53 protein-coding genes, 1 tRNA gene and 1 riboswitch (1 of these 55 cut by a window edge) are annotated in these 56476 nt (G+C 59.8%); of the genes, 35 read left to right on the forward strand and 19 right to left on the reverse strand.

Annotation, left to right across the window (positions count from 1 at the left end; translation table 11 throughout):
• Positions 1–98: 98 nt before the first annotated feature.
• The 5 genes from moaE (at position 99) to G5253_RS03675 (ending at position 4145) form a co-directional block, all read left to right on the forward strand.
• Positions 99–572 (forward strand): molybdopterin synthase catalytic subunit MoaE, encoded by a 474-nt coding sequence (gene moaE / locus G5253_RS03655; protein WP_266134514.1) that lies wholly within the window; start codon positions 99–101, stop codon positions 570–572.
• Positions 573–659: 87 nt separating this feature from the next.
• A complete protein-coding gene (modA, locus tag G5253_RS03660) occupies positions 660–1388 on the forward strand; it encodes a molybdate ABC transporter substrate-binding protein (RefSeq protein ID WP_266134513.1) in 729 nt (242 codons plus the stop codon).
• 111 nt (positions 1389–1499) lie between these two features.
• Positions 1500–2180, forward strand: a complete 681-nt coding sequence (gene modB / locus G5253_RS03665; protein WP_236344488.1) for a molybdate ABC transporter permease subunit — start codon at positions 1500–1502, stop codon at positions 2178–2180.
• Positions 2177–3277, forward strand: coding sequence for a molybdenum ABC transporter ATP-binding protein (modC, locus tag G5253_RS03670; protein ID WP_410170578.1), 1101 nt, complete (start codon positions 2177–2179; stop codon positions 3275–3277). Before modB ends, modC begins: the two co-directional genes overlap by 4 nt.
• A 91-nt stretch (positions 3278–3368) precedes the next feature.
• Positions 3369–4145, forward strand: coding sequence for an alpha/beta fold hydrolase (locus tag G5253_RS03675; protein WP_266134512.1), 777 nt, complete (start codon positions 3369–3371; stop codon positions 4143–4145).
• 70 nt (positions 4146–4215) lie between these two features.
• Here G5253_RS03675 and moeB read toward each other — a convergent pair whose 3' ends face one another.
• Entirely contained in the window at positions 4216–4971 is a 756-nt protein-coding gene (moeB, locus tag G5253_RS03680) for a molybdopterin-synthase adenylyltransferase MoeB (protein ID WP_266134511.1), read from the reverse strand.
• Positions 4968–6194, reverse strand: a complete 1227-nt coding sequence (gene moeA / locus G5253_RS03685; protein WP_323137654.1) for a molybdopterin molybdotransferase MoeA — start codon at positions 6192–6194, stop codon at positions 4968–4970. Before moeA ends, moeB begins: the two co-directional genes overlap by 4 nt.
• A 309-nt stretch (positions 6195–6503) precedes the next feature.
• On the opposite strand from moeA, the gene folE reads away from it, so the two are divergent.
• Complete coding sequence (gene folE, locus G5253_RS03690) at positions 6504–7160, forward strand: GTP cyclohydrolase I FolE (protein ID WP_058055823.1); 657 nt, start codon at positions 6504–6506, stop codon at positions 7158–7160.
• Between the two features lie 411 nt (positions 7161–7571).
• Positions 7572–9227: a methyl-accepting chemotaxis protein gene (locus tag G5253_RS03695; protein ID WP_266134509.1), complete on the forward strand. Its 1656-nt coding sequence runs from the start codon at positions 7572–7574 to the stop codon at positions 9225–9227.
• Between the two features lie 71 nt (positions 9228–9298).
• Here G5253_RS03695 and G5253_RS03700 read toward each other — a convergent pair whose 3' ends face one another.
• Positions 9299–11029 (reverse strand): formate--tetrahydrofolate ligase, encoded by a 1731-nt coding sequence (locus G5253_RS03700; RefSeq protein WP_266134508.1) that lies wholly within the window; start codon positions 11027–11029, stop codon positions 9299–9301.
• Positions 11030–11096: 67 nt separating this feature from the next.
• Here G5253_RS03700 and G5253_RS03705 point away from each other — a divergent pair, with 67 nt between their 5' ends.
• A complete protein-coding gene (locus G5253_RS03705) occupies positions 11097–11525 on the forward strand; it encodes a hypothetical protein (protein ID WP_266134507.1) in 429 nt (142 codons plus the stop codon).
• A gap of 41 nt (positions 11526–11566) precedes the next feature.
• Here the strand turns inward: G5253_RS03705 and G5253_RS03710 are convergent, their stop codons facing one another.
• Positions 11567–12469, reverse strand: coding sequence for a LysR family transcriptional regulator (locus tag G5253_RS03710; protein WP_266134506.1), 903 nt, complete (start codon positions 12467–12469; stop codon positions 11567–11569).
• Between the two features lie 109 nt (positions 12470–12578).
• On the opposite strand from G5253_RS03710, the gene G5253_RS03715 reads away from it, so the two are divergent.
• The 4 genes from G5253_RS03715 (at position 12579) to G5253_RS03730 (ending at position 15570) form a co-directional block, all read left to right on the forward strand.
• On the forward strand, positions 12579–13139 hold the full coding sequence (locus G5253_RS03715) for a YceI family protein (RefSeq protein WP_005334411.1): 561 nt from the start codon (positions 12579–12581) through the stop codon (positions 13137–13139).
• Positions 13139–13876, forward strand: coding sequence for a hypothetical protein (locus tag G5253_RS03720; protein ID WP_266134505.1), 738 nt, complete (start codon positions 13139–13141; stop codon positions 13874–13876). Before G5253_RS03715 ends, G5253_RS03720 begins: the two co-directional genes overlap by 1 nt.
• 182 nt (positions 13877–14058) lie before the next feature.
• A complete protein-coding gene (locus G5253_RS03725; protein WP_266134504.1) occupies positions 14059–15183 on the forward strand; it encodes an adenosylhomocysteinase in 1125 nt (374 codons plus the stop codon).
• Positions 15184–15261: 78 nt separating this feature from the next.
• Positions 15262–15570 (forward strand): SelT/SelW/SelH family protein, encoded by a 309-nt coding sequence (locus G5253_RS03730; RefSeq protein ID WP_042054621.1) that lies wholly within the window; start codon positions 15262–15264, stop codon positions 15568–15570.
• A 114-nt stretch (positions 15571–15684) separates the two neighbouring features.
• Here the strand turns inward: G5253_RS03730 and G5253_RS03735 are convergent, their stop codons facing one another.
• Complete coding sequence (locus G5253_RS03735) at positions 15685–17394, reverse strand: lysophospholipid acyltransferase family protein (protein ID WP_266134503.1); 1710 nt, start codon at positions 17392–17394, stop codon at positions 15685–15687.
• 210 nt (positions 17395–17604) lie between these two features.
• Positions 17605–18828 carry a peptidase T gene (gene pepT, locus G5253_RS03740; protein WP_266134502.1) on the reverse strand — a complete coding sequence of 408 codons (1224 nt, stop codon included), beginning with the start codon at positions 18826–18828 and terminating at the stop codon, positions 17605–17607.
• A gap of 1014 nt (positions 18829–19842) precedes the next feature.
• On the opposite strand from pepT, the gene speA reads away from it, so the two are divergent.
• Both speA and G5253_RS03750 read left to right on the forward strand, forming a co-directional pair.
• Positions 19843–21744, forward strand: coding sequence for a biosynthetic arginine decarboxylase (gene speA, locus G5253_RS03745; protein WP_005344160.1), 1902 nt, complete (start codon positions 19843–19845; stop codon positions 21742–21744).
• Positions 21745–22015: 271 nt separating this feature from the next.
• Positions 22016–22204, forward strand: coding sequence for a hypothetical protein (locus tag G5253_RS03750; protein WP_005334402.1), 189 nt, complete (start codon positions 22016–22018; stop codon positions 22202–22204).
• 80 nt (positions 22205–22284) lie between these two features.
• Here the strand turns inward: G5253_RS03750 and G5253_RS03755 are convergent, their stop codons facing one another.
• The 3 genes from G5253_RS03755 to G5253_RS03765 form a co-directional block, all read right to left on the reverse strand.
• A complete protein-coding gene (locus tag G5253_RS03755) occupies positions 22285–22572 on the reverse strand; it encodes a hypothetical protein (protein WP_266134501.1) in 288 nt (95 codons plus the stop codon).
• A 267-nt stretch (positions 22573–22839) separates the two neighbouring features.
• Complete coding sequence (locus tag G5253_RS03760) at positions 22840–24846, reverse strand: methyl-accepting chemotaxis protein (protein ID WP_266134500.1); 2007 nt, start codon at positions 24844–24846, stop codon at positions 22840–22842.
• Positions 24847–25060: 214 nt separating this feature from the next.
• Positions 25061–26356, reverse strand: a complete 1296-nt coding sequence (locus tag G5253_RS03765) for an amino acid permease (protein WP_005334398.1) — start codon at positions 26354–26356, stop codon at positions 25061–25063.
• Positions 26357–26607: 251 nt separating this feature from the next.
• Here G5253_RS03765 and G5253_RS03770 point away from each other — a divergent pair, with 251 nt between their 5' ends.
• The 6 genes from G5253_RS03770 (at position 26608) to G5253_RS03795 (ending at position 32744) form a co-directional block, all read left to right on the forward strand.
• Positions 26608–26991 carry a Rid family detoxifying hydrolase gene (locus G5253_RS03770; protein ID WP_040095234.1) on the forward strand — a complete coding sequence of 128 codons (384 nt, stop codon included), beginning with the start codon at positions 26608–26610 and terminating at the stop codon, positions 26989–26991.
• A gap of 22 nt (positions 26992–27013) precedes the next feature.
• Entirely contained in the window at positions 27014–28303 is a 1290-nt protein-coding gene (locus tag G5253_RS03775) for a serine dehydratase subunit alpha family protein (protein ID WP_167572996.1), read from the forward strand.
• Positions 28304–28367: 64 nt separating this feature from the next.
• The gene (locus G5253_RS03780) at positions 28368–29021 is read left to right on the forward strand and encodes a helix-turn-helix transcriptional regulator (protein ID WP_005334376.1); all 654 of its coding nucleotides are present in this window, start codon (positions 28368–28370) and stop codon (positions 29019–29021) included.
• 154 nt (positions 29022–29175) lie between these two features.
• A complete protein-coding gene (locus tag G5253_RS03785) occupies positions 29176–29763 on the forward strand; it encodes a histidine phosphatase family protein (RefSeq protein ID WP_266134499.1) in 588 nt (195 codons plus the stop codon).
• 150 nt (positions 29764–29913) lie between these two features.
• Complete coding sequence (fabV, locus tag G5253_RS03790; protein ID WP_266134498.1) at positions 29914–31107, forward strand: enoyl-ACP reductase FabV; 1194 nt, start codon at positions 29914–29916, stop codon at positions 31105–31107.
• A gap of 161 nt (positions 31108–31268) precedes the next feature.
• Positions 31269–32744 (forward strand): YfcC family protein, encoded by a 1476-nt coding sequence (locus G5253_RS03795; RefSeq protein WP_266134497.1) that lies wholly within the window; start codon positions 31269–31271, stop codon positions 32742–32744.
• Positions 32745–32807: 63 nt separating this feature from the next.
• Here the strand turns inward: G5253_RS03795 and G5253_RS03800 are convergent, their stop codons facing one another.
• Entirely contained in the window at positions 32808–34022 is a 1215-nt protein-coding gene (locus G5253_RS03800; protein ID WP_005334367.1) for a pyridoxal phosphate-dependent aminotransferase, read from the reverse strand.
• 387 nt (positions 34023–34409) lie between these two features.
• Between G5253_RS03800 and G5253_RS03805 the strand changes: the two genes are divergently transcribed.
• The gene (locus G5253_RS03805; protein ID WP_266134496.1) at positions 34410–34619 is read left to right on the forward strand and encodes a DUF1653 domain-containing protein; all 210 of its coding nucleotides are present in this window, start codon (positions 34410–34412) and stop codon (positions 34617–34619) included.
• 274 nt (positions 34620–34893) lie between these two features.
• On the forward strand, positions 34894–35583 hold the full coding sequence (gene aqpZ / locus G5253_RS03810; RefSeq protein WP_266134495.1) for an aquaporin Z: 690 nt from the start codon (positions 34894–34896) through the stop codon (positions 35581–35583).
• Between the two features lie 92 nt (positions 35584–35675).
• Here aqpZ and G5253_RS03815 read toward each other — a convergent pair whose 3' ends face one another.
• Positions 35676–36425, reverse strand: coding sequence for a lytic transglycosylase domain-containing protein (locus G5253_RS03815; protein WP_410170577.1), 750 nt, complete (start codon positions 36423–36425; stop codon positions 35676–35678).
• Between the two features lie 325 nt (positions 36426–36750).
• On the opposite strand from G5253_RS03815, the gene G5253_RS03820 reads away from it, so the two are divergent.
• Positions 36751–37191 (forward strand): GNAT family N-acetyltransferase, encoded by a 441-nt coding sequence (locus G5253_RS03820; protein ID WP_266134531.1) that lies wholly within the window; start codon positions 36751–36753, stop codon positions 37189–37191.
• A 5-nt stretch (positions 37192–37196) separates the two neighbouring features.
• On the opposite strand, the gene G5253_RS03825 is transcribed toward G5253_RS03820, so the two are convergent.
• Positions 37197–37739 (reverse strand): DUF1439 domain-containing protein, encoded by a 543-nt coding sequence (locus G5253_RS03825; protein WP_005344183.1) that lies wholly within the window; start codon positions 37737–37739, stop codon positions 37197–37199.
• 95 nt (positions 37740–37834) lie between these two features.
• Here G5253_RS03825 and cls point away from each other — a divergent pair, with 95 nt between their 5' ends.
• A complete protein-coding gene (gene cls, locus G5253_RS03830) occupies positions 37835–39316 on the forward strand; it encodes a cardiolipin synthase (protein ID WP_266134494.1) in 1482 nt (493 codons plus the stop codon).
• 107 nt (positions 39317–39423) lie between these two features.
• On the forward strand, positions 39424–40686 hold the full coding sequence (locus G5253_RS03835; protein WP_266134493.1) for a DUF945 family protein: 1263 nt from the start codon (positions 39424–39426) through the stop codon (positions 40684–40686).
• A 79-nt stretch (positions 40687–40765) separates the two neighbouring features.
• On the opposite strand, the gene purU is transcribed toward G5253_RS03835, so the two are convergent.
• The gene (purU, locus tag G5253_RS03840; protein ID WP_245095283.1) at positions 40766–41602 is read right to left on the reverse strand and encodes a formyltetrahydrofolate deformylase; all 837 of its coding nucleotides are present in this window, start codon (positions 41600–41602) and stop codon (positions 40766–40768) included.
• A gap of 259 nt (positions 41603–41861) precedes the next feature.
• Positions 41862–42018: riboswitch (FMN riboswitch) on the forward strand.
• A gap of 104 nt (positions 42019–42122) precedes the next feature.
• Here purU and ribB point away from each other — a divergent pair.
• Both ribB and G5253_RS03850 read left to right on the forward strand, forming a co-directional pair.
• Positions 42123–42776, forward strand: coding sequence for a 3,4-dihydroxy-2-butanone-4-phosphate synthase (gene ribB, locus G5253_RS03845; protein ID WP_266134492.1), 654 nt, complete (start codon positions 42123–42125; stop codon positions 42774–42776).
• Between the two features lie 225 nt (positions 42777–43001).
• Positions 43002–43244: an Lpp/OprI family alanine-zipper lipoprotein gene (locus G5253_RS03850; RefSeq protein WP_005334342.1), complete on the forward strand. Its 243-nt coding sequence runs from the start codon at positions 43002–43004 to the stop codon at positions 43242–43244.
• Between the two features lie 172 nt (positions 43245–43416).
• Here G5253_RS03850 and G5253_RS03855 read toward each other — a convergent pair whose 3' ends face one another.
• Both G5253_RS03855 and G5253_RS03860 read right to left on the reverse strand, forming a co-directional pair.
• Positions 43417–44265, reverse strand: a complete 849-nt coding sequence (locus tag G5253_RS03855; RefSeq protein ID WP_227340961.1) for a tetratricopeptide repeat protein — start codon at positions 44263–44265, stop codon at positions 43417–43419.
• Complete coding sequence (locus tag G5253_RS03860; protein WP_227340960.1) at positions 44262–44984, reverse strand: 4'-phosphopantetheinyl transferase family protein; 723 nt, start codon at positions 44982–44984, stop codon at positions 44262–44264. Before G5253_RS03860 ends, G5253_RS03855 begins: the two co-directional genes overlap by 4 nt.
• 275 nt (positions 44985–45259) lie before the next feature.
• Between G5253_RS03860 and G5253_RS03865 the strand changes: the two genes are divergently transcribed.
• The 4 genes from G5253_RS03865 (at position 45260) to G5253_RS03880 (ending at position 49500) form a co-directional block, all read left to right on the forward strand.
• Positions 45260–45748 (forward strand): C40 family peptidase, encoded by a 489-nt coding sequence (locus tag G5253_RS03865; RefSeq protein WP_227340959.1) that lies wholly within the window; start codon positions 45260–45262, stop codon positions 45746–45748.
• A 148-nt stretch (positions 45749–45896) separates the two neighbouring features.
• The gene (rlmF, locus tag G5253_RS03870) at positions 45897–46868 is read left to right on the forward strand and encodes a 23S rRNA (adenine(1618)-N(6))-methyltransferase RlmF (protein ID WP_266134491.1); all 972 of its coding nucleotides are present in this window, start codon (positions 45897–45899) and stop codon (positions 46866–46868) included.
• Positions 46869–47113: 245 nt separating this feature from the next.
• Positions 47114–47839, forward strand: coding sequence for a MaoC family dehydratase (locus G5253_RS03875; protein WP_204483864.1), 726 nt, complete (start codon positions 47114–47116; stop codon positions 47837–47839).
• Between the two features lie 245 nt (positions 47840–48084).
• Positions 48085–49500, forward strand: a complete 1416-nt coding sequence (locus G5253_RS03880) for an SLC13 family permease (RefSeq protein WP_266134490.1) — start codon at positions 48085–48087, stop codon at positions 49498–49500.
• Positions 49501–49566: 66 nt separating this feature from the next.
• Here G5253_RS03880 and G5253_RS03885 read toward each other — a convergent pair whose 3' ends face one another.
• Both G5253_RS03885 and G5253_RS03890 read right to left on the reverse strand, forming a co-directional pair.
• Positions 49567–50556 carry a DUF481 domain-containing protein gene (locus G5253_RS03885; RefSeq protein ID WP_266134489.1) on the reverse strand — a complete coding sequence of 330 codons (990 nt, stop codon included), beginning with the start codon at positions 50554–50556 and terminating at the stop codon, positions 49567–49569.
• Between the two features lie 39 nt (positions 50557–50595).
• Complete coding sequence (locus G5253_RS03890; RefSeq protein ID WP_227340957.1) at positions 50596–51552, reverse strand: L,D-transpeptidase family protein; 957 nt, start codon at positions 51550–51552, stop codon at positions 50596–50598.
• A gap of 391 nt (positions 51553–51943) precedes the next feature.
• Between G5253_RS03890 and G5253_RS03895 the strand changes: the two genes are divergently transcribed.
• The 4 genes from G5253_RS03895 (at position 51944) to tsgA (ending at position 55229) form a co-directional block, all read left to right on the forward strand.
• Positions 51944–52033: transfer RNA gene (locus G5253_RS03895), tRNA-Ser, on the forward strand.
• Between the two features lie 365 nt (positions 52034–52398).
• Positions 52399–52980, forward strand: a complete 582-nt coding sequence (locus G5253_RS03900) for a DUF1349 domain-containing protein (RefSeq protein WP_266134488.1) — start codon at positions 52399–52401, stop codon at positions 52978–52980.
• A gap of 318 nt (positions 52981–53298) precedes the next feature.
• Complete coding sequence (gene deoD / locus G5253_RS03905; RefSeq protein WP_005303072.1) at positions 53299–54000, forward strand: purine-nucleoside phosphorylase; 702 nt, start codon at positions 53299–53301, stop codon at positions 53998–54000.
• A gap of 53 nt (positions 54001–54053) precedes the next feature.
• The gene (gene tsgA, locus G5253_RS03910) at positions 54054–55229 is read left to right on the forward strand and encodes an MFS transporter TsgA (protein ID WP_266134487.1); all 1176 of its coding nucleotides are present in this window, start codon (positions 54054–54056) and stop codon (positions 55227–55229) included.
• Between the two features lie 85 nt (positions 55230–55314).
• Here tsgA and G5253_RS03915 read toward each other — a convergent pair whose 3' ends face one another.
• Positions 55315–55992, reverse strand: coding sequence for a Crp/Fnr family transcriptional regulator (locus G5253_RS03915; RefSeq protein WP_266134486.1), 678 nt, complete (start codon positions 55990–55992; stop codon positions 55315–55317).
• 163 nt (positions 55993–56155) lie between these two features.
• Positions 56156–56476 carry the 3' portion of a 30S ribosomal protein S12 methylthiotransferase RimO gene (rimO, locus tag G5253_RS03920; protein WP_201951934.1) on the reverse strand. It continues 1008 nt past the right edge of the window, so only the last 321 of its 1329 coding nucleotides appear in the window; its start codon lies off the right edge, out of view — the gene reads right to left on this strand; the stop codon is at positions 56156–56158.

Here is a 56476-nt window from a genome sequence, read left to right on the forward strand (position 1 = left end):
TGAGCGAGATAATGACCGTGGATCGCACCACTGAGCTGTGCGGTGGTGACGAAGTGGCCTTCTTCACTTTCTCTCCAGTAACGACCGGAGGCTGAGCCATGAACGACGTAGCCATTACAGACCGCATTCTGGTGCAGCGGGCCGATTTCTCGCTGGCGGACGAATATGCCCGCCTCGCCACCCGCCCCGACAGTGGCGCTATCGTCACTTTTGTTGGCAAGGTTCGCGACTTCAATCAGGGGGAGGAGGTGAAGGGGCTTGCCCTCGAGCACTACCCCGGCATGACCGAGAAGGCGCTGGCCGATATCGTGCAGGAGGCCCGTCGCCGCTGGCCGCTGCAGGAGTGTATCCTCATTCATCGTATCGGCGAGCTGTGGCTTGGCGATCAGATCGTGCTGGTGGCGGTGAGCAGTGCCCACCGCGACGCAGCCTTTGATGCCTGTCACTTCATCATGGATTTCTTGAAAACCCGGGCACCGTTTTGGAAAAAAGAGCTGACTGCCGAGGGTGTGCAACGCTGGGTCGAGGCCAAGGAGAGCGACAACGCCGCCGCTGCCCGCTGGCAAGCCTGACCTGTTCATCACGAGGGGCGCAGGTTCAACGGGAACCACGGCCCCGCCAAGGGGCGCGGATGTGCGGGCCCCATCAGGAGAAAGGGAATGAAACCGCTGTTATCTGTTGTCATCGCCGGCGTCTGCGCCGCCACCTTGCATACCGGTGCCGTGCAGGCTGATGAAGTGAAGGTGGCTGTGGCTGCCAACTTCAAGGGAACCATAGAGCGTATCGGCAAGGAGTTCACCGCCAAGACCGGCCACACCCTGGCCATCTCGTCTGCCGCCACTGGAGTGCTCTACACCCAGATCAGTCACGGCGCACCGTTCGATCTCTTCCTCTCCGCCGATGCGGTGACCCCCGAGAAGCTGGAAAAAGAGGGCAAGGGGAGCGATCGCTTCACCTACGCCATCGGCCAGCTGGGGCTGTGGAAGAAGGGGGGGCCGGCCCCTGACGAGGCGACCCTGCGCAGCTGGAAAGGCAACCTCGCCATCGCCAATGCCCGTACCGCCCCCTATGGTGCTGCCGCCATGGCGACCCTCACCCATCTCAAAATCGATCCCAAGCAGTACCGGTTGCTGACCGGCGCCAACATTGGCCAGACCTGGCAATTTGTCGACACCGGCAATGCCGAGCTGGGCTTTGTCGCCTGGGCCAATCTGGTGGAAGCGGGCAAGACCGCCGAAGCCTGGGCAGTGCCTGCCGACTTCTATCCGCCCATCGAACAGCAGGGGCTGGTATTGAAGAAAGGCGCCGCGGTCGAGGCGCTGGTCGCCTGGCTCAAGGGGCCGGGTCAGGCGCAGATCAAGGCGGCGGGTTATGCCTTGCCCCAATAAGGGGATGGGCCTTATGCGATACCCTGAGTGGTCGGCCTTCGGGTCGGCCACTCTTTGCAATAAGGATGGATACCATGCCGTTGGGGGCATTTATCAACCGGGAGGTCGGCAATGAGTGAAGGGGATCTGCTGGCGGTCTGGCTCACAATGAAGCTTGCGGCCTGCACCACAGCGATTTTGCTGTTGCTGGCACCGCCGCTGGCCTGGTGGCTGTCGCGCAGTCAGAACCGGCTGCGGCCGCTGGTGGAGGCGCTGGTGGCGCTGCCGCTGGTGCTGCCCCCCACTGTGCTGGGTTTTTATCTGCTGCTCGCCTTCTCCCCCGAATATGGCTTCGGCGCCTGGTGGCGCGACACTTTTGGTGCCCCCCTTGCCTTCAGCTTTCCCGGCCTGCTGTTTGCCTCCATCCTCTATTCGCTGCCGTTTGTGGTGCAGCCGCTCACCTCCGCCTTCGTCAACATGGGCAACAAGGAATTGGAGGCCGCCGCTACCCTGGGGCTAGGCCCGCTGGAACGCTTCTTCCACATCATCTTGCCGATGACCCTGCCCAGCTTCGTGATGGCGGCGGCCCTCGGCTTTGCCCACACCCTGGGGGAGTTTGGCGTAGTGCTGATGATTGGCGGCAATATCCCGGGTGAGACCCAGGTACTCTCCATCGCCCTGTTTGATCATGTGGAGGCGATGGATTACCAGAACGCCCATATTTTGGCGGGCGGTTTGATGGCCTTCTCGCTGGTGATGCTGGTGCTGGTCTATGGTGTGCTGCAGCGTAGACAGCGGAGAGTGTTTGGATGAACCAGCCCGCCACTATGCCGCCAGTGAACGAGCCGCACCGCCATGCCCTGAACCTCTATGTTCGGCGCGAGTTTGGCTCCTTTACCCTCGATTGCGCACTGACCCTCGAGCTGGGGGGGATCCTCGGCCTGTTCGGCCCCTCCGGCTGCGGCAAGAGCACACTGCTGCGCATCATCGTCGGACTCGATCGCCGAAGTGGGGATCGCTTGCGGTGGCGCGATCGGGAGTATGCTCAACTTCTGCCCGAAGCGCGCCGGATCGGATTGGTGTTTCAGGACTCGCGCCTCTTCCCCCATCTGACGGTGCTCGGCAATCTGCAACTGGCGGCCCGCAAGGGGCGAGGGCGCTGGCAGCCCGAAGCGCTGGCGGCGCGACTCGGTTTTGCCGATCTGCTGGGGCAGCCTGCCCATACGCTTTCTGGCGGTCAACGCCAGCGGGTAGCGCTGGGGCGGGCGCTGCTGGCCGAGCCTGATCTGCTGCTGCTCGATGAGCCTTTCTCGGCGCTCGATCGGCGCAGCCGCATCCATCAGGCCCATGTGCTCAAGGGGTTGCAGCAGGAGAGCGGCATCCCGATGATCTTCGTCAGCCACGCTATGGAGGAGGTGAGTTTGCTCTGCGATCAGCTGGTGCTGCTGGAAGGTGGCAGGGTAGAGGCGCAAGGCAGGCCGAGGGAGATTTTCGCCCGCACCGATCTCTCGCTCGCCAGTCGCGACGATGCCGGGGTGATGCTGGCGGCGACCCTCTCTCACTACGATGAAGAGGAGCAGATGGCGACCCTGCAGCTTGGTGAGCAGCAACTGCGGGTCACCATGACCCATGTGCCGGACGAGAGCGGCCCCTTGCAGATCAAGGTGGCCGGGCGCGATGTGGTGATCGCCACCGCCCCCATCGAGCACTCCAGCCTTTCCAACTGTCTCGTCACCCGTCTGCTGGCGGTGCGCGAGGTGCGCCCCGGCCAGACCCTGTTGCAGTTGGCGCTGGGTGAGCAGATACTGCTGGCCCGGATCACCAGCCGCTCCGCCAGGCGGCTGGCGCTGGTGCCGGAGCAGCAGATCTACGCTTACATCAAGGCGGTGAGTCTGGTCAGCGAAGGCTGATTGGGCGCCGTGCTGATAACGTGGCAGGATGGCCACGGGCCATATAACAACGAGAGATGGTTCAGGTGATGAGTCGAGAGGCAATACACTGATGCGCCGCAATCAGGTGATGAAATTCAACGGTCTTGCCCTGCGCAGTGCGGGGGAGGGCCCCTTACTGTTGCTGCTGCACGGGCTGGGCTCCTCCAGCCTCGACTGGCAGGCGCAGATCGAACGGTTTTCCGAACAGTACCGGGTGGTGGCGCTGGACTTGCGCGGCCACGGCCAGAGCATGCAGGAGGGGCCGTTCGATGTGGCGACCCTGGCAGCCGATGTGGTGAACTGGCTCGATGCACAGCAAGAACCCGCCTGGGTGGTGGGATTGTCGCTCGGGGCCATGGTGGCGCTGGAGCTGGCGCTGCAACTGCCCCACAAGGTGCAGGGGCTGGTGCTGGTCAACGGTTTTAGCGAGTTTCTGCTGGAAACACCCAAAGAGCAGGAGCGTTACGCCCAGCGCCTCAAATGGCTGCGCTGGTTTGGCATGCGCCCGCTCGCCTGGTGGCTGGGACGCGAGCTCTTCCCGGGCCCGGATCTGGCGCAGGTGCGCCATACCTTCCGGCTGCGTTTCGTGCGCAATAAAAAGAAAACCTACAAGGCGCTGCTGGAGGCGCTACCGGGCTGGTCGGTACGTGCCCGGCTCGGCGCTATCTGGCAGCCGGTGGCCATCATCTCCACCAGTCACGACTACCTGCCGCTGGCCAAACGGGTAGAGCAGTTTGCCGCCTTGCCCAACGCAACCATCCACACCCCCAACGGCCACCACGCCTGGCCCGCGGAAGACCCCTCGGGCTTTAATCACCTGTTGCAACGGATCCTCACGACCCATTAAAGAAGGGGTTGTTAGGTGCAGGTACCAAAAAGCCGAACCACAGGGTTCGGCTTTTTTGATCCCGCTTGCGTCAAGGATGGGAGCAGACGGGGCAGTCGGGGCGCTTGGGCAGCTTCATCTCGCGGAAGGTGCCGCTCAGGCCGTCGATCATCAGCAGGCGGCCGTTGTAGTTCTTGCCCATGCCGGCCAGTAGCTTGATCGCTTCGAGTGCTTGCAGGCTACCCACCAATCCCACCACGGGGGCGAGCACACCTGCCTCGACGCAGGTGAGGGCCTGCTCGCCAAACAGGGCGCTGAGGCAGGCGTAGCAGGGCTCATCCTGCTGCCAGGTGAAGCTGCAGAGCTGACCCTCCAGCCGGATGGCGGCGCCACTGATCAGCGGCACCTTGTGCAGGCGTGCCTTTTGATTCAGCAGGTTGCGAATAGCCAGGTTGTCGGTGCAATCGAGCACCAGCTGATGCCGTGGCAGCAGGGTATCGAGCAGCGCCTCATCGGCCACGGCAGCGTGGGTCTCCACGTTGAGCCAGGGATTGAGGGCACGCAGCGACTGCGCTGCTGAGTCCACCTTGTAGTGACCGATGCGCTCATCGTTGTGTAACACCTGACGCTGCAGGTTGGAGAGCTCCACCTTGTCGAAATCGACCAGAGTGAGCTGGCCAACCCCGGCCACCGCCAGATACTGGCTGGCGGCGCAGCCAAGGCCACCGGCGCCGATCACCAGCACCCTGGCTTGCTTGAGCGCCTCCTGTCCCTCGAAGTCGAAGGATTTGAGGATGATCTGGCGGTTGTAGCGCAGCAGTTCGGCGTCGCTCAGGATCTCGCTCACAGCAGCAATCCCCCGAATGGCTCCACGGTCACCGTCTCGCCCGCGGCGACGCGGCCCCGTTCCCGTTCAAGAACGATGTAGCAGTTGGCTCGCGACAGGGAACTGAACACGGCGGAGTCCTGCGAGCCGGTGCTGCGCACCTCGAGGCCGTTCGGTCCCTGACTCATGATGCCGCGCTGGAAGTCGAGTCGGCCCGGGCTCTTTTTGAGTGGCTCGGCCGCAATGGCCTGTAGCTGGAGCGGGCGCTCGAAGTGCTGACCTGCCAGCTTGGCCAGCGCCGGTTGCACCAGCTGATCGAAGGTGACCATGGCGGAGACGGGGTTGCCCGGCAGGCCGAAGAACCAGGCGCGGGGCAGACGGCCAAAAGCAAACGGCTTGCCCGGCTTGATGGCCAGCTTCCAGAAGCCAATCTCGCCTAGCTCGTCCAGCAGTTGTTTGGTGAAGTCCGCTTCCCCCACCGAGACGCCGCCGGTGGTGATGAGTACATCGGCCTCTTCGTCGGCGCGGATAAAGGCAGCGCGCAGTTGGGCGGGCTCGTCCGGGATGATACCAAGGTCGAGACAGTCGCAGCCCAGCCGCGCCAGCATGGCCCGCACGCCGTAGCGGTTGGAGTCGTAGATGTCGCCGTGGGCCAGCGGGGTGCCAACCGGCTTGAGCTCATCGCCAGTGCTGAAGATGGCCACTTTCAGCGGTCGGCGTACCGGCACGGTCGCGATGCCGAGGGAGGCCAGCAGCGGCATCTCGCGCGGGGTAAGGCGGGTGCCGGCTTGCAACACACAAGCACCCTTGCCGATATCGCTGCCGGCGCGGCGGATATTCTGGCCCGGTTCGGGTTGCGCCAGAAAAGTGATCCGATCGCCATCGGCCTGCGTTTCTTCCTGCATCACCACCGCATCGGTGCCTGCGGGAACCGGGGCGCCGGTCATGATCCGCACGCAGTGGCCGGCGGGCCACTCGCCCTGATAGGGCTGACCGGCAAACGCTTTGCCCGCCATGATGAGCGGGGTGCCGCTGGCGAGATCCGAAAGGCGCACTGCGTAACCGTCCATGGCAGAGTTGTCGAAGGGGGGCACGGCGAGGGGAGAGGCGATGTCGCTGGCAAGAACCCGGCCAAGGGCATCTGGCAGGGGCAGCTGCTCGCTGTCGCAGCAGCAGGCGAGTTGTTCCAGCATCCCTTGCCGGGCATCGCTTAAGGGGAGTAGTCCGCTGGTATCAAATCCCATCGTCATGACCTCTTTCTATGATTGAAGGCGGGATTATCACAAAAATCCCCGGGGATGGGCAGGTTATCTCAAGGGAATCTCGGGGTAATCGGCGCCAAAACGGGGTGAGATGGCCATAAAGTATGAGGTGACGCACAAGTTGACTTGAATCTTGGCGGCAATGGCCGTTTACTATGCCGCCATAACAGATGGCCGTTACATCCCGTGTGGCGACCATTACAGCGATACCGTCGGCCCTGTACGCCGCCATAACATAAGGGGTTGCTCGATGAGCTGCCCTCACAGTCCCTGAGCGTGGGAGAGAAGATAATGACAACCTTAAGTCCGGAAGCCTTGCTGGTCAGGGCTGCCCTCGAAGCCCAGGGACTGGAAACCCCCCTGGTCATCAACGAGCTGAACAGCCAGCAGAAGCGGGAGAAGATCGAAGGCCATATGCGCTCCATCATGGAGACGCTGGGGCTGGATCTGACCGATGACAGTCTGGCCGAGACGCCGCATCGCATCGCCAAGATGTACGTCAATGAGATCTTCTCCGGCCTCGATTATTCCACCTTCCCCAAGGTGACAGTGATCGAGAACAAGATGCAGGTGGACGAGATGATCATGGTGCGGGACATCAGCCTCACCAGCACCTGCGAGCACCACTTCGTCACCATCGACGGCATGGCTCATGTGGCCTATATCCCTCGAGGCAAGGTGATTGGCCTGTCGAAGATCAACCGCATCGTGCAGTTCTTTGCCCGCCGTCCCCAGGTGCAGGAGCGGCTCACCCAGCAGATCCTGCTGGCGCTGCAGACCCTGCTCGGCACCAAGGATGTGGCCATCAGCATCAAGGCGACCCACTACTGTGTCAAGGCGCGCGGGGTGATGGATTCGACTTCTTACACCACCACCACCTCCCTCGGTGGGGTGTTCAAGACCCAACCCGATACCCGGGCCGAATTTCTGGGCGGCCTGCGCGGATAAGATGGCGGTTATTTTGTAACCGCCTTGCTGAATAAACGAGACGCCAGCAGCCATTGCTGGCGTTTTTCATTGGTTCCGGATCAGAGTGGTGGCCTGCAACGGCTTGGCCCGTGCGGCTTGCCTTATGCAAACGTTATGTATTTTTTCGATTTATTCATCTGAGCAGTATATTTAATCGAGCACGATAAATCCCTCGTTTTCACCTTACAAAAAGTAACCGGACAGACTCTTTCCGAACCATCACAATCCGGTTACTCTAGCGCCCCCTCACGGCTCTCGCTGCCGCTCATGGAATTCAGAGATATTCATCAAGGTTGGATGGTGCGCCACTGAACAGGTGGCCAGATAGTTCATGCCAGGAGGGCGTGAACCGGACGAGTGCTACGAATTTAACGACCACCAGGATATCCCATGAATACCAGTACCATGACCATAGGTAAAAAACTCACCGCCGGCTTTGCCGTGCTCGGTTTGATGGTCGCCTTTATCGGCGGTTTTGCCCTTGTCCAGTTTGGCAACATGAATGATGTTGCCATCCGGTTTACCGACAGCATCTTGCCAGCGGTCAATCGCACCAGCGCGATCGGGGATTCTCTCGGTGAGCTGCGTCGTTATGAGCTGGGTTATTTCGTGGTGGCCGCCGAGCCGCTGAAAAGGGCTGAATATCGGAATATTGCCAGTCAACAGCTTAACTCGATCGCGCAGCAGCTGATTGCCCATGACAAGACGATCTGGCCTGAGGATGTGGCGGAGCGCCGTACCTTCGATACGGTGAAATCTGACTGGGATCGTTACGTCGCCCTGCACCAGCGAGTCAAACAGCTGCAAGACAGCGATCAGCTTGCCGAAGCCCAACGCATCTTCCTTGAGGAGGGGGTTCCCCTTTACACCGCGCTGAGCAAGTCAGTGGCCTCCCTTATCCAGATTAACCATGGTTATGCGTCTGAATCCCGCAGCGATATTGTCGACTCTTATCACTCCGCCAATCTGAGTGTCACCATCGCGCTGGTGCTCGGTTTGATCCTTGTGGTGGTGCTCTCCGTGGTACTGACCCGCCAGATCCGCGACCCGCTGATCATGCTGGCCCGTCAGGCCCAGCGTATTGCCAATGGCGATCTGGGTCAGGGCGAACTGCAGCAGTGGATCCGTGACAGCCGCTTCAACCGTGATGAACTGGGTCAGCTGGGCTCCGCCATCAACCGGATGCAGGGCTCCCTCTCCGATCTGGTGAGTGAGATCGCCGGCTCCGTGAGCCAACTCAGCAGCGCAGTGGAGGAGGTGAGCGCCATCTCCAGCCAGTCTGCCAGCGGCATGGCCATCCAGCAGAACGAAGTATCCCAGGTGGCGACCGCCATGAACGAGATGCAGTCCACCGTCAATGAAGTGGCCCGCAACACCACGGATGCCATGAGCGCCGCCAAGGATGCCTCCCGCACCTCTGCTGCCGGCAGCGAAGTGGTACGCAGCTCCATTGCCAGCATCGAAGAGGTGTCGGTCAAGATTGAACAGGCGGGCACAGTGGTGCAGCAGCTGGAGGCCGATAGCGCCAATATCAGCGTGGTGCTGGATGTGATCCGCGATATCGCCGGTCAGACCAACCTGCTGGCCCTTAACGCTGCCATCGAAGCGGCCCGTGCCGGTGAGCAGGGCCGTGGTTTTGCGGTCGTTGCGGATGAAGTGCGTTCATTGGCCCAGCGTACCCAGGACTCCACCGCCGAGATCAGCAAGATGATCGAGCTGCTGCAGAGCCGCGCCGCCGAGGCGGGCAACGCCATGCAGCTGAGCCGTCACCAGATGCAGGAGAGTGTCGGTCTGGCACGGGATGCCGGTACCAGTATCGAGACCATCAACGGTGCCGTGGTGCGCATCACCGACATGAACACTTTGATCGCCACCGCCACCGAAGAGCAGAACGCGGTGACCGAAGAGCTCAACCGCAGCATCGTCAACATTCACAATGCCGCTGACGAGAATGCCCAGGGCGCTCATCAGATCGCCCAGGCTTGCGTCGAGCTGAGCAAGCTGGCCAACACCCTGCACCATATGACCCAGCGCTTCACCCTCTAAGGGTTGATGCATGGATAACAGAAGGCCCCGCAATTGGCGGGGCCTTGTTGTTTCTGGCGTTGTGGAAGGGCTCAGCTCAGGCCGACTATCTCGCCGTTCTCATCGATATCGATATGGCGATAGGCCGGCAGGCTGCCAAGGCCCGGCATGGTCATGATGGGGCCCGCCAGTGCATAGACGAAGCCGGCACCGGCGCAGAGCTTCACCTCGTCGATGGGCACCTCGAAATCGGTCGGCACGCCCTTGAGAGCGGGGTCATGGCTGATGGAGAGCGGCGTCTTGGCTACGCAGATGGGCAAGTGATCCCACCCTTCGGCGGAGAGTTGCGCCAGCTGCTGGCGCGCTCTGTCGGAGAGCAGCACTCCGCGGCCGCCGTAGCCGCACTCCACCAGGGTAGCCAGCTTGGCGTCGAGGCTCATCTCGTCGGGGTAGAGCAGTTTGACTTTGCTTGGCTGCTCGCAGGCGGTGACCACGGCGCGGGCCAGCTCGCTGGCACCGGCACCACCCTGGGTGAAGGCGTTGGAGATGGCTGCGCCACAGGCACCGGCTTGCTGCGCTTCATGGGCCAGCAGCGCCAGCTCGGCCTCGCTGTCGGTGGGGAAGCGGTTGATGGCGACCACCACCGGCACCCCGTAGCGACGGGCGTTCCGGATATGCCAGGCGAGGTTGGCGCAGCCCTGCTTGAGGGTCGGCAGATCTTCCCCTTGCAGGCTGGCTGGCAGCGGCTGGCCCGGGCGGATATCGAGCAGGCCGCTGTTGGCCTTGAGGCCGCGCACCGTGGCCACCAGCACCACGCAGGCTGGGGTAATACCGGATTGGCGGCTCTTGATGTTGAAGAACTTCTCCAGCCCCATGTCGGAGCCAAAACCCGCCTCGGTCACCACATAGTCGGTCAGACCGAGGGCGATGCGATCGGCGATCACCGAGGAGTTGCCGTGGGCGATATTGGCAAAGGGGCCAGCGTGCACCAGCACCGGCGTCTGCTCGGTGGTTTGCATCAGGGTCGGCTGCAGCGCGTCTTTCAGCAGCACCGTCATGGCGCCCGCTACTTCTAGCTGTTCGGCGGTAATGGGCTTGCCGTGGATATCGCGGGCCAGCTGGATGCGGCCGATGCGCTGGCGCAGGTCTTTAAGATCGCTTGCCAGCGCCAGAATGGCCATCAGCTCGGAGGCGGCGGTGATGACGAAGCGATCGTTGCGCTCCACACCATCGGCAGCGCCCCCCTGGCCTATGGTGAGGTGGCGCAGGGCGCGGTCATTCATGTCGAGGGTGCGCGGCCAGAGGATGTTATCGGCATCGATATCGAGCCGCGGCAGGCCTGTTTTGGCGGTGAACTCTGCACCCAGTTTCTGTTCGTGGAACAGGCGGGCATCGAGGGCTGCCGCCGCCAGATTGTGAGCCGCCGTCAGAGCGTGAAAATCGCCGGTAAGGTGGAGGTTCATCTCCTCCATCGGCACCACCTGGGCGTGGCCGCCACCAGCGGCCCCCCCCTTGACCCCGAATACCGGCCCGAGGCTCGGTTGGCGGATGGTTGCGATGCTGGGCTGGCCGATATGGTTGAGCCCCATGGATAGGCCAAGGGTGGTCACCGTTTTCCCTTCACCGAGCGGGGTCGGGGTGATGGCGCTCACCAGTACCAGCTTGCCGCTCTGCTTGGGTTGAGACGTGAGCAGGTCGAGGCTGAGCTTGCCTTTGTAGTGGCCATGAGGGCTGAGCAGGTGCTGGGGGATGGCGAGGCGTTCGGCCAGCGCGTGGATTGAGAGACGGGGGGACTGGCGGGAGATCTCGATATCGCTTAGCATCAGCACCTCGTTGGCATATCGGGGTAAAATATGCGGCGCAGTCTAGTGGAATATAACGGGTAATCCAATGACGAAAACGATTTTATTTTGTGGTGGTGAGGTTCGTCAGAATCCTGTTCTGCTGGATCTCAACGCACTCTATCATCCCCCCAAGCAGCCGATGACGGCGCTGGGGATTGTCAGCGCGCTGGTGCCGTTGTTCGGTTTCGGCTGGCAGGCGATGACCCAGGACCCCGAAACCCAGCTGCGCCACGAGATCCGCAAACGGGTCAACAAGCACAAGACAGACGAGGCAAACCTCATTTTGATCCTGCAGCTGGCCGCCATGTTTGACTGCCCCGAGATTGAAGTGGCGCTCCCCTATGCCCTCAGTGAGCAGCAGTTGTCGGTTGTCCGCACCCGACTGCCACGCTGGCAGTTGCACCCCGAGCAGGAGCGTCTGCTAGCCAAGCTCATCCCTGTTGCCGCATCCACCAACGCATCCGGCCAGCGTTAGGTTTCAAGCCGGACCAGCAGACTGTACCCTCCGCTCTGCAATCAGGTCGGCGCATCCCACTGTTGCGGGGCGAGATAGCGCTCCTGCACGAACTCGATAAAGCAGCGCACCTTGGCCGAGACGAAGCGACGGTGCGGATAGACCGCATAAAGTCCCACCTCTCCCTTGTCCCACTCTGGCAGCAGGCTGACCAGCTGTCCTGACCGCAGGGCCTCCCCCACGATAAAGGTGGGCTGCAATATGATGCCCTGATCATCACAAGCTGCGCGGGTCAGCGCCACCCCGTTGTTGGCCCGCAGCGGCCCCTGTGGCCGGATGCTCTGCTGCTCGTTTCCCCGCTTGAAGTGCCACTCCGGCTGGGTCAGGGTGTAGATCAGACAGTCGTGCTGCCTGAGATCCTCGGGCTTTTCCGGTCTGCCCTTGCGTGCCAGATAGGCGGGGCTGGCGCAAAGCTCTACCCGAATGGTGGCAAGCTGGCGCGCCACCAGCGAGGAGTCGCTGAGGTGGCCGATCCGCAGCGCCAGATCGAATCCCTCTTCCACCAGCGCTACCCGCCGGTCGCTGTACTCGATATCGAGCTTGAGATCGGGAAAGCGCTGGCGAAACAGCGGCAGGGCCGGGGAGAGGTGTAGATAGCCAAAGTCCATCGGCACCGAGAGCTTGAGGGTGCCGTTCGGCTGCTGGTTGTGGTGGGTCAGCTGGCTGTGGGTCTCTTCCAACTCCGCCAGCAGGGCGAGGGAGCGCTGGTAGTAGAACTGGCCCGCTTCGGTGGGATTGACCTGACGGGTGGTGCGCGACAGCAGCCTGGTGGCGAGGGACTCCTCCAACTGCTGCATCAGTTTGGAGGCCATGGCGACCGAGATGCCGAGCTGGTTGGCGGCCTTGGTAAAGCTCTGGCACTCCACCACCTTGATGAAAGTGCGCATGGCGGCGATCTGGTCCATTTTCCATCCTCAGTAAATAATGAATTTAATAAATCACTGATTATTCATCTTCAGAACGAGGTTAGCATTTTAACCACTGATGTGAACCCCAAGATGAAGGAACGAACGGATGAAAATGACCAAGGCTCTGCTGGCCTCCTGCCTGTTTATGGCTACCCCTCTGATGGCGGCGGATTACGATGTGGATGCGGCGCACACCACTGTGCAGTTCAAGGTGGGTCACCTGGGCTTCTCCGAACTGGTGGGTCGCTTCAACACCTTCAGCGGCACCTTCAGCATGGATGACGCCAACCCGGCGGCCGCCAAGGCGAGCTTTGAAGTGGATGCCGCCAGCGTCGACTCCAATCACGAAGCCCGCGACAAGCACCTGCGCAGCCCTGACTTCCTCGACGTGAAGCAGTATCCCAAGATGACCTTCGTCAGCTCCGCTTACGAGGGCACCAAGGATAAAGGCGTGCTGAAAGGGACTCTGACCCTGCACGGCGTCTCCAAGGAAGTGGCCTTCGATCTGGTCAAAATTGGCGAAGGCAAGGATCCCTGGGGCGGCTACCGCAGCGGCTTCAACGCCTCCACCACCATCAAGCGCAGTGACTTTGGCGTGAGCTACATGCTGCCCGGCATCCCGGACGAGATGAACATCAACCTGTTTGTCGAAGGCGTGCGCAAGTAATGGGCGCGGAACTTCTGCTGCAAACCCTGGCGGCTCCTCTGGGAGCCGCTTTGCTATCGTGGCGCTGGCCGCGACTGGGGTATCTGTGGGGCGCGCTGGCGCTCTGGCTGGTGGGATCCTGGCTCGGTGGCCTCTATGGCATACCGGAAAAGGCGTGGCAGTGGCTGCCGCTAACCCTGCTGGTCCCCGCCATTGCGGCTCAGGTGAACGATCTGCGCGGCTCGCTGCTGCTCTTTGCCGTGTTCAGCGCGCTGGTGTGGTGGCAGGGATTGGCATCGGTATTGGCGAGCGAACCCGGGATCTGGCTGGCGCTACTGCCCGCCATCCTCTGGTTTGGCTGGAGCACCTTGCGCGGTGACAGCCGCGAGGGGCTCGGGTTTGCCCTCGGCTTTATCTGGTTGGCACTGGTGATCGGCATCGATGGCAGTCTGCTGATTGCCCAGCTGGCCGGTGCGCTGGCCGCTTTCGCCGGTTTTCGCGCCCTGCTTGCCACCTTTGTTGACATCAAGGTAGCACCCGCCGGTCTGGCGCTGGCCCTCGCCTTCGTCCAGATGCTGGCCTGGCAATATGTGGAGGTGCCGCTGGTGGTGTTGCTGCCGGTCTGGTTGCTGCCGCTGCTGGAGTGGGCGTTACGTGACAAACCCTGGCCAGTGCGTTGGAGTGGGCTGATCCTGCTCGCTGCCGCGGGAACCGGGTTCAGCCTATGGTGGGTCTGGCCTGCTGCTTCTTTGTACTGATACTTGTGTGGAAAATGGTCAAATGGCGCCATTTTTGCATACCTGCTCATACTCTTGGCAGATAATGATTGAGCCCCCTATGTGTTTCAGATAAAAAGGATTTTCATTTTATTTGGACACACACAGAACCCGGCCGCGCCGGGTTCTGTTTGCCTGCTTTGCGGCACATAAGGAGGCCACAGTTGCGCAGTCAAGGATCTGAGCATCTGTTTTTTCGCCATTTCACCGGACAGGGACGTATCGACGGTCTCTGCATTCTGCTGGTCACTCACCTGCTTCCCGATCGCCCCCGTTTTATCGATGCCCTCGGTCAGATTGGGCGGATTGGCGCGATTTTACCCAAACCGAAATCGGTACACGGACCTACCTTCGAGTGGGTATCCCGGCACTATCCGGTACTGCCCCTTAACAGGCACTGGACCAATGATCCCGACAGCATAATCCAGCAGATTGCGCCGCTGGTGACCCCCCACGAGCGGTTGCTGATCCTCGATATTGGTGGTTACTTTGCCAAAACCCAGGTGATCTTGAGTGAATACTTCGGGCCCCGTTTCCTCGGGGTGGTGGAGATGACCGAGAACGGCCATCAACGCTATGAGCAGGAGGTGCTGGCGACCCCGGTGGTGTCGGTGGCGCGCAGCCCCCTCAAGCAGGCCGAGGATATCCAGATTGGTTTGAGCGTGGTCTACTCCGCGGAGTCGCTGGCTCGTAACCTCAACCGTACTTTCAACGTCTGCGAAGCCGTGCTGTTTGGCTATGGCAAGGTGGGGCGCAGCATCGCCCGCGACCTGCGCTGTCGCAACCTCCATCTCGGGTTGGTGGAGACCGATGTGCTGCGACAGGTCGAAGCGCTCTCTCACGGTTTTCGCTTGATCACCAAGGCCGAGGCGTTGAGCCGCGCCGAGCTGGTGATCTGCTCTACCGGCAACGGCTCGCTGGATTTGGCGGATCTGCAGGCGCTGCGCCCCGGCACCATGGTCGCCTCGGTCACCTCGGCCGATGACGAGTTTGCCTTCTCGCTGGCCCAGTTGCCGTGGCCGAGCGAAGAGGTGTGCCCCCATGTGCTGGCCCTCAACCGGCCGGATGGTACCCAGATCTACCTGCTCAACCGGGGTGAGGCGGTCAACTTCGTCCATGGCGCCGTGATTGGCGAATATGTCTATCTGGTGCTGGCGGAGATCATGGAAGGGATCCGGATGCTGGCGGCAGGCCCTCTTGCTCCCGGCCTGTTCGAGCTGCCAGAATCGGCGATGCGTACCATTGCCCGCCATTGGCTGGCCGATTTTCATGGGGTTGATCAGCGCTGATTTGACCGAACCGGGATCGGCCATTGGGTGGCGGTACGCCACTTCCCGCCATTGGCCGCTTTTTTTATGGAGTCACTCATGACCGAGTCTGAAACCCTGATCAGCAAACCCCGCATCGAAATCCGCTACTGCACCCTCTGTCGCTGGATGCTGCGCGCCGCCTGGCTGGCGCAGGAGCTGCTTTCCACCTTCGACAGCGATCTGGGGGAGGTGGCGCTGGTGCCGGCCAGCAAGGGGGAGTTCCGCATTCTGGTGGGTGGGGTGCAGGTGTGGGATCGGGTGGTGGATGACGGCTTCCCCGAGGCCAAGGAGATCAAGCAGCGGGTGCGCGATGTCATCGCCCCTGAGCGGCATCTCGGCCACTCGGATCGCAAGGCGGCCGAGTAACGCCAGATGGGCCGAGTGCCTCGAAAAGGTGCTGAGCATGAGAGCGAAAGGAGAGGGAGGCGATGGCCTCTCTCTCCTTTTTTGCCTTTGGCTGTTTGCTTGGCTCCAGCAGGGCTATGAGCGCGGCTCGGCCAGATGGCTGACGATATAACGGGCCCGCTTGTGGGACTTGATGCGGCTCACATCGACCCACACCAGCCCGTCGATGCAGTGGTTGAAGTCGGGGTCGATACCAAAATCCATAAACTGCACCCCGCCCGGCTCGCACAGCTCGGAGTACTGCTTGTAGAGGGTAGGGATGGCGCAGCCCAGATTGTCGAGGCGGGCCTTGAGTGCTTTGAGATCGGCGCCGTAATCCACCCCCTCGAACAGAGGTTGCGTCTCGGGGTAGGGACGGCGGGAGGGGGCTAGCGCCAGCTCGGGGGCAAAGTGCTGGCGGTAGAAGCTCACCAGCAGATCCTTGGCCGCCGGCGGCAGGCTGCCGGAGAGCGACACCGGACCAAACAGGTAGCGGTAGCGGGGATAGCGGGCCAGATAGGCACCGATGCCGAACCAGAGATAATCGAGCCCCCGCTTGCCCCAGTAGGCGGGCTGGATAAAGCTGCGGCCAAGCTCGATGGCCTGCTCCAGCCGGGGCAGCAGCTTATCCTCAAAGCCGAACAGGGTGTGGCTGTAGATACCATCCTTCCCCTTGCTGGCCAGCAGCTCCGCCACCGGGGCGAACCGGTAGGCGCCGATAATGTCGAGTCGGGCCGGATCCCAGAGGATCAGGTGGTGATAGTCGTTGTCAAAACCATCGAGATCCCGCCGCTTGCCGGAGCCTTCCCCCACCGCGCGAAAGGCGATCTCCCGCAGTCGCCCCAGCTCGCGCAGGATCACCGAGTGACTCAGTTCATGGCGGCGGTAGAGGTAGATCCCTTGACCATCCGGGGTGGTGCCGAGCTGTTCGCAGCTTTCGATGGCCTGTTTGAGCTGGCGGCGATCCCCCGGCAGGGCGATGGGGGCCTCGGTCTGCAGCCGCCCTGCCTTGCCACGGCCAATCCGGTAGAGGTGGTTGCGCACCAGCTGCGCCGCCGTCTTGGCGGGCAGCTCCTGAAAACTGCCGAGCGGAATGCGCGCTCCTATGGTCACCGGCAGGGTCTGCCCCTGCTGGCGAAACAGCTGGCGCACCAGCAATAGGGCGGAGGCGGGCTTGTTGAGCCAGGAGGCGAGATAGAACCAGAGGCTGTTGCGCCCTCCCAGATGGATGGGCACCAGCGGGGTGCGGGTGCGCTGGGCCAGCTTGATAAAGCCTGCCTGCCAGGGGCCATCTTTCACCCCCTTGAGGCCAAGCCGCGAGACTTCGCCTGCGGGGAAGATCACCAGCGCCCCTTCATGGGCGAGGTGCTCGTTCATGGCGAGGATGGCCTGTCGATCGGTCTTGCCCTCCATATTGTCCACCGGCAATAGCAAAGGGCGCAGCGGCGCGAGCTGGGCCAGCAGCTGGTTGGCGACGATCTTCACATCGGGGCGGATGCGACCGAGCAGTTGCAGCAGCGCCAGTCCGTCCAGCGAGCCGATGGGGTGGTTGGCAACAAGAATGACCCGGCCGCTGGCGGGAATATGCTCCAGTTGCGCCTCGCTGACCCGATAGTCGAAATCGAGCTGGGTCAGCGCCTGCTCGACAAAGTCGAGGCCGCGCAGGTGCGGGTAGCGGGTGGCAAAGTCGGCAAAGGCACGTTCGTTGAGCAGCCAGCCCAACAGCCGCTTTAACAGCGGGGTGAGCAGGGGGTAGCCAAGCAGGCGGGGGAAGTGCTGGGTCAGCAGGGTATCGATAGTGAACATCTGGAGGGCTCCGGCGATCCGTTGCTCCCAGCATGATGTGACACTGTTCCCGCGACATGTCAGCGGGATGACAGTTTGATGGCAGTGGCAGCCAGTTGCTCCTGAGCGACCCTCCCCGGTTTCCCTTTCTTGATGGGTGATGGCCAGATAGCAAGGGGGGAGCCGGTAAACCGGCTCCCCCCTTTTGCCCTGGTAATGATAGCGACCCGATTAACCGCGCCAAGCTGCGGTGAGGCGCACCAGCTCCACCAGGGTGGCGACCGATTTCTCCATCGATTGCAGCGGGATGAACTCGTGCTTGCCGTGGAAGTTGTGGCCACCGGTGAAGAGGTTGGGGCAGGGCAGGCCCATAAAGGAGAGGCGGGCGCCATCGGTACCGCCGCGAATGGGCTTGATTTTCGGCACCACGTCGGCGGCCTCCATGGCGGCCTTGGCCAGCTCGACGATATGCATGTGCGGCTCGATCTGGCTGCGCATGTTGCGATAGCTGTCGGTCAGGGTCAGCTCGATGCGGGCCTTCGGATACTCGGCCTGCAGGGCGGCCACCCGGTTCTGCATCTCGGCTTTGCGTGCGGCGAAGTGCTCGTCGTCGAAGTCACGGATGATGTAGTGCAGGGTGCTCTCCTCCACGGTGCCGCTCATCTGGGCCAGATGGAAGAAGCCCTCATACCCGTCGGTGCACTCCGGGGTCTGCTCGGCAGGCATGGCGGCGTGGAAGCGGGCGGCCAGGGTTTGGCTGTTGATCATGCTCCCCTTGGCGGTGCCGGGGTGGACGTTATTGCCGATAAAACGAACTGTGGCGCTGGCGGCGTTGAAATTTTCATACTCCAGCTCGCCCAGTTCGCCGCCATCCACGGTATAGGCCCACTTGGCCGGGAATCTCTCCAGCGGGAACAGGTTGGCGCCGCGGCCGATCTCTTCATCCGGGGTAAAGCCGACCCAGATATCGCCACGGGGGATCTCGGGATGGGCCTGCAGGTGGTCGATGGCAGTGAGGATCTCGGCGATACCCGCCTTGTCGTCGGCGCCAAGCAAGGTGGTGCCGTCGGTGGTGATGAGATCCTGACCCAGGTAGTTTTTCAGGAAGCGGTAGTCACGGATGGCGAGCACCTCGTCACCCTTGCCAAGGCAGATGTCGCCGCCCTGATAGTTTTCGATGATTTGCGGTACTACGTGCTCCGCCTCGTAGTCGGCGGTGTCCATGTGGGCAATCAGGCCGATAGCGGGGGCGTCCGGCTGGTTGCCTGGCAGGCAGCCGGTGAGGTAGCCGTGCTCATCCAGAGTGACCCGGGTCAGCCCCAGCGCCTTCATCTCTTCTTGCAGGGCACGGGCAAAGATCAGCTGGCCTTCGCTGCTGGGGCAGGCTGGATTGGTCTCATCGGAGCGGGTATGAAAAGTTACGTAACGCAGAAAACGCTCAAGCAGGGTATCCATTAGTCAGCCTCTAACCGATTGTGAGCGGTCATTGTGGCCAATCCGTGCGGGGCACTCATTGCGTCAGCGCAGGTTTTTCCCATTTTTTGACGCAAGGGAAGAGCGGCGAATGTGCGGCGCGCGGGGCAACGTCCGGGAGGGAGATCGCATAAATGTGGCATTTATTGCGATATTTAGGCGCTGGCGGTGGCGGCCAAATTCCCCTCAGCGACCGCACAGCAAGGCGTCAGCCCAATCATGGCGTTTTCACACACTTTTCAAGGGGAAACCGGGCTGTCGCATAACCTGCGCCATCCCAGAGCCCGCCTGCCCGCCAGCAAGATTTGATCGACTTATTAAAAGGGGATTTTGAACACTATTTTTTATTGTCACTGCCCGCGGTAAGTGTGTACACTCCGCGCCGATCCAAGGGCAACCCTGAAGCAGGCAGAGCCGCCAGAAACCCGACCGATCATACGCCTATAGGGCGAGGCACGCAGAAACGACAGACACTGCTGGGGAATGGTTTCTTTAATACCGGTTAGGCTCCGGTATCAGGGAGAACAACAGACTCTCATCCTTCATTTGACCGAGTGGGCCACCGGCTCATCATCTTCCCTTGTCATGGGCGGTCACTGGCGGTGAGGTGGGCTGTGGTTGTTGTCGTCTATCAACACGCATGCGTGCTGGCGCCTTCGCTTCTCTTCCTTGGAACCCTCTCCTTCTGTCGGGATCGCTGCCGAATGATGAACTGACGGCGTGGCTGATGTCGTCTGTCATCAAAGTACCGCGGCGCTACGGCATAGTGGCACCGCATACCGTTGAGCTTGATGTAAAGCCACCAGCCCCACATCAAGACTCGTTACTTCCCCAAGATCCACCAGGCAGCCTCTGGCTTGCCGCGATGTGCAAAGCGTTGGTTTGGGTGGCTGCGTCTCGTGATGGCAGCGCTCGCCGTACTCTGCACTAGATGGTCTGGATGTGATTGAGGGTAACGAAGGCGACTTTGGGTCGCTCATTTGCGAGGCATAGCCCATGACTAACTGGTCCAGCAAGGACTCCTTGAAGGTCTACAACGTTCCCTACTGGGGTGCGGGTTTTTTCAATATCAATGACGCCGGTCATGTGACCGTCGCCCCCGACAAATCACGCCCTGACGCGCATATCGTGCTCTCTGACGCCATCGAACAGTTGCGTCAGTCCGGGCTGACCACCCCCGTGTTGCTGCGCTTCCCCGACATCCTCAAGAGTCGGGTCGATGCGCTGTTCAACGCCTTTGGTCAGGCCATCGAGAAGTCTGGCTATGAAGGGGACTACCTCTGCGTTTACCCGATCAAGGTAAACCAGCAGCGTCGTGTCATCGAGACCATCAGCCAGTCCTACAGCGACAAGCCCCGGCTTGGCCTGGAAGCTGGTTCCAAACCGGAACTGCTGGCCGTGCTGTCCCATCACCATGAGCAAGGCTCGGTGATCGTCTGCAACGGTTACAAAGACCGCGAATATATCCGCCACGCCCTCTTGGGCAACCTGATGGGCCACAAGGTCTACATCGTGGTGGAGAAGCCCTCCGAGCTGGAAATGGTGCTGGACGAGTCAGCTCGTCTCAACATCAAGCCCAACATCGGGGTGCGTGCCAAGCTCGCGTCCACCGGCTCCGGCATGTGGGAATCGAGTGGCGGCTCCATGTCCAAATTTGGTCTCTCCGCCTCCCAGATCCTGGCGCTGATCGAACGTCTGCGCGGGCTGGGCAAGCTGGATTGCCTGCAACTGCTGCACTTCCATCTGGGCTCCCAGATCGCCAATATCCGCGACATTCAGGGCGGCATCCGCGAGTGCGGCCGTTTCTACGCTGAACTGCGTCGCCTCGGTGCCAACATCGAAGTCGTGGACGTCGGTGGCGGCCTGGGGGTGGACTACGAGGGAACCCGTTCCCAGAGCCACTGCTCCGCCAACTACAGCCTCTCCGAGTACGCCAACAACGTGGTATGGGGCATCGGCGATGTCTGCCGCGAGTTCGACCTGCCGCACCCGACCATCATCAGCGAGTCCGGCCGTGCCCTGACCGCCCACCACGCCGTGCTGGTCACCAACATCATTGGTGCCGAAGGGGTGGAGATGAACGACATCAGCGCGCCGGACGAAGATGCACCGACCATTCTGCAGAACATGTGGAAAGGCTGGCTGGATCTGCGCAGCGAAGATCCCTCCCTGCTGGAGATCTTCCATGACTCGGTGGCAGATCTGGGTGACGTGAATACCCAGTACACCATGGGCCTCTTGAACCTTGAACAGCGTGCCTGGGCCGAGATGCTGCACCAGAACACCTGTCTGGCGCTCAAAGAGATGCTCAACCCGGTCAACCGCAACCACCGTGCGCTTGCTGACGAACTGAGTGAAAAGCTGGCGGACAAGTGCTTTGCCAACTTCTCCCTGTTCCAGTCCCTGCCGGATGCCTGGGGGATCGGTCAGGTATTCCCGGTGATGCCGCTGGCTGGTCTCGATCGTCCGCTTAGTCGTCGCGGTATCCTGATGGATATCACCTGTGACTCCGACGGTCAGGTCGAGCACTATGTCGACGGTCTGGGGGTCGAGAGCACCCTGCCAATGCCGGTCTACGGCGAGAACGAAGAGTGCCACGTCGGCTTCTTCCTGGTCGGTGCCTATCAGGAGATCCTCGGCGATCTGCACAACCTGTTCGGTGACACCCACTGCGCGGAAGTGTGGCTGGACGAAGAGGGCAAGATGGACATTCGCAACGTGGTGCGCGGCGACACCGTCGATCAGCTGCTGCGTTACGTCAACATCGACCCGTCCGTGATCCGCGAAAACTACCAGCGGATCGCCGCTCACCCGGCGCTGGACGATGCCACTCGCAAAGCCCTGCTCGACGAGCTGGAGCTGGGCCTGCAAGGCTACGCCTATCTGGAAGACGAATAAGCCTTCTGTTTGCCCCTCGCTTTTGAGGGAAAATCAAAAACGGCGCCTGCGGGCGCCGTTTTTGTTACCGGGGGCCATCCGGCGATATGACGGTGCGCTCGGTCCATCTTCATTTGGATAACCTATGATGGCTCGGGGCATCCGCAAGCCACAGATCTGGCAGATATCTATCCCTTTCAGCCGCTTCCATTGATCTGCATCAAGCTTGAACCTCGGTGGTTATTTTACGGTCAGGAGTGATGTTGATGGGATGTAACAAAAGGATGTGCATATGGAACTGAAAAGGGACCCGAGATGCTATACCGACGTCTGTATCGACGGTAAGTGGTATCACTACGACCACTGCAGCACCAATGTCTACATGCTGATGGGAGGCGCCGCGCCGAGCCTTCAGCTGGCCTATGAGCCGAGCAGCGAAGAGGAGCTGATCGAGATGCTCCAGCAGCTGGGGCGCTTCTGACTTACCGAATTGATATCTTGCCATATGGCCATCGGGCGCGTTGCCACGATGGCCACCACTCTTCACCGCTGTACCTTATCTCAGCGGTTTTTATTGCCCAATAACCCCTTGCCAATCTCCAGCATGGTGACGGCCGCGGCGTAGCTGCTATCGGACTTGCCTATCTCATCCGCCACATAGAGAAAATTGGATTGGTACTTCTCGACGGCCTCCCGTGGAGTGGTCGCGTCAATAAAGTCCTCCTCCACCTCGAATCCTTGGGTCAGCAGTGCCGCCTTTTCACTCAGAAAGGTCGGAGATGCCATGTCGATAAAGGTGTATTGCTGCCGATTGGACGCCGGAATGGTAAAAAACTGGTATCTGGCCATGGGTGAATCCTCGCTTGAAGCGGGTGATAAATGACGTGACGCTGGTTTTAATCTGTGGCTCGCAGGCGGCTTGCTTGCCTCGACGTCGCAGACAGTGCGTGTCGGGAATGCCGCATTTTGTTTTCGTTCGAGACTACTTTGTTGGCGTTTGCCCGGCAAGTGGGTCGCAGAGATTTTCTGGATGATCCGTGCAACTGAGACGTTGTAGGCAGGGGCGAGACCGGGATAATGTCGGGCTCACGTTGAGCCCGGCTTGTCAGCGCTCTGTCACAGCACGAAGCTCTGTACCATGGCGCGCAGCTGTTCGGTGAGCTGGTGGATCTGGCGGGCTGCATCGCGGGCGGCGTTGGCCACTTGCAGCGCCTCGTCGCTGCCATCGGAGATGCGCACCACGTTGCGTTCGATCTCGTTGACCACTGCGCCCTGCTGCTCGATGGCGCTGGCGATGATGGCGTTGGTATCGACCATCCGATCCACCTTCTCGGTGATGGCGCCGAAAGCCTGTTTTGCCTCCTGCGCCAGCCCGACCCCCTCCTGCGCTTCATGGCTGGCCGCCGACATGGCGGTGACCGAGGCGCGGGCACCGGATTGCAGCTGTTCAATCATCTGCTGGATCTCGACGGTGGCCCCCTGGGTGCGGTTGGCAAGAGATCGCACCTCGTCGGCCACCACCGCAAAGCCGCGACCCTGCTCACCGGCCCGGGCCGCTTCGATGGCCGCGTTGAGGGCGAGCAGGTTGGTCTGTTCGGCGATGCCGCGGATCACGCTGATGACGCCACCAATCTGACTGCACTGCTGCTCCAGCTGGCCTATGGTGTCGGCGGTGCGCAGCACCTCGCGGTTGATATGATCGATGGCCTTGATGGTGCGCTCCACCACATCCTCGCCCTGACCGACCACGTTTTGCGCCTCCTGGGTCATGCGGGCGGCTTGCAGGGCGTTGCCCGCCATGTCTTGTGAGGTGGCGGCCAGCTCCTTGATAGCGGTGGCTACCTGATGGGTCTCTCCTTGCTGATCAGCAATCACCTCCTGTGAGCGGCAGGTGCGCGCTTCGATCTCGGTGGCGCTCTCCACCACGGTGACGCCATTTTCCCGTACCCGTCGCATCAGGGTGCGCAGGGTATCTAGGGTGATGTTGTAATCCCGGCTGATGGCGGCCAGCTCATCCTGACCAACTATCTCGATATGCTGGCTGAGATCCTGGGCGTTGACCCGAGCGGCGATATCACGCACCCGCCCTACGGTTTCGCGCAGGGAGAGATAGGCGCCGATCATCAGGTAGAGGTAGAGCAGCAAACTGGCGGTCAGCGGCGCTGTGACCCACCAGAAGTGGCGCTGGTTGGCGGCCAGCCGCTGGCGCAGATCGACCTCCATGCGCTGGCGTACCTGATCTGCCAGCGCGTTAATGGTGCTATCGAGCCCATCCCCCAGTGCCAGTACCTCCTTGGTTGAGAGCTGCACCAGCTGATCCTTCATCATCTTGTTTTCCATGGTCTCGACCCCCTGACGCACCTGTTGCAGCAGGGTATCGGTCTGCTGACCCAGCTCGGCGCGGTAGGCTGGTTCAATCTGGTAGAGCAGGGTCAGGTCTGCCTCCAGCTCCTGCAGGGTGGCGCTGATCAGGTCGAGACGAAAACGCAGGCCGCTGTACCCTTCCGCCTGAAACAGGCCGAAATCGGCAATAGTGGCGGCGCGATCCCGTACTTGGGCCAGCAAGTCGCGCAGCTGCGGCAGACGTTCGCTGGTGAGGATCACCATGTAGTAGGTGCCGAGTGCCGGATCCTGGATCAGGCTGCTACTGGCGGTAATGTGCTTGTAGAGATGGCGCACCTCGGTCAGCAGCTTGTCGTGGCGCAGATTGCTCTGCTCCACTTCCAGCTTGCCCACTTCACTCTGCAAAGCGGCCCACTCCTGTTTGAGAGCGTCGAAAGCGGGATTTTCCTGACGCGTATCGGCAAAGGCGCGCAAGCTATCGTCCACGGCTTGGGCGGCGGCTTTAACCTTATCCTCTCCCACCGGGTCTTGTTCGTAGGCGTGCTGGGTGACCAGATTGCGGTGGGTGAGTAGCGCCTGTTCGATCGCAGGCACGGGGGCGAGGCTGATAACGCCAGCCAGTTCCTTGCGCGCCTGTGCATTGTCATCCTGCAACCGCCCCAGCAGATTGGCCATGCTGTATGCCAGCGGCAGCAGCATCAGGCAGGACCAGAGCAGGAATTTGTATTTGAAGGAGAGCTGATTGCCCAGCTTGATGGCCGGGTTGAAAATCCATTTCATATGAGGCCTCGATACCCGATAAGACGGGGGCATGCGGTGATGCCTGAATATTACTCCGCACCAGACCCCTTGGGGGAGGTCAGCTTGCAAGTTGTGATCCCCTTGGCTTTTTGCCCCCGCGGGGCGACTTGGCAGCCGCAGCGGCAGAGAGGCGGGTTGCGCCAATAAAAAACGGGCTACCCGAAGGTAACCCGTGGTCGATAGGGGAAACCGATCAGTTGAACGCCAGGAAGGGCGAGACACAGAGCAGCAGGCCGGTGACGATAATGATGTAGAGGGAGGTGCCCTTGTACTTGTGCAGCGCCGGTACCTGATAGACCAGATAGGCCGGGATGAGACAGCCCACCATGCCGAAGATGGGGCTGCAGATGGAGGTGAAGCTCAGTACCGGTGCGTTGAGCACGATGGCCCCCCAGGAGAGCATGACGGTAAACACCATGATCCCTTTGCCCACCAATCCTTTGTTGATGCGGTTTTCCGGCATGACGCGGCGCAGCAGGTTCATCGCCAGACCCTGACAGGCTTCACGGAAACCGAGGTAAACGCCGAAGTAGGCAGTCATCACCGCGAAGATGTTGAGGGTGAGGCTCAGGAGCTTGAGGGTCTGGCCGGGCATCCCCTGGGCTACCATCGCCAGCGCGGAGATGTTCTCTTCAGAGGCTTTGACCGCCTGATCGTGGCCCATGGCCAGAGTGAAGGAGACCGCGTAGAAGAACACCACCACGAACAGGATGCCGAAGGCGATATTCATGGCGCGCATCGCCTTGAAGCGAGCCACTTCCAGCGACTTTTCCCTCGAGCGATAGGAGATCACCATGGGGCTCAGGCTCTGGATAAAGAGGATGGAGGTGAGGGTGAAGGGGAGCATGATGATGGCATCCTTCATCCAGTCACCGGCAGCGGGCATGGCGGTGATGTTGGCCGCATCCCACTTGTCCACCATCATCAGGCCGAGCACGGCCACCACGCTGATCTTGGTCAGCACCATAAAGGTGGAGATCTTGAACAGCAGGTTTTCGCCGCGCGAGGCCAGTGCCACCAGACCGCAGATCAGCACCAGACCGTAGAGCGGGTTTTCGGAGAGCAGGCCGTCGGTGACGCCGAAGCTCTGCAGGAAGGAGGCGCTGTCATTGGTGATGGCGGTGGAGTAGACGAAGACCCAGATCACCAGCATCACGAAGTAGAGCGCGCCGAGCAGCACACCCCAGTTCTTGCCAAGGTAGCCGGTGATGACGCTGGGGTAATCCTTGCACTCCGGCGAAGTGGCCAGGGTGTTGATAAAGAGGCGCTGGAACATGTACATGGCGGGGTAGCCGATCACCGCCGAGAGCAGAAAGACCCACAAGCCCATCAGACCCACCTGTACCGGCAGGAAGACGATCCCTGCGCCGATGGCCATGCCGATGCTCATGATGATCCAGCCCCAGTCGGTGCTGTCGAAGCGAACCGCTTCTTTCCATTCCAGCGTGCCCATCACGGGGCTGGCGAGTGTAGTGCTATGCGCGTCCATTAAAACCTTCTTTTTTGTAGGGATGTGGGAAAGCGGCGCAAATATAGTTGAATGAAACTGTCATAAACAATGCCCATAAGAGTACTTTTGTTCAAATCAGGATGGTGATCACGGTTTATATTGAGGCCGAAAGGTGCCTTTAAACGCCATTTTTGTATCTTTTTGTTGAATGGATAAAATAAAAAGCAAATAATGTTGAACGGAATGAGATTCATGATTGCAAAAAAAATTGCACAAACAGGAGTGGCTATATGAAACGCATCATCACAGCAGCAGCGGCACCTGACGCTATCGGTCCCTACAGCCACGGCACTGCCTATGGCGACCTCATCTTTACCTCCGGTCAGTTGCCGGTCTGCAAGCTGCAGGGTGGTGTGGTGGAAGGGGGGATTGCCGCCCAGACCCGCCAGTCACTGGAAAACCTGAAATCCGTGCTGGAAGCCGCTGGCGGCTCGCTGGATACCGTGCTCAAAACCACCTGCTACCTCGCCGAGATCAGCGATTTTGCCGCGTTCAACGAGGTCTATAAAGCCTATTTCCAGAAAGATTGTCCGGCGCGCAGCTGCTTCGCAGTGAAGGATCTGCCGATGGGCGTCAAGGTTGAAGTGGAAGCGATCGCCCATATCGCTCGTTAATGCTGATAAAAAGGTTCAAGTGATGAAACAAGCGTGGCAGCAGTATCTGCAGATTATTCAACAGGTTGTCAAACCAGCGCTGGGTTGTACCGAGCCAATCGCCGCCGCCTATGCCGCGGCGGTCGCCACCCGGCAACTGGGCTGTGAGCCCGGTCGCCTCGAGGTTGCGGTGTCGGACAATCTCTATAAAAACTCGATGGGTGTTTATGTGCCGGGGACCGGCAAGATCGGTCTGGCCATTGCGGCCGCGGCCGGTGCCATCGGCGGCAACGCCGATGCCGGGCTGGAGGTGCTGGCCGCGATCCAGCCAGAACAGGTGGATCGTGCCCAGCAGTTGATCGATGCCGGCAAGGTGCAGGTGAGCCGCACCGCCGCCCCCGAGTTTATCTTCTGCCGCGTGACCGTTTATGGCTCTGATGACAAGGGTGAAGAGCACAGCGCCGAAGTGACCCTGTGCGGCGGCCATACCCGCATCGTCGAGCAGCGCCGCGATGGCGAGGTGACCTTCACCGCCGATCAGAGCCAGGGCGGCGCCACCGGTTCCATCTGCGATGGCGTCGATATCAGCATCGCCGCCATCTACGAGTTCGCCACCCAGGTGGAGTTCGAGCAGATCAGGTTCATCCTCAAAGCCTCCGAGCTCAACGGCAAGCTCTCTGCCGAGGGGATGAACAACCCCTATGGCCTGGAGATTGGCCGCACCATGCAGCAGAACATCAATGCCGGTCTTATCGGCGAGGATGTGATGAACCGCATCGTGATGATGACGGCGGCTGCCTCCGATGCCCGCATGGGGGGAGCGACCCTGCCAGCCATGAGCAACTTTGGCAGCGGCAACCAGGGCATTGCCGCCACCATTCCGGTGATGGTGATTGCCGAGCGCTTTGCGGCCAGCGAAGAGCAGCTGGCTCGCGCCCTCATCATGAGCCATCTGGGCGCCATCTATATCAAGTCCCACTATCCGCCGCTGTCGGCCTTCTGTGGCAATACCGTGACCAGCGCGGCCGCCTCCATGGCCATGGTCTATCTGGCGGGCGGCAGCTTCGAGCAATCCTGCTTCGCCATCCAGAACGTGCTGAGCGACAGTGCCGGTATGGTGTGCGACGGGGCGAAGGCCTCCTGCGCCATGAAGGTGAGTACCTCCTCCGGCGCGGCGGTGCGCGGCTTCCTGATGGCCCTCAACAGCCACTCGGTGTCGGGGCAGGGGATCGTCGCCGGCGACGTGGATCAGACCATCCGCAACGTCGGCCAGATGGTGAAGGAGGGCATGTCTGCCACAGACAGCACCATTATTGATATCATGTCCGCCTGATGTCCCTGTCGGTTGCTGCCCGGCGCCTATTGTCCGGCAGCAACCCTTGCAAGAAGGTCCCATTGTGAAGCTGCAAGAGTTGAGTCCGAGCGATTTTGAGATCCTCAAGTCGATGGAGAACATAGTGGATGGCATCGCCGCCATGTATGGTCAGCACACCGAAGTGCTGCTCCACAGTCTGGATGCGCGCAATCCCTCGATCGTCAAGATTGCCAACGGCCATATCACCGGCCGCAGTGTCGGTGCCCCCATCACCAACCTGGCGATGATGAAGCTCAAGAGCGGGCAGGATATCTCCAGCCCCTACATGACCAAGTGCGCCACCGGCAAGACCCTGCGCTCCATCACGACCGTGATCCGCAACGGGGAGCACAGGGCCATCGGGTTGCTCTGCATCAACAGCGACATGGATGCTCCGCTGCAATCCGTGCTGCGCACCATGATGCCGGAGTGCATGCATCCCCACGAGAGCCATGCCACCCCGGAGGTGTTCGCCCGCAACATCGACGAAGCGCTCAACAGCACCATCGACACCGTCAGTGCCGAGGTGCGCGGCAACGAGGCGGTTCCCCCATCCCAGAAGACACGGGTCATCGTCAACCAGCTGCACGACATGGGGATCTTCGAGCTAAAAGACAGTGCCCAGATTGCGGCGCGCCAGCTCGGCATTTCGGTCCACTCCATCTACCGCTATCTGCGGGAGATCAAGAAGGGCTGAGCCGATACACTCTGGCCAAATTGGCAGCAAACGGGTCAGCCTTGACCCGTTTTTTACGCCTGCTTTAGCCTCTCTGTTTGGGCCATCCTTCGGGTTCATCTGCTATCATCTTCCCCCTTTATTTTTCTATCTCTCTGAACGTGCTGGAGAAATCATGTCTCGACTCATCTATCTGCTGCGCCATGGCCAGACCCGCTTCAATGCCGAGCAGCGTCTGCAGGGGTGTTGCAACTCCGATCTGACCGACAAGGGTGAGGCGCAAGCCATCGCCATGGGGCGGCGCCTTGCCGCCGAACTGGCGGATCCCGCCCGCTGGACCGTCTATGCCAGCCCGCTTGGCCGTGCTCGCCAGACTGCGCTGTTGGTGTGCGAGCAACTGGGGTTGGCGGCAGAGCGCATCGTCTGGGACGACCGGTTAATGGAGCTGGGGATGGGGGAGTGGGAGAGCTGCCAGATCCCGGTGCTGCGGCTCGCTCATCCCGAGCTCGATACCGGCAAAGGGGACTGGTATCTGCAGGCACCGGGGGCCGAGAGCTTCGAGAGCATTCAGCGCCGGGCACACCAGTGGTTGCAGGATCCTGCCATCGCTGAGCGGGCCATTGTTATCTCCCACGGTCTGCTCGGTGCCATGTTGCGCGGCGTCTATGCCGATCTCGATTATGAGGCGACCTGGTCACAGGAATTGCCCCAAGATGCCTTCTATAAGCTGCAGGATGGCCACATCACCCGCATTGCCTGCTAGTTGCCGTGAGGTGGCACCATGGCATGGACCATGATTGCCACCTTCGGATGCCCATTTTTGCCGCAGTTCAACACATCAGAGCACCTTATCGCAGCAAGATGAGGTATCTTATGCCCCGATTTCATCCATTAAACGGATCCGAGACCCCATATGATCATCAAACCCAAGGTTCGCGGCTTTATCTGCACCACCACTCATCCGGTCGGTTGTGAAGCCAATGTTCGTCGCCAGATCGCTTATACCAAGGCCAAGGGCACCATCGAGAATGGTCCCAAGAAGGTGCTGGTGATCGGCGCTTCCACCGGTTATGGCCTGGCCTCCCGGATTGCGGCTGCCTTCGGTAGCGGCGCCGCCACCCTAGGCGTCTTCTTTGAAAAAGCGGGCACCGAGTCCAAGACCGGTACCGCTGGCTGGTACAACTCTGCCGCCTTCGACAAGGCAGCCAAAGAGGCGGGCCTCTACGCCAAGAGCGTCAACGGCGATGCCTTCTCCAACGAGTGCCGCGCCAAGGTGATCGAGCTGATCAAGCAGGATCTGGGTCAGATTGATCTGGTTGTCTACTCCCTGGCCTCTCCGGTGCGCAAGATGCCGGAAACCGGCGAAGTGGTGCGCTCTGCCCTCAAACCGATCGGTGAGGTCTACACCACCACCGCCATCGATACCAACAAGGATCAGATCATCACCGCTACCGTCGAGCCGGCGAACGAGGAAGAGATCCAGAACACCATCACAGTGATGGGCGGTCAGGATTGGGAGCTGTGGATGGCTGCCCTGCGTGATGCAGGCGTGCTGGCTGACGGCGCCAAGTCCGTGGCCTACTCCTACATCGGTACCGATCTGACCTGGCCAATCTACTGGCATGGCACTCTGGGCCGCGCCAAGGAAGATCTGGACCGCGCCGCTGCCGCCATCCGTGGCGATCTGGCAGCCAAGGGCGGCACCGCTCACGTGGCCGTGCTCAAATCCGTGGTGACCCAGGCCTCTTCCGCCATTCCGGTGATGCCGCTCTATATCTCCATGGCTTTCAAGATCATGAAGGAGAAGGGTATTCACGAGGGGTGCATGGAGCAGGTGGATCGCATGATGCGCACCCGTCTCTACGCGTCCGACATGGCGCTGGACGATAAGGCTCGCATCCGCATGGATGACTGGGAACTGCGTGAAGATGTGCAGCAGACCTGCCGCGACCTGTGGCCATCCATCACCAGCGAAAACCTCTCCGAATTGACTGATTACACCGGCTACAAGCAGGAGTTCCTGCGCCTGTTCGGTTTTGGTCTGGACGAGGTCGATTACGATGCGGATGTGAATCCGGATGTGAAATTCGACGTGGTCGAACTCTGAGTCTGACTCAAGTGAAAACAGGGCCCCGCGGGGCCCTGTTTTTTTGGCAAACATTCCGCTAATTTGCGGAATTTTATTATCAGCGATCACCTTTTCCCATATCAAACCCGCTAGTCTTGCGCTGATCGGATCACAGACGGCATTGCCGAGGTACGGAAGCTATGACCACTCCAAATGAAGCGCCCAAAAAGCGCCAACTCCCCACTGTCTATACCCTGCTTTTTATCATCATCGCCCTGATGGCCGCCCTCACCTGGGTGCTGCCGGCGGGCAAATACAACTATGTGACTGCCAAGACCCAGCAGCCGGTGGCGGCCGCGGCCGTGGCTGACTACAGCGGCGATGAGCGACTGTTGCCGGTGCCCGGCAGCTACACCGAGTTGCCCTCTCATCCGCAGGGGGTATTCGAGGTGCTCAAGGCCCCTATTCAGGGCTTTCACAAGGCGGCTGACGTGGCGCTGTTCGTGCTCATCATCGGTGGTTTTCTCGCGGTGACCATGCAGAGCGGGGCACTGGATGCCGGGGTGGGAGCCATCGTGCGCGGCTTTGCCGGGCGTGAGCGGCTGCTAATTCCTGTGTTGATCGCCTTGTTTGCCCTCGGCGGCTCCACCTTCGGCATGGCGGAGGAGACGGTAGCCTTCTGGGCGCTGATCGTGCCGGTGATGATCGCGGCGGGCTTCGATCGCATGGTGGCGGCGGGGATTATCCTGCTCGGCTCCGGGGTCGGGGTGCTCGCCTCCACCGTCAACCCGTTTGCCACCGGCATTGCTTCCGGTTTTGCCGGTATCCCCATCGGCGAGGGGATCGGTTTGCGGGTCATCCAGTGGCTGCTGCTGGTGATCTTTGCCTCCTGGTACGTGATGCGTTATGCCAAGCAGGTGCAGCAGGACAAGTCCCGCTCCGTGCTGGCCGACATCGCCTATGACGACGAGTTCTCCCAGATGAAGAGCGGCAACCTCGCCTTCACCGGCAAGCAGAAGCTCACCATGCTGGTCTTCTTCGGCACCTTCCTGCTGATGATCTATGCGGTGGTGCCCTGGTCCGATTTGGGGATCGATCTGCTGCCCACCTTTGGCTGGTGGTTTGACGAGCTCTCGACCCTGTTCTTCAGTGCCTCCATCCTGATTGCTCTGATCAACCGGATGCCGGAGTCCAACTATGTGGCGACCTTCTTGAGCGGCGCTCGGGATCTCATCGGGGTAGCGCTGGTAGTGGCGGTGGCGCGTGGCATCTATGTGGTGATGGAGCAGGGCGTCATCATCGACACCATTTTGCACTGGGCCGAAGGGCTGGTGACCGGACTCCCCTCATCGGTCTTCATCCTGATGGCCTATCTGGTGCACATCATCCTGAGCTTCTTTATCCCCTCCACCTCGGGGCTGGCGACTGTCTCCATGCCGCTGATGGGGCCGCTGGCTGACTTCTCCGGCATCTCCCGGGATCTGGTGATCACCGCCTATCAGTCCGCCTCCGGCTGGATCAACCTGTTCGCCCCTACCGCCGCCCATCTGGTGGCGGGGCTGGCGCTCGCCAAGATCCCCTACGATCGCTTCGTGCGCTGGGTGCTGCCCTTTATCATCGGCGTAGCCCTCATCACCATGGCGGTGCTGGTGGCCGGTGCCCTGCTGCACGGCTGATGGCACGGATAAAACCACAGATAACAAAAAGGCTCCCGCGGGAGCCTTTTTCATGAGCCTTACTTACTGCTTGTAGCCCTTGAGGAAGCGGGCGAGGCGGCCGATGGCATCCTCCAGCTCCTCTTCGCGGGGCAGAAACACCAGCCGGAAGTGATCCGGCGCCGGCCAGTTGAAGCCGGTGCCCTGTACCAGCAGCAGCTTCTCCTGTTGCAGCAGGTCGAACACCATCTTCTGATCGTCGCGGATGTCATACACCTTGGGATCAAGGCGCGGGAACATGTAGAGCGCCCCCTTGGGTTTGACGCAGGAGACCCCGGGGATCTCGTTCAAGAGCTCCCACGCCTTGTCCCGCTGCTTGCGCAGGCGGCCGCCCGGCAGGATCAGCTCGTTGATGCTCTGATAGCCGCCGAGTGCAGTCTGGATGGCGTGCTGCATCGGCACGTTGGCACACAGCCGCATGGAGGCCAGCATCTCCAGCCCTTCGATATAACCGCGGGCACGGCCCTTGGGACCGGTGATGACCATCCAGCCCTGACGGAAGCCGCAGGCACGGTAGGCCTTGGAGAGGCCGTTGAAGGTCACCACCATCACATCGTCGCACAGGGTGCAGACGCTGGTGTGGGAGATATCGTCGTAGAGGATCTTGTCGTAGATCTCGTCGGCGAAGATGATGAGGTTGTGCTGGCGGGCGATCTCGATCACCTCCAGCAGGAACTCGCTGCCGTAGACAGCACCGGTCGGGTTGTTGGGGTTGATCAGCACCAGGCCGCGGGTGCGCGGGGTGATGCGGGCGCGGATGTCGTCGAGGTCCGGATACCAGTCAGCCCCTTCGTCGCAGCGATAGTGCACCGCATGGCCACCGGAGAGAGTGACGGCAGCAGTCCAGAGCGGGTAGTCGGGGGAGGGCACCAGCATCTCGTCGCCGTTGTTGAGCAGCGCCTGCATCGCCATCACGATCAGCTCGCTGGCGCCGTTGCCGATATAGATGTCATCGATATCGACCTTGCGCATCCCTTTTTGCTGGTAGTACTGCATCACCGCCTTGCGGGCAGAGAAGAGCCCCTTGGAGTCGCAGTAGCCCTGGCTCAGCGGCATGTTGAGGATCACATCCTTGATGATCTCTTCCGGCGCATCAAAGCCGAACGGGGCCGGGTTACCGATGTTGAGCTTGAGAATGCGGTGGCCTTCGTCTTCGAGACGGCGAGCTTCTTTATGCACCGGGCCGCGGATGTCATAGCAGACATCGTCGAGCTTGTGCGACTTGTCGATTGTGAACATGGTGACAGTGATTCCTTCCCCACAGGGACGCGTTGGCGAAAAAGGCGGTTTTTAGTATCAAATATCTTTTCCCCTATTCTTCACAGAATTGAATGCTAGAACAATCTTCTTTTTAGTAGATATTCCTGATTTTTAGCCCCAAAACAGAGTTATTAAAAGGTTAAATTCAGCACGATCGTTTGTGCTTGGCAAGGTTCACCAGTGAAAGATGGGGGAGTGATTAACAAAGCTACTCTACTGTGTTGAAATCTTCACGCTCTCTGGCACGATTGGCTTGTGTAAAAAAGCCTCTTCATCGTCATTTCCGACGAGAAAAAGCTGATACAACTGGCACTGGCCAGCGCATATTTCCCCTTTCCCGTCCTGTTCTATCTGCAGAGGTATCCCATGCATACACCCACGCCCGGTCGCTATCGTCACTTCAAGGGGGGCTACTATCAGGTGCTGACCCTGGCCAGCCATACCGAGACAGGCGAGCAGCTGGTGATCTATCAGTCGGAACAGGATGGCGCCGTCTATGCCCGTCCAGTCGCCATGTTCATGGAGTGGATTGAGCATCAGGGTCAGGTGGTCAGCCGATTTTCGCCGATCAAGTGATCCGCTGGTGTGGCCCTGAATTGTTGATCAACAAATAGACAGAACAGGCCTTTGGAGTCATAAGTTGTCGCATGAGGCTCCTTGTTGGCAACAGCCTCTGTGTGGCTTGCTACTGATAAATATCTCTATTAATCAACCAATTGTGACTTGAGTCACGTTTTCTGGCGACTGGTAACCGGGTTCGCATCGGCTATTGCTGCTCCCATAATGCTGCGCGTGTTAACGCATGGCCCCTTTGCGGGCCTTTTTATCTCATCTTATCGGGAGACATACAGTGAAACCTGTTGCAGCAGAGTTTTTGGGAACCTTCTGGCTGGTATTGGGAGGTTGTGGCAGTGCCGTGCTGGCTGCAGCCTTCCCCCATGTGGGGATCGGCCTCTTGGGCGTATCGCTGGCATTCGGCCTGACCGTGCTGACCATGGCCTATGCCATCGGCCATATCTCCGGTTGCCATCTCAACCCGGCCGTCACCATCGGTCTGTGGGCTGGCGGTCGTTTTCCTGCTTCCGGCGTGCTCTCTTACATCGTGGCTCAGGTGCTGGGGGCAATTGCCGGTGCTGCTGTACTCTATGTGATTGCCAGTGGCCAGGCCGGTTTTGATCTCTCCGCCGGCTTTGCCTCCAACGGCTACGGTGAGCACTCTCCGGGCGGCTACAGCATGATGGCGGCACTGGTGTGCGAAGCTGTGATGACCGGCTTCTTCCTGTTCGTCATCATGGGCGCTACCGACAGCCGTGCGCCAGCTGTGCTTGCTCCGGTTGCCATCGGCCTGTGCCTGACCCTGATCCATCTGGTGAGCATTCCGGTGACCAATACCTCGGTCAACCCGGCCCGCAGTACCGGCGTTGCGCTGTTTGTCGGTGACTGGGCGGTCAGCCAGCTGTGGTTGTTCTGGGTTGCCCCGATTGTCGGTGCCATTCTGGGTGCGCTGGCTTATCGCCTGGTGGCGACGGAGCAGAAGTAATCATTTGCGAAACAAAGTGTGGTATCGACACGCCTGAGGGCGTGTTTTTTGTTTCTGGAGGAGTGAGATAAGAGAACTCACCAAGCCAAACGTCAGAGTCCCTTGGCCTGCAGCATCTCTTTGTAGCGCTGATGGAGCAACTGGACGCGCTCCACATAAGCGCGCGTTTCCGCATAGGGTGGGATGCCGCCATGTTTTTGTACGGCGCCCGCCCCGGCGTTGTAGGCCGCGGTCGCCAGCGCAATGTTGCCGTCATACTGCTTGAGCAGTCCCGCTAGGTATTTCACCCCGCCGAAAATATTCTGTTCCGCCAGCAGGGCATTGCCGACCCCCAGCTCCCGCGCCGTGGCAGGCATTAGCTGGGTCAGCCCCATCGCCCCCTTGCGGGAGACCGCCAGTGGATTGAAAGCCGATTCGGCGTGAATGAGCGCTCGGATCAGCGCAGGCTCAACCTGATAGGTCTTTGCTGCTGCCTTGATGGTGCTGGCATAGTCATAGAGAAACAGTCCTGTGGTCTGCCAGTTGACGCTGGATTTGGGGTCGCAGGCGAAGCAGTCGTTGAACAGCAGCAGTTCGTAATGGCCCTGTTCGGGCGCCATATCGGAGTAACGTACTACCCCGTTTTGCTGCACCGATTTATAGACCTGGATCTGCTTCTTGCCGCCAGCGGCGGTTGCCGCCGTTTGAGCGGTTTCGGGTTGTGGGGCGGGCGCAGCATGATTGACCGGGCGCAAGGGAGAGGGGGCTGCGGTCAGGAAGACCACCTCCGCGGGAGGGGGCGTCTGGCTCCATCCACTCAAGGGGATCAACACCATCTGGCCTGCCAGCATCCATGCTTTCAACCGTCACACTCCTTCCCTAGATCATCATGTTGAGTAAAGCACCATGGCGAGTGCAGAACAAGCGTACAAACAGGGAGTTGTGAAGTGGAGGGGGGATTTGACCGAAGGACGGGGGGATGCCGGAGTATGGCCAGGAGAGGCGCTAAAAGGTGGAATTTTCCGGTAGCCAATGGTCATAAGCGTCTTAGGGAAGTGCTCTAGCATGTTCGCTTTTTTGTTAATAAAAGGCATGCTATCTTGCTGGTGTAAGCTGGTCTGGCTAGTTAGTCTAAATCTATCTTATCTACTGATTATAAAGGAATTTTTTGTGTCAGGAATGCTGGCGATGGAACTCATCTTCGAGGAGTACTGTGACGCCGATCTCTCTCTCATCAAGGACTATTACGAGACGACTTTTTCCCACTATGTGCCAGATCTGGCAGAGCGGGTCTTTGTCGTACGTGATGCTCACTGGCTGGTAGGGGCGGTTCGCTTGCGGGACGAGGAGGAGTTTTATCATCTGTGCGGCTTTCGTCTGTTGCCTCACTACCAGTCGCTGGGATTGGGTTCACGGCTGTTGCAGCACGCCTGTCACGGTCTGGAGGACAAACCGGTAGTCTGTCAGGTACTGCCTTTCGAGAAACCCTTCTATCTCAAGGCCGGTTTTGCCGATATCTCCCTCAACCAATTGAGCGGGTCACTCTTCTCCCTTTATGAGCAACAGCAGCAGCAGGGTTATCAGGTGGAGCTGCTGGTACGGGATACCAGCCAGCCCCTCCTGAATTGAGCGGGCTAGCGGGGTCTGGTCAGCAGGTGGATTTTGCCCGGTGACAGCTCCAGCCCCAGCAGGTTTTCTTTCAGCCAGGCTTGTTGCGGATCCTTGTCATCCAGTCGGTAAACCGGTTTGCTCTCAAGACGCTTCTCCATGCTCTGCAGCAGCATACCGAGCATCATGCCGAACTTTCTCTCTGCCGCCTCCGGTTCCAGCTTGTACTCCACCAGTTTCATGTTGTCGAGAAACAGCGCGCTCTGGCTCTTGTCATAGCGGGGTCTTGCCTCATAGGTCATCTGCAGGCGGGCGTCATATTCGGTATTGTCGGGCAGGGCGATCTTGAGCTTGCCCTTGCCATAGACTCGGGCGGTGTCTGGCTGTTGACGGCCAATCTGGACATCGCTCTGCTCCAGCTTCACATGGGCCTTTATGATGCCGGGCAGCTCCAGCTGTTTGTCGACTTGCACCTGGGATTGCAGGTACTGATTGATCTGCTGCTCATTGATGTCATATGAGCCTTGACCTAGCATGGCCAGGCTGAGCAGCATGGATTGCAGAATCATGGGGGCAACCTGATAGAATGGATTTGCCTTACAGCATACCATTCCTGACTGGCAGGATCTGCCGACCACTGTTTGTTGATGAAAAGGAGTTACCGTTGCTAAACGGTCTGGAACATGATCTCCACCTGCTGTTCTCCCGCTTTCTGGGCTGGCTGCTACTGCTTTTTCATACCGTTATCGTCGCGGGTGTGTCGTTTCGGGTAGTGATGAAACGCCGCCCCATCGGGGTGTCGCTGGCCTGGCTGGCGCTGATCTACGCCATTCCGTTTGCCGGCGTCGGCTTTTACTTGCTGTTTGGTGAAATCAAGTTGGGGCGCCGCCGCGCCGAGCGGGCACAGGCCATGTATCGCCCTTACGCTATCTGGATTCGTCAGTTGGCCCGCCTTTTCCCACAGCATTGCTGCGAGGTGGGGGAAAAGGCCCAACCATTGCACGATCTGATCCAGGGGCGGTTGGCCATGCCCATGCTCTCCGGTAACCGGATGACTCTGCTCAGCCAACCCGACCAGATCCTGCATGAGATTGCTCAGGATATTCGCCGCTCGACGCTCTCATGCTATCTGGAGTTCTATATCTGGCACCCCGGCGGTGATGCCGACGAGGTGTGTGAAGCACTGATGGAAGTCGCGCTGCGCGGCGTGGATTGTCGTTTGTTGCTCGATTCGGTGGGCAGCAAGCACTTCTTCCGCTCCGGGTGGCCGAAAAAGCTGCGCAAGGCGGGGGTCAAGCTGGTGGAGGTGCTGCCGGTCGGCGCCTGGCGCATTCCGTTCCAGCGGCAGGATTTGCGAATGCACCGCAAGTTGGTGGTGATCGATGACAAGGTCGGCTATACCGGCTCCATGAACATGGTGGATCCCCGTTTTTTCAAGCAGGATGCCGGGGTCGGCCAGTGGGTCGACATCATGATCCGGGTGCAGGGGCCCATGGTGCCGCTGATGTGGTCGATCTTTGTCTGGGACTGGGAGATGGAGACCGGCGAGCGGCTGCTCGACAGTCTGCAGCATGAGCCGGAAGCCTGGCCCCAGACCAACTACCGCGCCCAGCTGATCCCGTCCGGCCCCTTCGTCGGCGGCGACTGCATCCAGCAGAGCCTGCTGCTGGCCATCTATCAGGCGCGCAGCCATCTGGTGCTGACGACCCCTTACTTTGTGCCCGACGATCCGCTGGCGGCCGCACTCAGTTCGGCGGCGGCGCGCGGGGTGCAGGTGCAGCTGGTGTTGCCGGCACGCAACGACTCCATCATGGCCAATTACGCCTGCAACGCCTTTATGGAGGAGCTGCTGGCGGCCGGGGTGGAGATCTACCGCTACGATGCCGGTCTGCTCCATACCAAGAGCGTGCTGGTGGATGATGACTTCGCGCTGGTGGGGACGGTCAATCTGGATCGGCGCAGCCTCTGGCTCAACTTCGAGGTGACCCTGCTGGTGGATAACCCCTCGTTCGTGGCCCAGATGACCCGGCTGGTACAGGGCTATATGGCGGAAGCCACCCCGATGACCCTGGCCCAATGGCAGGCCCGCCCCTGGTACAAGAAGGCGATGGAGAACATCTTCTATCTCTTCAGCCCCTTGCTGTGATGTTGTGGCGAGCCGCAAGAAAGTGGACTCGCCATCTGATTGGACTTGCCTAGCCCCGAGTCCGCCCCGTAGAGTGCAGTGACAACTCCCTGGAGACACATGGATATATGAAAAAGATAGTGGCCCTCGCCGTGGGTGCGGCACTGGTTGGTGGTGGTCTGGCCGCGTGCTGGTACACGGGCAGCAGTTTCGACAATATCATGGCGGAGCAGATCGCCAAGGTGGAACACGAAACCGGCATCGACATGCAGTGGCTGCCGGGAAGCAGTAACCTCTTTACCCGTGATGGCATCTTGAAGGTGGTGATCACCCCCGAGGAGCTGGCCTCCATCGATAGCGAGCTGGAGGGCAGTCAGCCCATCGAGTTACAACTGGTGGTCAAGAGCAGGATACTGCCGCTCTACATCAAGAGCCACTTCCTGCTCGATACCCATAATGGCAGCTTGGCGCCGGTTTTCACCGCACTGGGTATGGAGCAGTGGCAACTTGGTCTGGAGTCGGCAACCAGCCTCTGGACCCAAGCCAACAGCAGCCGCTTCTGGGCCAATGAATTCAAGGTAAAACAGGGGCTGGACGAGTTCAGTTTCCTGCCTCTGAACGGCGAATTTCACGGCAATCTGGAGGGCAGTGGTCACCTCACCATGACCTGGCAGGGGATGACAGTTCACGAAGAGCAGAGCAAGATGGATCTGGTGCTGGCCGACCTGAAAGGGAGTGCCGATGTCGCCGAGATCAGCGGCGTCTTTCTTTCGCCACAGAGCGAGATGAGTCTCTCCGCCCTCACTTTGCAACTGCCTGACAGTGTCCGGGTTGCTCTACAGGGGATGACGACCGAGACCCGTCTTAGCGGCGATGATGCCCAGACCCTCTCCAGCAGCTATCAGATGAAGATTGCCAAGCTGGATCTGGAGAACGAGACCGACACCCTGGCGGTGACCGACAGCAAGTTGGCGCTCAACCTCAACGGTCTGGATCTGGAAGGGTATCAGGGGCTGCAGGCCGCAGGTGGCAAGGGAGTTGAAGATGCCGCTATCCAGCAGGCGCTGGACAAGATGCTCAAACGTGGCGCGACCCTTGAACTGGCCGATCTCAGCGCCAAGCTCAACGGTGAGGCGGTGACCATGAAGGGGGACGTGAAGTTGGCCTCCACCTCGCTGGAGCAGCTGTTCAACAGCGACGCGGGGATGCAGGCCCTCTCCGGCGTGCTGCATGCCAGCCTCAGCGACAAGTTGGGCAAGGCGGTGCCGCAACTGGCCCCCATGCTTGATCAGCTGACCCTGATGGGTTATCTGAAGGCCGACAAGCAAGCGCTGACCTCCGAGCTGAAGCTGGAGAAGGGGGCGGTGACGGTAAACGATCTGCCGCTCTGACACTCGGCGCAGAAACAACAACGGCTCCCACGGGAGCCGTTGTTGTTTCTGGCGTTTGCATACGAGTCATGTGGGCGGATTACTTGAAGACCACCGTCTTGTTGCCGTAGACGAACACCCGCTCGTTCAGTACCAGCTCCAGCGCGCGGCTCAGCACCGATTTCTCCACATCCCGACCCGCCTTGGCCATGTCGTCCGCACTGAAGGCGTGACCGACGTGGATCACGTCCTGCTCGACGATGGGGCCTTCATCCAGATCGTCGGTCACGAAGTGGGCGGTGGCGCCGATCAGCTTGACGCCGCGATCAAACGCCTGCCGGTAGGGGCGGGCACCGATGAAGGCGGGCAGGAAGGAGTGGTGGATGTTGAGGATCTTGCGCGGATAGGCCTCGACGAAGCTCGGGGTCAGCACCCGCATGTACTTGGCCAGGATCACATAGTCAGGCTCATAGCTGTCGATAATGGCGCGCACCTGCTCTTCATGCTCGGTACGGCTCAGCTCGCCATGGCTGACGGTGTGGAACGGAATATTGAACTTGCCGGTGAGCTCGGCCAGGGTATCGTAGTTGCCGATCACCGCGACGATATCCATATCCAGCGCGCCCGCGTAGTTCTTCATCAGAATATCGCCGAGGCAGTGGGTCTCTTTGGTGACCAGAATGACGATACGCTTCTTGCCCGCCTTGACCAGACGACGCTGGGCGCCGGTGGGCAGGGCGTCATCGAGGTCGGCAAGCAGGGTCTCGTCGTTGAAGCGCCCCTCCAGCTCGGTACGCATGAAGAAGCGGCCATTCTCGTGATCCACAAACTCATCGTTCTTGATGATGTTGAGCTGGTGCTTGTAGCAGATGTTGGTGATCTTGGCGATGAGCCCTTTGGCATCCGGGCAATCCGTGAGCAGTATTTTCTTTTCCATCTCTGTCATTTTCCGTTTGTGGTGTTGGCGCTGCTGTCTGCGCCGGCAGCGTTGTTCAGGCTCTCTTTTCGGGCCCTGTGTTTTTGTTTCGGGAACTATGCCATAAACCGATCCGAGCCATAAAGAAATTCGCCAGTCATGGTCTTTCGCGCTGGCGAGCGGGCCGCAGAGCGGGATCCCGAGCGCAATGTTGAAACGCTTTTCAGCCTGCGGGGTATTTTGGCTGGTATCTGCAACCGTTTTTCTTTAGGCTGTCTGCGCTTATTCTCAGGGCGGGGTGCAATTCCCCACCGGCGGTATCCCGATTGACTCGGGGAGCCCGCGAGCGCCCGACTTGGCTGATTGCCGGGTCGGGGTCAGCAGATCCGGTGAGATGCCGGAGCCGACGGTCATAGTCCGGATGAAAGAGGATAAGACAGACCTTGCCGCGTTGGCCCTTGTGGGCTGGCCGCTGCATGCCCGTCTCTGTCTGCCTTTCCATGCCCTGATTCTGGTCCTTGTCTTGTTTAGGAGTTTTACCATGAATCAGTCTCTACTCAGTGAATTCGGTGAGCCCGTTGCCCGTGTCGAAGCGGCGCTGTCTGCCTTGCGTGCCGGAGGCGGCGTGCTGGTGGCCGATGATGAAGATCGGGAGAACGAGGGCGACCTCATTTTCGCCGCCGAATCCATGACCAATGAACAGATGGCGTTGATGATCCGCGAGTGCTCCGGCATCGTCTGCCTCTGCCTGCCCGACGAGCGGGTTCGCCAGCTCGAACTGCCGATGATGGTGGAGGCCAACTCCAGCCACTACCAGACCGCCTTTACCGTGACCATCGAAGCGGCGCAGGGGGTCACGACCGGTGTCTCGGCGGCTGATCGCATCACCACCATCCGTGCAGCCATCGCAGACGGCGCCAAACCGGGTGATCTGCACCGCCCGGGTCATGTTTTCCCGTTGCGGGCGCGAACCGGTGGGGTGCTTACCCGCCGTGGTCATACCGAAGCGACGGTCGATCTGATGCAGCTGGCTGGCCTCAAACCGTTTGGTGTGTTGTGTGAATTGACCAAAGAAGATGGCTCGATGGCGCGTCTGCCAGACCTGGTTGCGTTCGGTCGCAAGCACCGGATGCCGGTGCTGACCATCGAGGATCTGGTGCAATATCGTCAATTGTTGTCAGAACGTACAGCCTGAGCCTCATACGAAATTGTAATAAGGCAAAAATTTGGTTAACCTTTGTCCGTGCCCCCACCACACGGCACTCATTTTTTAGACGAATCTGGACAAAAACTGTTCATTCAAAAAAAAATGAGGGTTTTAATGCATTTATCTGTGGTGGGGACTATGCAAAGTAGGATTTTTTTGTGCCATAATCACGCCGCTTGCTAAACGTCTGGCGAGTTCAAGGGAGCTTTAAAAATGAAAAAATTGTTGTTGGTAGGTGTTGTTGGTCTGTCCGCTCTGCTGGGCGGTTGTGCAAACACCAGCGAACTGGAAACTTCCGTTCAGAATCTGTCTAACAAAGTTGACCAACTGGCTCAAGATGTTAGCGCAGTTCGTGCTGATCAGTCCAAAATCGCTGCTGATGTTGCCGAAGCCAAGCAAGAAGCTATGCGTGCTAACCAGCGCATCGACAACATGGCTACTTCCTACAAGAAGTAATCCATGCGAAAAAAATGGCGCAGTTTTGCGCCATTTTTTTTTGCCTGAAATTCACAGTATCTCCACTATTCCCACAGCACCTTATTCCCACAGTACCTTCTTCGTACTTGACCCATGAGGTCATGCCGGTCTCCCGGCACTCCCCCATCATTACCAGCCAGTTCGATTCCGATCAGTAGAGCAGACTATAGAGTTTGCGACGGTAGCTCTGTGCCTGTGGTGTGTTACCCATAGTGGCGAGAATATCGAGATAGGTCTTTCTGGCTTCGCCGAATGCCAAGTCCCGTTTGAGGATCGCCAGCAGCAGTTCCAATGCCTCTTCCTGACGGCCGGCCTGGTTGTATTGCACAGCAAGTTCTTGTGCCAGACCAAAATCATCAGGCTGTTCTGCATGACGGGCTTCCAGCGCGCGCAGTTCCGGGCTGTCTGCCGCTTGCAGGGCCAGCGCCAGTCGTGAGCTCAGGGTATGGAAGTGACTTTCCTGTGCCACCATCGGGATGGTGCCGAGGCGCTCCTGCGCTTCATCCAGCAGGTTGAGGTCGAGTGCGGCCTGAATGAGCCACAGGCTGATGTCGTGACGTTCAGGGGCCAGCTGGTGTGCCTTGGTCAGATGGGCATAGGCGATGCTGGGCTGCTCGTCAGCCAGTGCCTGTTGCCCCTTGGCCAGCAACTCTTCCTCTTCTTTGGGGGTGAAGGCGGCGAAATACTGGCGCAGGGTGGCTTCATCCTGCGGCCCTTCGATGATCCCCTGTTCGTCAGGGCGACCCTGATGGAACAGCACCAATGCGGGTAGGGCGCGCAGGCCGAGCTGGCTGGCGAGCGGTTGCAACTGGGGATCGTTCATATCCACCTTGGCCAGGGTGACCTGCTCATTGGCGGGCCCAACCAGTGATTCGATCAGCGGTGTCATCCCCTGACACTCCGGCATCTGCGGAGCATGGAAATAGATTACGACCGGCTTCTTCATGGAGGCATCGATCAGTTCAGCGTGAAAATTCTGGGGAGTAATGTCGACGATCATGAGTTGGACTCTTCAGAAAGGGTGTTGAGTAACATGGGGTTGAGTGACTGGTAATTCAAGCGCTCATCAAGCCGGTAAAAGGTCACGGGGGTTGCCGCCGCCGCGAGACTGAGCCAGCCGCTGGCAAAGGGCCAATCCTGTACCTGATAAGGGGTGTCATCCAACCGGTTGTCGAGTCGCCACCCTTCATCCGGGAGAAACCGCACCTTCTCCAGCCCCGCTGCTATGCCGCCACCGTGGGCTTTCAGTACCGCCTCCTTGCGTGACCAGAGCCGGTAGAAGGCACTCTCCTGCTCTGGAGCAGGCAGCGCGCAGAGCCACTCATATTCACTCTGTGCATAAAACCGGCGGGCCAGGGGGAGGGGGTGATGCCGCCGTTTGCCCAGTTCGATATCCACCCCAAGCTGCCCCTGCGGGCAGAGCGCCAACACCAGCCAGCTGCCACTGTGGCTCAGATTGAACTGCCAAGCATCATCATGCAGTCGGGGCTTGCCGTGGGGGCCGTTGCAAAATTGCAGGCTGGCGGCAGGGCGTTGCAGCCTCTCGGACAACAGCTGGCGCAGCAGGGCGCGGCTCACCAGATATTCCTGACGCCGTTCAGGATGGGTCATGGTTTGCCAGATATGCAGCTCATCGGTTGACAACCATTCAGGCAATTGAGCAAGCAGTGCCTGGCATACCCTGGCCGGTTTTAACAAAAAAAGATCGATTTCGATCATGATTTTTCACTTTAAAAAGGTGCTGAAGCAGGGATAAAAGCCAGTTATCTATGAGGCCAAAGGTCCTTTTTGCGATTGTATATTGTTTGGGCATGATCACATTAATTATGAACAATCGTGCATTTCCTTGCAAAAATGTGAGCTTGATAGGGATTTTCACTTGCCTCGATAGAATTCTTGGATATAGTCGGGTGCTGTTGCCTTATAAATTGCCCTTTGGGGCCGTATTTTAACAAGATTTACTATTTAGCGGGGATAAAGGATTGCGCCACCTGATGCTACTGCTGGTCGCGCTCGGAATGGTGGGTTGTGCCTCGGCACCCCAACCCGAGGTCGCGAGCAAGATCGAAGTTTCCATGGTTGAACCTGTCATCGAACCGGAAGCTTCCCAGACACCCGATGTGAATGAAATCCTGACAGTATACAAAGAGTGGCGCGGTACCCCTTACCGCTACGGTGGTACAACCGAACGTGGTATCGATTGTTCCGCCTTCGCCCGTGAAGTGTTTCGCAATGCGGTCGGTATTGAACTTCCCCGCGATACCCGCTCCCAAGTTCACGAAGGGACGCGCGTTTCCAAGCAGGATCTGGTCGAAGGTGATCTGGTCTTCTTCAAAATCAATCGTCGTCTCAACCACGTTGGTATCTATGTCGGCAATGGCGAATTCATTCACGCCTCGACTCGAGCCGGTGTGACCCGCTCCAAGCTGGACAGCCAATACTGGCGCAGCAAGTTCTGGCAAGCTCGCCGGATCGATATCTGAGTCAGGCTGGACAAACGGCTCGCAGTACGGACTGTTTTTCCAACCTCACTTGAACCGGGCTCGATAGCTCGGTTTTTTATTGCCGTCGTTTAGACTTTCCCGAGTCAAATCACTATAGTGTGGGCCCGTTTTCTTCGGCAGGCTCAGCATGAAACCCCGCATCCCATCAGCCGGTGGCCCCAAGTCGGGCGACCGTAAATCCGGACTTCACTCCCGTAATCGCCATCAGGCGGGTTACGACTTTGAGGCGCTTTGCCTGCGAACTCCCGAGTTGGCCGCTCATGTCTTTATCAATGACTACGGCACCCGCACCATCGATTTTGCCGATCCCGATGCAGTGAAGACTCTCAATCGTGCCCTGCTGGCCCATCACTACGGGATTGCCCATTGGGACTTGCCTGCCGGTTACCTCTGCCCGCCTATCCCGGGACGGGTGGACTACCTGCACTGGGCGGCCGACCTGTTGGCCGAGAGCTCAGGCCAGCTCCCTACCGGCAAGGGGGTGAGGGTGCTGGATATCGGGGTGGGGGCAAACTGCATCTATCCGTTGCTGGGGGCCCGCGAATATGGCTGGCGTTTTGTGGGATCGGATATCGATCCGGTCTCGGTCAAGGCGGCCACCCTGCTGGCCAAGAGCAACGGACTCGGCAACCAGATTGAGTGTCGCCTGCAGGGCAACCCCAACCATGTGTTTCGCGGCATCATAGGGCCAAAGGAGCGCTTTGCCCTGACGCTGTGCAATCCGCCGTTCCACGCGTCGCTGGAAGAGGCGAGCAAGGGGACGGAGCGCAAGCTGCGCAATCTGGGCAAGGAGGTGACAGGCGCTCCTGTGCTTAATTTTGGCGGCCAGAAGGCCGAGCTCTGGTGCGAAGGGGGCGAGGCGGCGTTTCTGGCCAACATGATTGCCCAGAGCAAGGAGTTTGCCACTCAGTGCCTCTGGTTCAGCTCGCTGGTGTCGAAAAAAGAGAACCTGCCGGGGGCGAAAAAGGCGTTGAGCCGGGTGGGGGCGCGTCAGGTACGGGTGATCGACATGGCGCAGGGCAACAAGGTGAGCCGGATCCTCGCCTGGTCCTTTCTGGATGAAGAGGGATTGCGTCGCGGCTGGTCGAGCGCGCGCTGAGTCCCCACCACAAGGCCCGATGAGGGCCTTTTTTCATGATGAGCCCCGCGAATTTCCCCTGCTGGCGGCATCTTTGGCAATCGATTTCCTCATTGGCAGATCGTGCTGGTTTACATGGTGTAAGTAGTTACTTCCGCCTTGGTACAGGTGTACGCCGAGATTTTTTTGCACTTACAGCTGAAACTTTAATAAAATAGGACTGGTTAGACCTCTTTACAGGCAATGAATCACATAGGGATCGGAACATGAAAGTTGTCGATTTTCTGAAGCGCAAGCGCGAAATTTTGGCGCAGCACCCCTTTGAGCTCAAGGATTGGCTCTCACCGGCGATCCGCGACTACTGGCGTGAGTTTCAGCAAAAGGCACATCTTCACCCTTTGCTGGGTCGTGTACTGGACTTGCAAACCGAGACCCAGAGCGAGCAGCAACAGGATGCAGCAACCGTGGCACGGGTGGCCAACGGTCAGCCTGCCGTCGCTCAGGAACCCGCAGTTGAGCTGGGGGCCGAGGCGGCCGAGCTCTATGCCGCCCTGCAAGCCCGCATTGGTGAAGAGACCCATGTCGGCGAGTGGCTGCACGTCAGCCAGCAGATGATCGATCAGTTTGCTGCAGTGACCGGGGATCACCAGTGGATCCACACCGATCCGGAGCGTGCGGCCGCCGAGTCGCCTTTCAAGACCACCATCGCCCACGGATTCCTGACCCTGGCGCTGCTGCCGCAGTTGACCGGCTCGGTCGATGAGGCCACCCCCGAGTTCCCGACCGCCCGCATGGTGGTGAACTTCGGGCTGGATCAGGTACGTTTCCCGTACCCCATCAAGGTGGACAGCAACATCCGCGCCCGCACCAAGCTGGCCCGGGTCACCCCCATCAAGGGTGGGCTGGAGCTGCTCAAAGAGATCAAGGTTGAGATCGAAGGGATCCGCCGCCCGGGTTGCGTCATCGAGTCGGTGACCCGCATCTACTTCTGAGCCCCCTCATCGGCATGAATGGTGAAACGGGCCCGCTGTCGTGTGTAACGAACAGCGGGCCCGTTTTTTTGCCTGTTTGTTGCAAGGGTTGATGCGTCAGCCATAGCGCGCCGACCCCAGCTTGATATGACTCACAAAACGGTGCGCCGTGCAGTTAGCCAGCTCTCATTTTGGCGAGATAGCCGCGTGAGGCGATAGTATGTTATGCCACTATTGGCTCCTTACTCCCGATCCTGGAGACAATAGTGCCCATCAATCACAAGATTATTCTGCCACTGCTGCTGAGCCTTACTATCCTGCTAATCCCGACCCACTGGATCCCGCTGGAGGGGATCACCGTCATCGAGCAGCGGGTCGTGGCCATTTTCGTGCTGGCCGCCCTCTGCTGGATCCTGGAGCCCATCCCTATCTTTGCTACCTCGGTGCTGATCATCGTGCTGGAACTGCTGCTGCTCTCCGACAAGGGGCTCTGGTTCATGACAGCCGACAAGGCTGAGCCGGGCTTTGGTGAGCTGCTCAAGTCCACCGAGGTGATGGCGACCTTTGCCTCGCCGGTTATCATGCTGTTTCTCGGGGGGTTTTTCCTCGCCATTGCGGCGACCAAGTACCATCTGGACGTCAATCTGGCGCGGGTGCTGCTGCGCCCGTTCGGTCAGGATCCCCGGATCGTCATGCTGGGGCTGATGCTGATCACCGCCACCTTCTCGATGTTTATGAGCAATACCGCCACCACCGCCATGATGCTGGCTATCCTTACCCCGGTGCTGGCGGCGTTTCCCGACAAGGACCCGGCCAAAATCGGCTTTGTGCTGGCTATTCCGCTGGCGGCCAACCTCGGCGGGATCGGCACTCCCATCGGCACCCCGCCCAACGCTGTGGCGCTCAAATACCTGAGCGGCGAGCATGCCATCTCGTTCGGTCAGTGGATGGGATTTGCGGTGCCCTTTGTGGTGTTGCTGTTGCTGCTTGGCTGGTTCCTGCTGGGGCGCTTCTTCCCGAGTTCCCTCAAGCGGATGGATCTCAAGATTGAGGGGCGCTTTATGCAGACCCCCCGCGCCTGGGTGGTCTACCTCACCTTTATCACCACCATAGTACTCTGGCTGCTGGGGGATCTGCACGGCATGAGCTCCTACGTGGTCGCCATGATCCCGGTGGCAGTGTTCCTGACCACCGGCATCATCACCAAGGACGATCTGCACAAGATCTCCCTCGATGTGCTCTGGCTGGTGTCGGGCGGTATCGCGCTGGGGCTGGCGCTGGAGGACTCCGGGTTGGCCGAGCGGCTCATCACCCATATTCCGTTCCACGAATACTCCACGCTGGCGGTGCTGGTCGGCGCCTGTCTGCTTGCGGTGGTGATGGCCAACTTTATGTCCAACACCGCAACCGCCAACCTGCTGCTGCCACTGGTGGCGGCACTGGCGGTCAGCATGCCGGAGCTGGCCGAGTGGGGTGGTAGTCATACCCTGATCCTGGCGGTCACCATTTCTGTTTCGCTCGGGATGTCGCTGCCCATCAGTACCCCGCCCAATGCGCTGGCCCACGCCACCGGTCTGGTGGAGAGCCACCAGATGGTGCGCATCGGCGTCATCATGGGATTGGTCGGCACACTGCTGGCGATGGTGTGGATCTACCAGATTGCCGCTTGGGGGCTGATCTAGCGAGTCTGTCTGCCTAAAGCAAAGAGGAGCCGAATTGGCTCCTCTTTGAGTGTTGGGGATCCGGGGCTAGAAACTGACGCCAAGGCTGAGCAGGTGTCTTAATTCGCTCTCCCGGGGGTCTGGGCTGCCTGTGTCGACAAGGATGTCAGCATCTTCCCAATTCAGCTCACTCGACCAGGAGAGGCGCAGATGGTCATTGAAGTAGTAGCGCAACCCTATGCTGCCTTTCAGGTCCTGATTACGGGTGACATAGGGGGAGGGTTGTGCCAGATATTTCAGATAGCGCCCCTGGCTGAACAGTTCCATTTTCTCCTGCCAGAGGGAGAAAGGTTGGCGATAATCCCAGTTCAGGCCAGCGAAGGGGTAGTCAATGACCCGTTCACCCAGAAAAACGCCGGTGATCTTGCTATCTTCACGGAAGTAGAGCCGGCTTAGCCCCCCTTGGGCCATCAGCTCCAGTCGGCGGCGTTTGTCGTTCCAGAAGCGATAGCCAGGTCCCGAGCCATAGTCCATGTAGAGATAGCGATCTTTATCCAGCATGTCATATTCGGCATCGAGTGAGGTACGCAAGAACCACTGCTGGTTGAAGAAGTAGTCCAGCGTAGGGTTGAGCTGATAATCATGGCTGTCGGTGACGTTGTCAGCGGTCTCATAGGTATATTCACCGGAGAAGCTGTAACGCCAGTCCAGATTGGCCAGCTCGCTTTTCCACTTGAGGTTGACGTTGTTGGTCTGCTTGTCATTCTGTTTGAGTTTGACATTGAGATCGCCGCTGCCGGTCCAGAGCCAGGCGTTGCGTTCATCCTGGTCATCCTCGAACAGCTTGAGCCCACCCTTTGCCGTCGCCTTGGGTTTGTCCTCTTTATCGATACGCCAGCGTTTGATGGCCTCTCGCTGGACGGTGACTGCGCCGCTGTAGGGCAGGGCGATGCGCACCGACTGTTCGGTCACCTCCTCGATGTTGCCGGTCAGACGGTCGCCATTGCTCATCCAGAGGATGTCCTTGGCCCACAAGGAATGACAGGCCAACAGGAGTAGGAGGGGAAGGAATTTCATGAGGTAAGGTGACTCCGGTGCGACTCGGGCGCTGGTGACTTAACCACTGACAAGCTGGCTGCTGATGGGGCGGGGCAGGCCGTTTTTGCTCTCCAGCGCTGCCGTCACCTCATCCTGCATCACGTCAGGTGCGCTGATAAAGCTCTCTATGGCCGGAGATAGCACCAGCGGGGCGCCATTTTCAAGCTCCTCTTCGGTGCGGGAGAGCGGGGAGTGTACCTCCAGCCAGCGGCGACCATCCGGTTCGATGGCGACCTTAACCGGTTGATTGATGACCCGCACCGGCGTGCCAATCGGCACAATCTTGAACAGGGCCTCTATATCGTCAGGTCGCAGCCGGATGCAGCCTGCGCTTACCCGCAGACCGACGCCAAAATCCTTGTTGGTGCCGTGGATCAGGTAGTCGCGCTTGCCATAGCCAAGGCGCATGGCGAACTTGCCGAGGGGATTCTCCGGGCCGGGGGGCACCACGGCGGGCAGGGTGATCCCTTTTTGCTCCAGCCAGGATTTGCGCACCATGGGGCCGGGTACCCAGGTCGGGTTGGGATTCTTCTCGATGACGGTGGTGGTCATCTCGGGTGTTTCGCGGCCGATATCGCCAATCCCGATGGGCAGCACGATGACCTCGCTCTTCCCTTTGGGGAAGTAGTAGAGGCGCAGTTCGGGCAGATTGATGACGATCCCCTCGCGAGGCACATCAGGCAGCAGCATCTGGGTGGGCAGCGTCAAGCGGGTGCCCGGCTTGGGTAAATAGGGGTCTACACCCGGATTTGCTTCAAGCAGCGCCAAAAATCCAATTTGTGTATTTTTGCCAACCAGCTCCAGATGTTCATTCTGCTGGATGATGTAATCCTCCAGCTCACCGATTAGGCGACTCCCGGCAGGTGGCAGCGGGTAGCGTTTGGCCTCTGCCGGCGTGGCGCAGAGCAGGATCGCTGCCAGCAGCAGGGAAAGGGCGGGCGTTATGGAGAGGGGCATGAGTTTCGGCAATCGCATAAGGAGATCCATCAGTTCAATCGGGGCGGAACATCATCAACACAGCCGCCAGGATGGCGCGATTGTTCCTCAATCAGCCCATGATTACCAGCTTGCCGCGCACCCGCAATGATTTGGGGATACATAGGAAACCAGCCAAAATCGGCATCACCCATAAATTTGAGTGCCAAGCAGGAAAAAGAGGCGCCTCATGGCAATGGGGGAATATCACGACGTGGATAATGGCCGGGTGTGCGAGCGGGTGGATACAGAGCCATACAAGAGTGGCCTCGCAACGCAGGCCGTGCGTGAAGCATTGTGAGCCTGCTCCCAGATAGCTGATTCAGCCATTTGATATCTAAGAAATTTTTATTGCATCATCGGCCCAGCTTGGGTAAAAATCTCATCCCACGGAGAGATGCCGGAGTGGCCGAACGGGATTGACTCGAAATCAATTGTGGCAGCAATGCCACCCAGGGTTCGAATCCCTGTCTCTCCGCCACATACCAAGCCCAAGCAATTAAATTGCTTGGGCTTTTTCGTTTCGTGTGATGCCTGATATGCCATCTGATGTTGGCGGGCTTGAAGCGTCCCCTCTATCGACCACCTGTTAGTCGACTCGAGCCCATATCGAGATGTCTTATCGTCGTGCAATAGGGGCCCCCTTTTACTTGCCCGATCGCCTATCGGTTGCAAGGTTGGCCCCAACGGCTTGCTCGCCAGTCATGATGGCGACACAATGGAGTCCCTTTGGTTGGCCGCTCGCAGCTGGGGCTCGTGGCCGAATGGCCAGCGATAGTATGAGCGCGCCCGAGTGTTATGGGCCGGTGACAACGGGAAACATGGCGAGAACAGGAGCAAAAGAGGATGAGGGAAGGGCTTGAATGGTTCTGGCTCAATGAACCGGCCGAATGGCACAAAACAAGCGACGGCTTGCTGGTGGTAACGGACAAGCAGACCGATTTTTGGCGCAGCACCTGGTATGGCTTCGAGCGCCACAGCGGCCATGTCTATGGTTGTGATGTTTCAGGGGAATTTACCTTTCAGGTCTGCGTCGAGGGGGAGTTCACCACCCTCTACGATCAGGCGGGGCTGATGCTGCTGCAAGACGACGCGCACTGGCTCAAGGCGGGGATCGAGTACAACGACGATCAGCCGATGATCGGCAGCGTACTGACCAATCCGCGCTCTGACTGGGCCACCGGCATTTTCCCCGGCAATCCGCGCCGCTTCTGGCTGCGGCTGACCCGGCTGGCGGACTGTCTGCGCCTGCAATACTCCACCGATGGCAAGGTGTGGCCGTTGCTGCGTCTAGCCCCGTTTCCGCCAAGCGAACGTTGCTTTATCGGGGTGATGTGCTGCACCCCCGAGCGACAGGGGTTGGCGGTGCGTTTTTCGGATCTGCGCCTCACGCAGCCCCTTGGCAAGGCACTGCATGATTTGAGCTAGCCAGCCCATGGCTGGCATTGCGTGTCAACCGGCAGAGTGAACAATGCCATCGGCCCGCAGCGTCAGTTGCAGGGTCTATCGAGCGGGAGGGCCGTTACCCTCCCGCTTTTTTATGCCGGTAGGTCGGGAATGGCGGGTGGCTGTGATGGGCAAGCCTTGGCAAGCAACGTCGAAAAGCATGCGGTATGCGATGTAGCGACAACAAGTTGCCGGAACTGGGATCTCGATCGGGGCAACAGGACTTTTGTCCTGCAAGGGGCGAGGGGGCGGGGGCTAGGATGCCCTCATCCACACGAGTCAAACTGGAGCACAACAATAATGACCGCTCATATCAATGCCAACCCGGGCGATTTCGCCGAGACCGTCATCATGCCGGGGGACCCGCTGCGGGCCCGCTATATCGCCGAGACCTTTCTGACCGATGCGCGCGAGGTGACCAATGTGCGCAATATGCTGGGCTACACCGGCTACTACAACGGCCAGCGCATCTCGGTGATGGGCCACGGCATGGGGATCCCCTCCATGGTGCTCTACGCCCACGAGCTGGTGAACGACTTCGGGGTCAAGCGGATCATCCGCATCGGCAGTCTGGGGGCGACCCAGCGCCACGTGCAGATGCGTGACGTCATTCTGGCGCAGGCGGCGGGCACCGACTCCCCGACCAACGCCAAGCGCAGCGCCGGTTACCAGATGGCCACCTCGGCCGACTTCGCCCTGCTGCACAAGGCCTTTACCAAGGCGCAGGAGAAGGCGATTCCGGTCAAGGTGGGCAATATCTTCACCGGCGACCTCTATTACGATCCGGACGAAAACCTCATTCCGGCGCTGGAGAAGTTCGGCGTGCTCGGTATCGACATGGAGGTGGCCGGTCTCTACGGGCTGGCCCATCAGCAGGGGATCGAGGCGCTCGCCATCCTGACTGTCTCTGACCACTGCCTGACCGGTGAAGAGACCACGGCCGAAGAGCGGCAACTCTCCTTCAACCAGATGATCGAGCTGGCGCTGCACACCGCGCTGTAAGCGCCGCGGCCCGCCCAACCTTGCACGCACCCTGACCCCAAGAGAGATCCAATATGAACAATAAGCTCTCCCTCACTGCCATCAGCTTCCTGGCCAACTTCGTGATGGCCGGTTTTGCGACCCAGTTCGGCATGCTGATCGACCCCATCGCCGCCAAGTTCGGCGCCGACGTCAATCAGGTGGCCTCCATCTTCTCCCTGCTCAACGGCGGAGCGCTGGCGGGCACCATTGCCGCCTTCTTCCTGATCGAGAAGGTGGGCCTCAAGCGAATGACGCTGATCTGCTACGGCCTGATCGCGCTGGCGGCGGCCTCGCTCCATCTGACCGGCTCGCTCTATGTGGTGATGGCGGCCATGACGGTGATTGGCCTGTGCGGCGGGGTGGGGCTCTGCATTGCGGGGACTCTGGTGGTGAGCGTCTGGCAGGCGCGGATGCAGAGCACCATGCTGGTGGTGCAGGATGCCACCTTCAACGTGGCCGGGGTGGTCTTCCCGCTTATCACTACCTACACCCTGACCCACGCCATGGTGTGGAGCTGGAGCTATCTGGCGGTGGGTGTGGTGGCGCTGGCGACCATGCTGGTGGCGGTGCTGACCAATTTCCGCAGCTGCGAGGCGGGCGGCGAGAGTGCCGGCAACGAGCACTCGGAGTGGAACCTCGGCATCATCAGCGGCGGGCTGGGGCTTTTTCTCGGCATGTTGGCGCTCTACACCTTCCTCACCTGGGCGCCCATGTTCGTGAAGAACAAGTTCGGCATCCCCTTCGAGGAGGCGGGCAATATCATCACCCAATACTGGACGGCGGCCCTGCTCGGCGCGCTGGTCTCGACCGCCATTGTAACCCGCATTGCGATCAGCATCTTCCTCTTGGTGATCATCACCCTGGCGATGGGGATGACGGCGCTTATCGTCACCACCGACAACCTGAGCCAGCTGCCTTACCTCACCTATGGTTACGGCTTTGTCTGCGCCGCGCTCTACAACGCCTTTATCGCCTACGGGGTGTCGTTTGTGCGGCAGGCATCGAGCAAGAATGTCTCCTACATCCTCATCAGCGGCAGCGCGGGGGCCATGTTCAGCCCGGCCATCAGCGCCCTGTTCGAGCAGGTGATCGGCCTGCAGGCGGTGATGTACGCCATCCCGCTTATCTACGGCGTGATCCTCGCCATGCTGGTGGCGTCGCTGCGCATGGCCCGGCCCCAGCCTTGTCTGGCCTTAGCGGGAGAGTAAACAGCAAGAGGGGCGGTATTGACCGCCCCTCTTTTTTGTTGCTGTTCCACTTGTTGCTATTCAGTCGGCGACTGAGGCCCGCGACTTATGGCTGCTCCAGAAAGGCCTTGAGCCCAGCCAGATCGCGGATCTGCAACCCCTCTTCGCCGCGCCCCACCAGTCCTTTATCCATCAGCTCCTTCACCGCCCGTCGGTAGACTCGATCCGTGGTGCCGAAGCGTTCCGCCTCCTGATATCCCTTGCGAAAGCCGCTCACCGGGTTGTCGTGGCAGTGGCTGTGATAGAGGTCGAGGGCGATGTTGTAGCTGATGGGGTAGAGCATGCGGCAGGTGAAGATATCCACAGTGTCCTGATAGTCGATGGCAATGGCGGTGGCAAAGAAGAGCGCCACCTTGGGGTGGGCGACCAGCGCCTGTTCCAGCTGCTCGCCATCGATGCGGGCCACTTCTAGCGGCTCCTCGGCGATGATGTCGAGCTGGCAGCGGTAGCCGGTGAAGAACTCCATCTCGCCAAACAGCTGGTTGTCGCACTCAAGGGTGCCGAGCTGAAAGCGGCGGCCATTCATGGCGGTGTGGCCCATGGCGATGCGCCCGCTTGGCACCAGCACTAGATCCCGCAATAGCTCCCCCTGACGCATCAGGGGCTCACCCTCGGGGATCAGACGCCGCTCCGTGATGCAGGAGATGACCACCTGTTCGATGAGATCATGGCTGGCCTGCCAGTGGGGCTGAAAGCGCCCCTTGAGAAGGGGTTTGAGTTGCATGGGGTTTCGAGTCGTCGCCAAACAGAAACGACTATTACACACCCTTGCATACGGATATGCCAGTTTTGTACCGCAAAGTGGGGCTTACTGGTGTAGAAGTACAATCTGGAAGCATGAAAAAGCGCCCGAAGGCGCTTTTTCATTGAGCGGTGGTCAGCAAGGGTTAGCCAATCAGGCTGGCCCACAGGTCATATTCGTCGGATTCGTCGATCCGCACCTTGACCATATCGCCCGGCTTGAGGCCGGTTTCGCCGTTGAGGTAGACCAGACCATCGATCTCCGGTGCATCGGCAAAGGAGCGGCCAGTGGCACCCTCTTCGTCCACTTCGTCGATGATTACGGTCATCTCCTGACCCACTTTGCGGGCCAGTTTGCGGATGGAGACCTGCTGTTGCAGCTCCATAAAGCGCTGGAAGCGCTCTTCCTGAATCTCTTCCGGTACCGGATCCGGCAGCTCGTTGGCCAGCGCCCCTTCGACCGGGCT

It is taken from the genome of Aeromonas sp. 602658 (assembly GCF_049173005.1).
In the GTDB taxonomy this organism is placed as follows: Bacteria; Pseudomonadota; Gammaproteobacteria; order Enterobacterales; family Aeromonadaceae; genus Aeromonas; species Aeromonas veronii_A.

Excerpts from the sequence above, each read along its gene's own strand:
- moaE (WP_266134514.1), top strand. The coding sequence starts at position 99 with ATGAACGACGTAGCCATTACAGACCGCATTCTGGTGCAGCGGGCCGAT.
- modA (WP_266134513.1), top strand. The coding sequence starts at position 660 with ATGAAACCGCTGTTATCTGTTGTCATCGCCGGCGTCTGCGCCGCCACC.
- modB (WP_236344488.1), top strand. The coding sequence starts at position 1,500 with ATGAGTGAAGGGGATCTGCTGGCGGTCTGGCTCACAATGAAGCTTGCG.
- modC (WP_410170578.1), top strand. The coding sequence starts at position 2,177 with ATGAACCAGCCCGCCACTATGCCGCCAGTGAACGAGCCGCACCGCCAT.
- G5253_RS03675 (WP_266134512.1), top strand. The coding sequence starts at position 3,369 with ATGCGCCGCAATCAGGTGATGAAATTCAACGGTCTTGCCCTGCGCAGT.
- moeA (WP_323137654.1), bottom strand. The coding sequence starts at position 6,194 with ATGGGATTTGATACCAGCGGACTACTCCCCTTAAGCGATGCCCGGCAA.
- folE (WP_058055823.1), top strand. The coding sequence starts at position 6,504 with ATGACAACCTTAAGTCCGGAAGCCTTGCTGGTCAGGGCTGCCCTCGAA.
- G5253_RS03695 (WP_266134509.1), top strand. The coding sequence starts at position 7,572 with ATGAATACCAGTACCATGACCATAGGTAAAAAACTCACCGCCGGCTTT.
- G5253_RS03700 (WP_266134508.1), bottom strand. The coding sequence starts at position 11,029 with ATGCTAAGCGATATCGAGATCTCCCGCCAGTCCCCCCGTCTCTCAATC.
- G5253_RS03705 (WP_266134507.1), top strand. The coding sequence starts at position 11,097 with ATGACGAAAACGATTTTATTTTGTGGTGGTGAGGTTCGTCAGAATCCT.
- G5253_RS03710 (WP_266134506.1), bottom strand. The coding sequence starts at position 12,469 with ATGGACCAGATCGCCGCCATGCGCACTTTCATCAAGGTGGTGGAGTGC.
- G5253_RS03715 (WP_005334411.1), top strand. The coding sequence starts at position 12,579 with ATGAAAATGACCAAGGCTCTGCTGGCCTCCTGCCTGTTTATGGCTACC.
- G5253_RS03720 (WP_266134505.1), top strand. The coding sequence starts at position 13,139 with ATGGGCGCGGAACTTCTGCTGCAAACCCTGGCGGCTCCTCTGGGAGCC.
- G5253_RS03730 (WP_042054621.1), top strand. The coding sequence starts at position 15,262 with ATGACCGAGTCTGAAACCCTGATCAGCAAACCCCGCATCGAAATCCGC.
- G5253_RS03735 (WP_266134503.1), bottom strand. The coding sequence starts at position 17,394 with ATGTTCACTATCGATACCCTGCTGACCCAGCACTTCCCCCGCCTGCTT.
- pepT (WP_266134502.1), bottom strand. The coding sequence starts at position 18,828 with ATGGATACCCTGCTTGAGCGTTTTCTGCGTTACGTAACTTTTCATACC.
- speA (WP_005344160.1), top strand. The coding sequence starts at position 19,843 with ATGACTAACTGGTCCAGCAAGGACTCCTTGAAGGTCTACAACGTTCCC.
- G5253_RS03750 (WP_005334402.1), top strand. The coding sequence starts at position 22,016 with ATGGAACTGAAAAGGGACCCGAGATGCTATACCGACGTCTGTATCGAC.
- G5253_RS03755 (WP_266134501.1), bottom strand. The coding sequence starts at position 22,572 with ATGGCCAGATACCAGTTTTTTACCATTCCGGCGTCCAATCGGCAGCAA.
- G5253_RS03760 (WP_266134500.1), bottom strand. The coding sequence starts at position 24,846 with ATGAAATGGATTTTCAACCCGGCCATCAAGCTGGGCAATCAGCTCTCC.
- G5253_RS03765 (WP_005334398.1), bottom strand. The coding sequence starts at position 26,356 with ATGGACGCGCATAGCACTACACTCGCCAGCCCCGTGATGGGCACGCTG.
- G5253_RS03770 (WP_040095234.1), top strand. The coding sequence starts at position 26,608 with ATGAAACGCATCATCACAGCAGCAGCGGCACCTGACGCTATCGGTCCC.
- G5253_RS03775 (WP_167572996.1), top strand. The coding sequence starts at position 27,014 with ATGAAACAAGCGTGGCAGCAGTATCTGCAGATTATTCAACAGGTTGTC.
- G5253_RS03785 (WP_266134499.1), top strand. The coding sequence starts at position 29,176 with ATGTCTCGACTCATCTATCTGCTGCGCCATGGCCAGACCCGCTTCAAT.
- fabV (WP_266134498.1), top strand. The coding sequence starts at position 29,914 with ATGATCATCAAACCCAAGGTTCGCGGCTTTATCTGCACCACCACTCAT.
- G5253_RS03795 (WP_266134497.1), top strand. The coding sequence starts at position 31,269 with ATGACCACTCCAAATGAAGCGCCCAAAAAGCGCCAACTCCCCACTGTC.
- G5253_RS03800 (WP_005334367.1), bottom strand. The coding sequence starts at position 34,022 with ATGTTCACAATCGACAAGTCGCACAAGCTCGACGATGTCTGCTATGAC.
- G5253_RS03805 (WP_266134496.1), top strand. The coding sequence starts at position 34,410 with ATGCATACACCCACGCCCGGTCGCTATCGTCACTTCAAGGGGGGCTAC.
- G5253_RS03820 (WP_266134531.1), top strand. The coding sequence starts at position 36,751 with ATGGAACTCATCTTCGAGGAGTACTGTGACGCCGATCTCTCTCTCATC.
- G5253_RS03825 (WP_005344183.1), bottom strand. The coding sequence starts at position 37,739 with ATGATTCTGCAATCCATGCTGCTCAGCCTGGCCATGCTAGGTCAAGGC.
- G5253_RS03835 (WP_266134493.1), top strand. The coding sequence starts at position 39,424 with ATGAAAAAGATAGTGGCCCTCGCCGTGGGTGCGGCACTGGTTGGTGGT.
- purU (WP_245095283.1), bottom strand. The coding sequence starts at position 41,602 with ATGGAAAAGAAAATACTGCTCACGGATTGCCCGGATGCCAAAGGGCTC.
- ribB (WP_266134492.1), top strand. The coding sequence starts at position 42,123 with ATGAATCAGTCTCTACTCAGTGAATTCGGTGAGCCCGTTGCCCGTGTC.
- G5253_RS03850 (WP_005334342.1), top strand. The coding sequence starts at position 43,002 with ATGAAAAAATTGTTGTTGGTAGGTGTTGTTGGTCTGTCCGCTCTGCTG.
- G5253_RS03855 (WP_227340961.1), bottom strand. The coding sequence starts at position 44,265 with ATGATCGTCGACATTACTCCCCAGAATTTTCACGCTGAACTGATCGAT.
- G5253_RS03860 (WP_227340960.1), bottom strand. The coding sequence starts at position 44,984 with ATGATCGAAATCGATCTTTTTTTGTTAAAACCGGCCAGGGTATGCCAG.
- G5253_RS03865 (WP_227340959.1), top strand. The coding sequence starts at position 45,260 with ATGCTACTGCTGGTCGCGCTCGGAATGGTGGGTTGTGCCTCGGCACCC.
- rlmF (WP_266134491.1), top strand. The coding sequence starts at position 45,897 with ATGAAACCCCGCATCCCATCAGCCGGTGGCCCCAAGTCGGGCGACCGT.
- G5253_RS03875 (WP_204483864.1), top strand. The coding sequence starts at position 47,114 with ATGAAAGTTGTCGATTTTCTGAAGCGCAAGCGCGAAATTTTGGCGCAG.
- G5253_RS03885 (WP_266134489.1), bottom strand. The coding sequence starts at position 50,556 with ATGAAATTCCTTCCCCTCCTACTCCTGTTGGCCTGTCATTCCTTGTGG.
- G5253_RS03890 (WP_227340957.1), bottom strand. The coding sequence starts at position 51,552 with ATGCGATTGCCGAAACTCATGCCCCTCTCCATAACGCCCGCCCTTTCC.
- G5253_RS03900 (WP_266134488.1), top strand. The coding sequence starts at position 52,399 with ATGAGGGAAGGGCTTGAATGGTTCTGGCTCAATGAACCGGCCGAATGG.
- deoD (WP_005303072.1), top strand. The coding sequence starts at position 53,299 with ATGACCGCTCATATCAATGCCAACCCGGGCGATTTCGCCGAGACCGTC.
- tsgA (WP_266134487.1), top strand. The coding sequence starts at position 54,054 with ATGAACAATAAGCTCTCCCTCACTGCCATCAGCTTCCTGGCCAACTTC.
- G5253_RS03915 (WP_266134486.1), bottom strand. The coding sequence starts at position 55,992 with ATGCAACTCAAACCCCTTCTCAAGGGGCGCTTTCAGCCCCACTGGCAG.